The sequence below is a fragment of the Brevibacillus sp. RS1.1 genome (assembly GCF_013284365.1).
In the GTDB taxonomy this organism is placed as follows: domain Bacteria; phylum Bacillota; class Bacilli; order Brevibacillales; family Brevibacillaceae; genus Brevibacillus; species Brevibacillus brevis_D.
This window is the reverse complement of sequence record NZ_JABSVA010000001.1, coordinates 576,717-634,174: the sequence shown is the minus strand read 5'-3', so window position 1 is coordinate 634,174 and position 57,458 is coordinate 576,717. Positions and strand designations below refer to the sequence as shown.

General features: G+C 43.4%; 62 protein-coding genes and 2 pseudogenes (2 of these 64 cut by a window edge). 58 read left to right on the top strand and 6 right to left on the bottom strand.

All coding sequences use genetic code 11. From position 1 onward, the window contains the following. The 20 genes from ffh to HP570_RS02735 form a co-directional block, all read left to right on the top strand. Window positions 1-1,287, top strand: partial view of a signal recognition particle protein gene (gene ffh, locus HP570_RS02830; protein ID WP_173624828.1) — the 3' portion only. It extends 126 nt beyond the left edge of the window; 1,287 of the gene's 1,413 nt are visible here — the last part of the coding sequence; its start codon lies off the left edge, out of view; it ends in the stop codon at window positions 1,285-1,287. Between the two features lie 112 nt (window positions 1,288-1,399). After that, window positions 1,400-1,672, top strand: a complete 273-nt coding sequence (rpsP, locus tag HP570_RS02825; RefSeq protein WP_007719713.1) for a 30S ribosomal protein S16 — start codon at window positions 1,400-1,402, stop codon at window positions 1,670-1,672. A 23-nt stretch (window positions 1,673-1,695) separates the two neighbouring features. Next, window positions 1,696-1,923 (top strand): KH domain-containing protein, encoded by a 228-nt coding sequence (locus tag HP570_RS02820; RefSeq protein ID WP_007719711.1) that lies wholly within the window; start codon window positions 1,696-1,698, stop codon window positions 1,921-1,923. 86 nt (window positions 1,924-2,009) lie between these two features. Then, on the top strand, window positions 2,010-2,447 hold the full coding sequence (locus HP570_RS02815; protein WP_064200706.1) for a YlqD family protein: 438 nt from the start codon (window positions 2,010-2,012) through the stop codon (window positions 2,445-2,447). Next, complete coding sequence (gene rimM, locus HP570_RS02810) at window positions 2,444-2,971, top strand: ribosome maturation factor RimM (RefSeq protein WP_015891888.1); 528 nt, start codon at window positions 2,444-2,446, stop codon at window positions 2,969-2,971. The genes HP570_RS02815 and rimM overlap by 4 nt, the downstream gene beginning before the upstream one ends. A gap of 12 nt (window positions 2,972-2,983) precedes the next feature. Then, entirely contained in the window at window positions 2,984-3,715 is a 732-nt protein-coding gene (trmD, locus tag HP570_RS02805; RefSeq protein ID WP_015891887.1) for a tRNA (guanosine(37)-N1)-methyltransferase TrmD, read from the top strand. Between the two features lie 167 nt (window positions 3,716-3,882). Continuing rightward, window positions 3,883-4,230, top strand: coding sequence for a 50S ribosomal protein L19 (gene rplS / locus HP570_RS02800; RefSeq protein ID WP_015891886.1), 348 nt, complete (start codon window positions 3,883-3,885; stop codon window positions 4,228-4,230). Between the two features lie 135 nt (window positions 4,231-4,365). Beyond that, on the top strand, window positions 4,366-4,929 hold the full coding sequence (gene lepB / locus HP570_RS02795; protein WP_064200685.1) for a signal peptidase I: 564 nt from the start codon (window positions 4,366-4,368) through the stop codon (window positions 4,927-4,929). A gap of 28 nt (window positions 4,930-4,957) precedes the next feature. Next, complete coding sequence (gene ylqF, locus HP570_RS02790) at window positions 4,958-5,851, top strand: ribosome biogenesis GTPase YlqF (protein ID WP_015891884.1); 894 nt, start codon at window positions 4,958-4,960, stop codon at window positions 5,849-5,851. Window positions 5,852-5,938: 87 nt separating this feature from the next. Further along, window positions 5,939-6,715 carry a ribonuclease HII gene (locus tag HP570_RS02785; protein WP_173624827.1) on the top strand — a complete coding sequence of 259 codons (777 nt, stop codon included), beginning with the start codon at window positions 5,939-5,941 and terminating at the stop codon, window positions 6,713-6,715. Between the two features lie 40 nt (window positions 6,716-6,755). Continuing rightward, complete coding sequence (locus HP570_RS02780; protein ID WP_173624826.1) at window positions 6,756-8,645, top strand: hypothetical protein; 1,890 nt, start codon at window positions 6,756-6,758, stop codon at window positions 8,643-8,645. Beyond that, window positions 8,642-8,932: an EscU/YscU/HrcU family type III secretion system export apparatus switch protein gene (locus HP570_RS02775; RefSeq protein ID WP_015891881.1), complete on the top strand. Its 291-nt coding sequence runs from the start codon at window positions 8,642-8,644 to the stop codon at window positions 8,930-8,932. Before HP570_RS02780 ends, HP570_RS02775 begins: the two co-directional genes overlap by 4 nt. Beyond that, on the top strand, window positions 8,932-9,309 hold the full coding sequence (locus tag HP570_RS02770) for a YraN family protein (protein WP_064200688.1): 378 nt from the start codon (window positions 8,932-8,934) through the stop codon (window positions 9,307-9,309). Before HP570_RS02775 ends, HP570_RS02770 begins: the two co-directional genes overlap by 1 nt. 335 nt (window positions 9,310-9,644) lie before the next feature. Further along, window positions 9,645-11,498: an Ig-like domain-containing protein gene (locus HP570_RS02765; RefSeq protein ID WP_173624825.1), complete on the top strand. Its 1,854-nt coding sequence runs from the start codon at window positions 9,645-9,647 to the stop codon at window positions 11,496-11,498. A gap of 96 nt (window positions 11,499-11,594) precedes the next feature. Further along, entirely contained in the window at window positions 11,595-12,371 is a 777-nt protein-coding gene (locus tag HP570_RS02760) for a nucleotidyltransferase domain-containing protein (protein ID WP_173624824.1), read from the top strand. Between the two features lie 40 nt (window positions 12,372-12,411). Continuing rightward, window positions 12,412-12,966, top strand: a complete 555-nt coding sequence (locus tag HP570_RS02755; RefSeq protein WP_173624823.1) for an NADAR family protein — start codon at window positions 12,412-12,414, stop codon at window positions 12,964-12,966. Beyond that, the gene (locus tag HP570_RS02750) at window positions 12,963-13,292 is read left to right on the top strand and encodes a low molecular weight protein tyrosine phosphatase family protein (RefSeq protein ID WP_173624822.1); all 330 of its coding nucleotides are present in this window, start codon (window positions 12,963-12,965) and stop codon (window positions 13,290-13,292) included. Before HP570_RS02755 ends, HP570_RS02750 begins: the two co-directional genes overlap by 4 nt. A gap of 104 nt (window positions 13,293-13,396) precedes the next feature. Further along, on the top strand, window positions 13,397-13,588 hold the full coding sequence (locus HP570_RS02745; protein WP_173624821.1) for a hypothetical protein: 192 nt from the start codon (window positions 13,397-13,399) through the stop codon (window positions 13,586-13,588). 208 nt (window positions 13,589-13,796) lie between these two features. Continuing rightward, complete coding sequence (locus tag HP570_RS02740) at window positions 13,797-14,342, top strand: RNA 2'-phosphotransferase (RefSeq protein WP_173624820.1); 546 nt, start codon at window positions 13,797-13,799, stop codon at window positions 14,340-14,342. Between the two features lie 102 nt (window positions 14,343-14,444). Then, window positions 14,445-14,591 (top strand): hypothetical protein, encoded by a 147-nt coding sequence (locus HP570_RS02735; protein WP_016743298.1) that lies wholly within the window; start codon window positions 14,445-14,447, stop codon window positions 14,589-14,591. A 292-nt stretch (window positions 14,592-14,883) separates the two neighbouring features. On the opposite strand, the gene HP570_RS02730 is transcribed toward HP570_RS02735, so the two are convergent. Next, window positions 14,884-15,192 (bottom strand): hypothetical protein, encoded by a 309-nt coding sequence (locus tag HP570_RS02730; protein WP_016743299.1) that lies wholly within the window; start codon window positions 15,190-15,192, stop codon window positions 14,884-14,886. A gap of 191 nt (window positions 15,193-15,383) precedes the next feature. Between HP570_RS02730 and HP570_RS02725 the strand changes: the two genes are divergently transcribed. Beyond that, complete coding sequence (locus HP570_RS02725) at window positions 15,384-15,500, top strand: ATP-binding protein (protein ID WP_309139176.1); 117 nt, start codon at window positions 15,384-15,386, stop codon at window positions 15,498-15,500. A 282-nt stretch (window positions 15,501-15,782) separates the two neighbouring features. On the opposite strand, the gene HP570_RS02720 is transcribed toward HP570_RS02725, so the two are convergent. Then, window positions 15,783-17,459 carry a restriction endonuclease gene (locus HP570_RS02720; protein ID WP_173624819.1) on the bottom strand — a complete coding sequence of 559 codons (1,677 nt, stop codon included), beginning with the start codon at window positions 17,457-17,459 and terminating at the stop codon, window positions 15,783-15,785. 269 nt (window positions 17,460-17,728) lie between these two features. Continuing rightward, window positions 17,729-18,013, bottom strand: a complete 285-nt coding sequence (locus HP570_RS02715; RefSeq protein ID WP_254494992.1) for an ImmA/IrrE family metallo-endopeptidase — start codon at window positions 18,011-18,013, stop codon at window positions 17,729-17,731. A gap of 212 nt (window positions 18,014-18,225) precedes the next feature. Between HP570_RS02715 and HP570_RS02710 the strand changes: the two genes are divergently transcribed. The 9 genes and pseudogenes from HP570_RS02710 to HP570_RS02670 all read left to right on the top strand — a co-directional run bounded on the left by HP570_RS02710 (window position 18,226) and on the right by HP570_RS02670 (window position 28,235). Next, window positions 18,226-19,092: a DUF5071 domain-containing protein gene (locus tag HP570_RS02710; RefSeq protein ID WP_173624818.1), complete on the top strand. Its 867-nt coding sequence runs from the start codon at window positions 18,226-18,228 to the stop codon at window positions 19,090-19,092. A 30-nt stretch (window positions 19,093-19,122) separates the two neighbouring features. Beyond that, on the top strand, window positions 19,123-19,401 hold the full coding sequence (locus HP570_RS02705; protein WP_173624817.1) for a hypothetical protein: 279 nt from the start codon (window positions 19,123-19,125) through the stop codon (window positions 19,399-19,401). A gap of 198 nt (window positions 19,402-19,599) precedes the next feature. Beyond that, window positions 19,600-20,412 carry a barstar family protein gene (locus HP570_RS02700; RefSeq protein ID WP_173624816.1) on the top strand — a complete coding sequence of 271 codons (813 nt, stop codon included), beginning with the start codon at window positions 19,600-19,602 and terminating at the stop codon, window positions 20,410-20,412. A gap of 1,110 nt (window positions 20,413-21,522) precedes the next feature. Next, on the top strand, window positions 21,523-23,067 hold the full coding sequence (locus tag HP570_RS02695; protein WP_173624815.1) for a YifB family Mg chelatase-like AAA ATPase: 1,545 nt from the start codon (window positions 21,523-21,525) through the stop codon (window positions 23,065-23,067). Between the two features lie 655 nt (window positions 23,068-23,722). Further along, a complete protein-coding gene (locus HP570_RS02690) occupies window positions 23,723-24,874 on the top strand; it encodes a hypothetical protein (RefSeq protein ID WP_173624814.1) in 1,152 nt (383 codons plus the stop codon). A 71-nt stretch (window positions 24,875-24,945) separates the two neighbouring features. Further along, complete coding sequence (locus HP570_RS02685; RefSeq protein ID WP_173607582.1) at window positions 24,946-25,506, top strand: PsbP-related protein; 561 nt, start codon at window positions 24,946-24,948, stop codon at window positions 25,504-25,506. 254 nt (window positions 25,507-25,760) lie between these two features. Beyond that, window positions 25,761-26,055: pseudogene (locus tag HP570_RS30000) on the top strand (transposase). Window positions 26,056-26,333: 278 nt separating this feature from the next. Next, a pseudogene (locus tag HP570_RS02675) lies at window positions 26,334-26,930 on the top strand (IS3 family transposase); the annotation flags it as partial. Between the two features lie 519 nt (window positions 26,931-27,449). Further along, window positions 27,450-28,235, top strand: a complete 786-nt coding sequence (locus HP570_RS02670) for a hypothetical protein (RefSeq protein WP_173607580.1) — start codon at window positions 27,450-27,452, stop codon at window positions 28,233-28,235. A gap of 765 nt (window positions 28,236-29,000) precedes the next feature. On the opposite strand, the gene HP570_RS02665 is transcribed toward HP570_RS02670, so the two are convergent. Next, a complete protein-coding gene (locus HP570_RS02665) occupies window positions 29,001-29,882 on the bottom strand; it encodes an ankyrin repeat domain-containing protein (RefSeq protein WP_173624812.1) in 882 nt (293 codons plus the stop codon). A gap of 238 nt (window positions 29,883-30,120) precedes the next feature. Further along, entirely contained in the window at window positions 30,121-30,465 is a 345-nt protein-coding gene (locus HP570_RS02660) for a helix-turn-helix domain-containing protein (RefSeq protein ID WP_254495052.1), read from the bottom strand. 74 nt (window positions 30,466-30,539) lie between these two features. On the opposite strand from HP570_RS02660, the gene HP570_RS02655 reads away from it, so the two are divergent. Next, the gene (locus tag HP570_RS02655; protein ID WP_309139175.1) at window positions 30,540-31,070 is read left to right on the top strand and encodes a magnesium chelatase subunit ChlI family protein; all 531 of its coding nucleotides are present in this window, start codon (window positions 30,540-30,542) and stop codon (window positions 31,068-31,070) included. Between the two features lie 634 nt (window positions 31,071-31,704). Here HP570_RS02655 and HP570_RS02650 read toward each other — a convergent pair. Continuing rightward, window positions 31,705-32,013: a protease inhibitor I42 family protein gene (locus tag HP570_RS02650; RefSeq protein ID WP_173624811.1), complete on the bottom strand. Its 309-nt coding sequence runs from the start codon at window positions 32,011-32,013 to the stop codon at window positions 31,705-31,707. Window positions 32,014-32,505: 492 nt separating this feature from the next. On the opposite strand from HP570_RS02650, the gene HP570_RS02645 reads away from it, so the two are divergent. From HP570_RS02645 to HP570_RS02515, 27 genes are all read left to right on the top strand, one after another. After that, on the top strand, window positions 32,506-33,228 hold the full coding sequence (locus HP570_RS02645) for an EAL domain-containing protein (RefSeq protein WP_173624810.1): 723 nt from the start codon (window positions 32,506-32,508) through the stop codon (window positions 33,226-33,228). 29 nt (window positions 33,229-33,257) lie between these two features. Then, a complete protein-coding gene (locus HP570_RS02640; RefSeq protein ID WP_015891775.1) occupies window positions 33,258-33,614 on the top strand; it encodes a hypothetical protein in 357 nt (118 codons plus the stop codon). Further along, the gene (locus HP570_RS02635; RefSeq protein ID WP_173624809.1) at window positions 33,611-34,423 is read left to right on the top strand and encodes a CBS domain-containing protein; all 813 of its coding nucleotides are present in this window, start codon (window positions 33,611-33,613) and stop codon (window positions 34,421-34,423) included. The genes HP570_RS02640 and HP570_RS02635 overlap by 4 nt, the downstream gene beginning before the upstream one ends. 123 nt (window positions 34,424-34,546) lie before the next feature. Next, window positions 34,547-34,861 carry a YbjQ family protein gene (locus HP570_RS02630; protein ID WP_015891773.1) on the top strand — a complete coding sequence of 105 codons (315 nt, stop codon included), beginning with the start codon at window positions 34,547-34,549 and terminating at the stop codon, window positions 34,859-34,861. Window positions 34,862-34,932: 71 nt separating this feature from the next. Further along, the gene (locus tag HP570_RS02625; protein WP_173624808.1) at window positions 34,933-35,271 is read left to right on the top strand and encodes an SCP2 sterol-binding domain-containing protein; all 339 of its coding nucleotides are present in this window, start codon (window positions 34,933-34,935) and stop codon (window positions 35,269-35,271) included. An 84-nt stretch (window positions 35,272-35,355) separates the two neighbouring features. Then, window positions 35,356-36,249, top strand: coding sequence for an AlbA family DNA-binding domain-containing protein (locus HP570_RS02620; RefSeq protein ID WP_015891771.1), 894 nt, complete (start codon window positions 35,356-35,358; stop codon window positions 36,247-36,249). A gap of 36 nt (window positions 36,250-36,285) precedes the next feature. Beyond that, the gene (locus HP570_RS02615; protein WP_173624807.1) at window positions 36,286-37,341 is read left to right on the top strand and encodes a hypothetical protein; all 1,056 of its coding nucleotides are present in this window, start codon (window positions 36,286-36,288) and stop codon (window positions 37,339-37,341) included. A gap of 186 nt (window positions 37,342-37,527) precedes the next feature. Next, window positions 37,528-38,688 (top strand): ADP-forming succinate--CoA ligase subunit beta, encoded by a 1,161-nt coding sequence (gene sucC, locus HP570_RS02610; protein WP_016743310.1) that lies wholly within the window; start codon window positions 37,528-37,530, stop codon window positions 38,686-38,688. A 44-nt stretch (window positions 38,689-38,732) separates the two neighbouring features. Beyond that, window positions 38,733-39,635 carry a succinate--CoA ligase subunit alpha gene (sucD, locus tag HP570_RS02605; protein WP_015891769.1) on the top strand — a complete coding sequence of 301 codons (903 nt, stop codon included), beginning with the start codon at window positions 38,733-38,735 and terminating at the stop codon, window positions 39,633-39,635. A gap of 123 nt (window positions 39,636-39,758) precedes the next feature. Then, window positions 39,759-40,877: a DNA-processing protein DprA gene (gene dprA, locus HP570_RS02600; RefSeq protein ID WP_173624806.1), complete on the top strand. Its 1,119-nt coding sequence runs from the start codon at window positions 39,759-39,761 to the stop codon at window positions 40,875-40,877. Window positions 40,878-40,983: 106 nt separating this feature from the next. Then, entirely contained in the window at window positions 40,984-43,062 is a 2,079-nt protein-coding gene (gene topA / locus HP570_RS02595; protein WP_173624805.1) for a type I DNA topoisomerase, read from the top strand. A 39-nt stretch (window positions 43,063-43,101) separates the two neighbouring features. After that, window positions 43,102-44,415, top strand: coding sequence for an FADH(2)-oxidizing methylenetetrahydrofolate--tRNA-(uracil(54)-C(5))-methyltransferase TrmFO (trmFO, locus tag HP570_RS02590; RefSeq protein ID WP_015891766.1), 1,314 nt, complete (start codon window positions 43,102-43,104; stop codon window positions 44,413-44,415). A gap of 61 nt (window positions 44,416-44,476) precedes the next feature. Continuing rightward, window positions 44,477-45,421: a tyrosine recombinase XerC gene (xerC, locus tag HP570_RS02585; RefSeq protein ID WP_015891765.1), complete on the top strand. Its 945-nt coding sequence runs from the start codon at window positions 44,477-44,479 to the stop codon at window positions 45,419-45,421. A 15-nt stretch (window positions 45,422-45,436) separates the two neighbouring features. After that, window positions 45,437-45,979 carry an ATP-dependent protease subunit HslV gene (gene hslV / locus HP570_RS02580; protein ID WP_015891764.1) on the top strand — a complete coding sequence of 181 codons (543 nt, stop codon included), beginning with the start codon at window positions 45,437-45,439 and terminating at the stop codon, window positions 45,977-45,979. Window positions 45,980-45,999: 20 nt separating this feature from the next. Then, the gene (hslU, locus tag HP570_RS02575) at window positions 46,000-47,397 is read left to right on the top strand and encodes an ATP-dependent protease ATPase subunit HslU (protein WP_269446203.1); all 1,398 of its coding nucleotides are present in this window, start codon (window positions 46,000-46,002) and stop codon (window positions 47,395-47,397) included. Window positions 47,398-47,436: 39 nt separating this feature from the next. Continuing rightward, window positions 47,437-48,216, top strand: coding sequence for a GTP-sensing pleiotropic transcriptional regulator CodY (gene codY / locus HP570_RS02570; RefSeq protein ID WP_015891762.1), 780 nt, complete (start codon window positions 47,437-47,439; stop codon window positions 48,214-48,216). 372 nt (window positions 48,217-48,588) lie between these two features. Beyond that, the gene (gene flgB, locus HP570_RS02565) at window positions 48,589-49,002 is read left to right on the top strand and encodes a flagellar basal body rod protein FlgB (protein ID WP_173624804.1); all 414 of its coding nucleotides are present in this window, start codon (window positions 48,589-48,591) and stop codon (window positions 49,000-49,002) included. Window positions 49,003-49,004: 2 nt separating this feature from the next. Beyond that, window positions 49,005-49,463: a flagellar basal body rod protein FlgC gene (flgC, locus tag HP570_RS02560; RefSeq protein ID WP_173624803.1), complete on the top strand. Its 459-nt coding sequence runs from the start codon at window positions 49,005-49,007 to the stop codon at window positions 49,461-49,463. 18 nt (window positions 49,464-49,481) lie between these two features. Next, a complete protein-coding gene (fliE, locus tag HP570_RS02555; protein WP_173624802.1) occupies window positions 49,482-49,778 on the top strand; it encodes a flagellar hook-basal body complex protein FliE in 297 nt (98 codons plus the stop codon). Between the two features lie 30 nt (window positions 49,779-49,808). Continuing rightward, window positions 49,809-51,398, top strand: a complete 1,590-nt coding sequence (gene fliF, locus HP570_RS02550; RefSeq protein ID WP_173624801.1) for a flagellar basal-body MS-ring/collar protein FliF — start codon at window positions 49,809-49,811, stop codon at window positions 51,396-51,398. 12 nt (window positions 51,399-51,410) lie between these two features. Next, a complete protein-coding gene (gene fliG, locus HP570_RS02545; protein ID WP_007719331.1) occupies window positions 51,411-52,424 on the top strand; it encodes a flagellar motor switch protein FliG in 1,014 nt (337 codons plus the stop codon). Further along, a complete protein-coding gene (gene fliH, locus HP570_RS02540) occupies window positions 52,408-53,226 on the top strand; it encodes a flagellar assembly protein FliH (RefSeq protein WP_173624800.1) in 819 nt (272 codons plus the stop codon). Before fliG ends, fliH begins: the two co-directional genes overlap by 17 nt. Next, a complete protein-coding gene (fliI, locus tag HP570_RS02535; RefSeq protein ID WP_173624799.1) occupies window positions 53,223-54,542 on the top strand; it encodes a flagellar protein export ATPase FliI in 1,320 nt (439 codons plus the stop codon). Before fliH ends, fliI begins: the two co-directional genes overlap by 4 nt. Window position 54,543: 1 nt before the next feature. Then, the gene (gene fliJ, locus HP570_RS02530; RefSeq protein WP_173624798.1) at window positions 54,544-54,990 is read left to right on the top strand and encodes a flagellar export protein FliJ; all 447 of its coding nucleotides are present in this window, start codon (window positions 54,544-54,546) and stop codon (window positions 54,988-54,990) included. Window positions 54,991-55,002: 12 nt separating this feature from the next. Next, the gene (locus HP570_RS02525; RefSeq protein ID WP_173624797.1) at window positions 55,003-55,905 is read left to right on the top strand and encodes a MotE family protein; all 903 of its coding nucleotides are present in this window, start codon (window positions 55,003-55,005) and stop codon (window positions 55,903-55,905) included. A 61-nt stretch (window positions 55,906-55,966) separates the two neighbouring features. Beyond that, window positions 55,967-57,190 (top strand): flagellar hook-length control protein FliK, encoded by a 1,224-nt coding sequence (locus HP570_RS02520; protein ID WP_173624796.1) that lies wholly within the window; start codon window positions 55,967-55,969, stop codon window positions 57,188-57,190. A gap of 23 nt (window positions 57,191-57,213) precedes the next feature. Beyond that, on the top strand, window positions 57,214-57,458 hold the 5' portion of the coding sequence (locus HP570_RS02515) for a TIGR02530 family flagellar biosynthesis protein (RefSeq protein WP_173624795.1). 151 nt of this gene lie beyond the right edge of the window; 245 of the gene's 396 nt are visible here — the first part of the coding sequence; the start codon lies at window positions 57,214-57,216; its stop codon lies beyond the right edge, outside the window.

Sequence of the window (57,458 nt, the reverse complement as noted above, 5' to 3'; positions counted from 1 at the left end):
GACGTTAACTTTAAAGTAGTAAAAGACTTCGTTGCTCGTGTCAAGGAGCGCGCAGTCGGTCAGGAAGTCATGAAAAGCCTGACGCCTGGTCAAATGGTGATCAAGATCGTGAACGAAGAGCTGGTCGCTCTGATGGGTGGCAACGTCGCTCAGCTCACGATGGCGCACCGCCCGCCGACCGTCATCATGATGGCAGGTCTGCAAGGGGCAGGTAAAACGACCACAACCGGTAAGCTGGCCAAGTATTTGCAAAAGCAAAACCGCAAGCCGCTTCTGGTAGCGGGAGACATTTACCGTCCTGCTGCGATCAAGCAGCTTCAGGTTTTAGGGGACCAACTCAATGTTCCCGTCTTCACTCTCGGTGATCAAGTCAGTCCTGTCGAAATCGCTCGCCAAGCGATTGAACACGCGAAGACGAATCATCTCGACGTAGTCCTCATCGATACCGCAGGTCGCCTGCATATTGACGAAGCGCTAATGGACGAGTTGAAGCAGATTCGCGAGGTAACCAAGCCCGATGAGATTTTGCTCGTCGTGGACTCGATGACAGGTCAAGATGCCGTCAATGTAGCAGAGAGCTTTAATAGCCAGCTCGAACTGACTGGTGTGGTTCTCACAAAGCTCGACGGTGATACCCGAGGCGGTGCGGCACTATCCGTCAAAGCTGTCACTGGCAAGCCGATTAAATTCGCGGCCATGGGTGAAAAGCTGGATGCGCTCGAACCGTTCCATCCGGATCGTATGGCTTCCCGTATTTTGGGTATGGGGGACGTACTCAGCCTGATTGAAAAAGCACAGGCATCCGTGGATGAAGACAAAGCACGCGATATGGAACGCCAAATGCGTCAAGGTGAGTTTACCTTCGACATGTTCTTGGATTCCATGCAGCAGCTTCGCAACCTGGGTCCTTTTGAAGACATTCTCGGCATGCTGCCAGGAATGAACAAGATGAAGGGCAAAATGAACGTGGATGAAAAGCAGATTGCCCGCGTTGAAGCGATCGCCAAATCCATGACCAAACAAGAGCGCGCGAATCCTGATTTATTGAATGCCAGCCGTCGCAAGCGTATCGCAAGCGGAAGCGGAACGAGTATTCAAGAAGTCAATCGCTTCCTCAAGCAGTTCGAGGAAATGAAAAAGATGATGAAGCAATTCTCAGGCGCTGCTGATAAGATGGTCAAGAAGTCGAAGAAAAAAGGCTTCGGATTACCTTTCATGGGAAAAGGCGGAGGCAACAACCAGGGCGGGATGAACTTACCTTTTAACTTCAAGCCACCGTTCAAGTAAGTAGGCATGATCTCTCGCGACACTGACTTGTCAGCTGGACGCGATGGTTCAGATATAGTAGCACCAACGCAGATGTTCTTCTCGCGTTGATTAATACAGGAGGTGACACAACATGGCAGTAAAAATCCGTCTGAAGCGTATGGGTTCCAAGAAAGCTCCTTTCTACCGTGTAGTAGTAGCTGACTCCCGTTCCCCACGCGATGGCCGTTTCATTGAAGAAATCGGTTACTACAATCCGGTTGCTCAACCGGCAGTGGTGAAAATTGATACCGACAAAGCGGTACAATGGATCCTGAATGGTGCAGCTCCAACTGATACCGTTCGTAACCTTCTCTCCAAAGAAGGCGTTATGGCTAAAGTGCACGAAACCAAATACGGCAAGTAAGTCGGTCATCTGGAGGTTTGATGATGAAAGCGCTGGTCGAAACGATCGCTAAAGCTCTCGTCGATCATCCGAATGAGGTTCGTGTTAACGCAGTGGACAAAGAGCGAACTCTCGTCTTTGAATTGTCGGTACACCCTGATGATATGGGGAAGATTATTGGCAAGCAAGGTCGAATCGCGAAAGCCCTGCGCACGGTCGTGATCGCCGCATCCGTGGAAACGGACAAGCGTGTCACGGTTGAAATTGTATGAGAAAAGGCTGGGAGCTTTCCCAGTCTTTTTTCTAGTATCCAAGATGCTCATAAACCATGATGGTTTTTCCGAAAGGAGTGGCGAAGGTGCTTACTATATTTCGGACGGTACAGGTTAAACTGATCATTACGGAAGCATCACGGGCTGCTCTCATTGATCAGTATAGCCAACGACTTCGTTTGCAGCGTAAAGAGTGGGAGCAGTGGCAGTTTCAATCGAAAAAGCTATTAACCGAGGCGAAGAAAAAGTCTGCGGATACATATGCGTTGGCGCAGGAAAAAATCGCGCAGGAAGAGCGTCGACGCAAGGAAAAGATAGATCACCTGACATATACCCTCCAGCAGGTAGAAAATCTCCCGGAGGGAAGCGAGATCGATTACCAGACTGTTCAAAGCCCTGTCACGATCCAAGAGGGCGATGTCTGGGATGAAATGATGTCCGGAACGGAAATCATGATAAAAGATGGCCTGGTACATGAGATTCGGTTACAAACGAAAAATGGGAACAAAGAAAAGGAGGAATGAACACGTTGAGCCAAAATAGTTTTTACGGAGTAGGTAAACTGGTTAATACGCATGGCCTGCGTGGTGAAGTACGTGTAACACCAACGACTGACTTTCCAGATCAGCGCTTTCGCAAAGGAAATGAGCTGTACTTGTTCCATCCGACACTCAGTGAGCCGCTAAAATTGAAAATCGCTTCCCGTCGCCCGCATAAAAACTTTGAGATCGTGAGCTTTCATGGCTTTGAGCATATTAACGATATCGAAAAGTACAAGGGCGGAGAGTTGAAGATTCCAGCGGAAGCGCTGATGGAATTGGAAGAGGACGAGTTCTACATTCATCAGCTCGTCGGCTGCGTTGTCGTAACCGACGAGGGAGAAGAACTGGGAAAAATCGTGGATGTCATGCAGCCAGGAGCAAACGATGTGTGGGTAGTGAAGGGGAAACGCGGAGAAATCTTGTTGCCGTATATCGATGAATGCATCAAGGAAGTGGACATCACGAACAAACGTGTGGTCTGCCATCTGATGGAAGGCTTGCTGTAGGAGGAACTTCAGATGCGGATCGATATTTTTACGCTCTTTCCCGAAATGTTTACAGGTGTTTTGTCCAGCAGCATTTTGGGAAAGGCAAGCGAAAAAGAACTGGTTGATTTTCACGTCACCAATTTTCGCGATTTCTCTGAGAGCAAGCACGGTACGGTAGATGACACCCCTTATGGCGGTGGCGGAGGAATGGTCTTGAAGCCTGAGCCGTTGTTCCGGGCCGTAGAAGGCTTGACGGGAGAGAAAAAACCGCGAGTGATTTTGATGTGTCCACAGGGTGTGCCTTATCATCAGAAGCTGGCAGAAGAGTTAGCGCAAGAGGAGCATCTTGTCTTCATTTGCGGTCATTATGAAGGGTACGACGAGCGAATTCGTGAGCATCTCGTCACGGATGAGATCTCGATTGGTGACTACGTTCTGACTGGGGGAGAACTTGCGGCGATGGTCGTCATTGACAGTGTCGTTCGTTTGCAACCAGGAGCGTTGGGAAACCAGACATCAGCCGTTGAGGATTCCTTTTCAACAGGACTGCTCGAGTACCCTCATTACACAAGACCAGCAGAATTTCGCGGCTGGAAAGTGCCAGATGTACTGTTGTCAGGGCATCACGCCAATATTGAAAGCTGGCGGTTAAAAGAATCACTGCGTCGAACAAAAGCACGGCGTCCAGATTTGTTAGAAAAGCTGGCGCTGACAGATGAAATGAAAAAGCTATTGGCTGAATTGGAACAGGAAAAAAAGTAGGGAACAATTAGGAGAAGAGTCTTGTAGTTTTGTGCTCGCTGTGTTAATATATTTCTTGTGGCAATTTTGCCCGCTGACTAAGGCGGTCCGCTACTCGTAACGCAGCCAAAGCGGCTGGACCTATGGGTTAGACGAGTAAGAACGTCTATCGGAAGGAGGAAATTCAAATGAACCAAATTATCCGTGAACTGGAAAAAGCGCAATTGAAACAGGACATTCCTGCGTTCCGACCTGGTGACACTGTTCGTGTACACGTTAAGGTTATCGAGGGTCAGCGTGAGCGTATCCAGCTGTTCGAAGGCGTATGCATTCGCCGTCGCGGTACAGGTATTAGCGAAACATTTACAGCTCGTAAGATTTCTTACGGCGTAGGTGTTGAGCGTACATTCCCAGTACACACGCCTAAGATCGACAAGATCGAAATCGTGCGTCATGGTAAAGTACGTCGTGCGAAACTGTACTATCTGCGCGATCGCGTAGGTAAAGCAGCTCGTATTAAAGAAATTCGTCGATAAGCGTAACGCTTAGAAAGAGGACTGGCCTGCTTGCCAGGCCTCTTTTTTCCATTTAACGATCTTGAAATAAAATAGTTCATCTTGACATATGTTACAGCTAAGGTTGGACGAGCTTTCATGGGAGGATCGTAAGTCATGAGCGAAGAAATTACCTCCAGTCATAAGAAGAAAAATGAACTATGGGAATGGATAAAGGCACTTGGGATCGCTTTAATCTTGGCGTTTTTCATTCGTACCTTTTTGTTCGCCCCGTTTATTGTTGAAGGCGAATCCATGGAAAGTACATTACATAACAGCGAAAAATTAGTTGTGAACAAGGCTATTTATTTTTTGCAAGATCCGAAGCCTGGTGAAATCATCGTGTTCCATGCAGAAAAGGAGCGAGATTACATCAAAAGAGTCATTGCTGTTGAGGGTGATACAGTAGAGGTCAAAAACGATCAGCTGCTGGTCAATGGCAAAGTGGTAGAGGAACCGTATCTTGCACAATCAAAAGAACAAGCGAAGCAGCAGGGAGAGCCGTTTTTTACCCACGATTTTCCCCCGGTCCAAATACCAGCAGACCATATCTTTGTGATGGGCGACAACAGGTTGAACAGTCATGACAGCAGAGCCATCGGTCCTGTTGCCGTCAGTACGGTTGTTGGCAGAGCGGAATTTACTTTTTGGCCGGTTGCGGGAATTCGCTTGACAAGATAACGTAAAGCTTCAAGGTAGGTGAGACATCATGACGATCCAATGGTTTCCTGGCCATATGGCTAAAGCACGTCGTCAAGTAACGGAAAAGCTGAAATTAATTGATGTAGTTATCGAGCTTCTCGATGCACGTCTGCCGCTTTCCAGCCGCAATCCGATGATTGACGAGATTGTCAGTGATAAACCACGTTTGATATTACTTAATAAAGCAGATTTGGCGGATGAACGGGCAACAGATGAGTGGATTGCTTATTTTCGCAAGCAAGGCATTCGCACATTGCCGATTGATGCCCTGAGTGGAAAAGGCGTCAGCAAGCTGCCAGAAATGTGTAAGGAGCTAGCTGCTGACATGCTGGCAAAGCGCAGTGAGCGAGGGATGCAAGGTCGTGCCATTCGCATTATGATCTTGGGGATTCCCAATGTCGGCAAGTCTTCCCTCATTAACCGCCTGTCCAAGCGCTCGGTAGCGGCAACAGGTGATCGTCCGGCGGTAACCAAGGCGCAACAATGGGTGAAAATGGGCGATACACTGGAGCTTCTCGATACGCCTGGTATTCTTTGGCCGAAATTTGAAGATCAGATGGTAGGTCTGCGATTGGCGGCAAGTGGGGCAATTAAAGACGAGCTCATCGATTTTACGGAGGTAGCATTATTTGTTATCAGCTACATGATGCACTACTATCCGGAACGCCTGATCGAACGCTTCAAGCTAAAAGAATTGCCTGAGGATCGAGTAGAAATGCTCGAAGAAATCGGGAAGAAGCGCGGATGCCTCGTTTCTGGCGGAAATATCGATTACGACAAGGCAGCGGAAATTTTCCTGCGTGAGCTGCGTTCCGGCAAGCTGGGAACGGTCTCTGTCGAGCGCCCGATTGACTGGGAAATGGACGAACCGATTGGTAAGCCAGTATCTTTTCCAGAATAAAACTTTCCAGCCATCAAAAACCTGTCTATCGACATATACGGTAGACAGGTTTTTTTACTATGAGGATCGGTAAGGAGAAATGAGTCAATGAATCTAGCGGATATGTCGATAAAAGAAATACGAGTGACGATGGAAAAGTTGGACGAGGTACCCAAAGATTTTTTACAATTGCTGAAAGAAGATAAAAGAGCAGGTGTACAGGCTTTGGCGAAGCAGGCGGAGGCAGCGATTGCACGTCAAGAAAAGCTCGCACAGATGTGGACTGACATGACCGTCTATGAGAAAGCCATGTTTGATAAGGGACATCAATACATATTCGGGATTGATGAGGTTGGGAGAGGTCCATTGGCTGGTCCAGTTGTTGCATGTGCCGTGTGTCTGCCAAAAGATTTTTACTTGCCTGGCCTGAATGACTCGAAGAAGATACCTGTATCTACTCGGGAGGCATTTTGCGAAATCATTCAAAGAGATGCACTTGCTGTGGGAATCGGAATTGTCGATGCAGCAAGAATCGATGCGATCAATATACTAGCTGCTACAAAAGAGGCGATGAAGCTGGCGATCCAACAGGCAGGTATCGCTCCAGACGTATTACTGATTGACGCCGTACAGCTAACTGGAATGAATTGCGAGCAGGTTCCGATTATCGGGGGAGATGCCAAAAGCGTTTCAATTGCAGCCGCATCGATTGTAGCGAAGGTCACCCGTGATCGATTGATGGCCCAGTATGCCGAAGAGTATCCAGCCTATGGCTTTGACAAACACGCAGGCTACGGCACCCCAGAGCATCTGACAGCAATCGCTCGATTTGGACCTACACCGATTCATCGCAAGACTTTCACTGGTGTAAAAGAACACGCCTAACAAGTGCTAGTTACATACTAGCTACAGGAGGAGGATCTGCATGTTTTCCCCGTCGCAACTTATTCAATCATTCGTGCAAAAAGCACCCATATCCGCTCCGAAGCCGGTTGAGCTTACTCCCGGACAAGTGTTTAAAGGCACGGTAATCAAGAATTACCCGGACAATATGGCGCTCGTACAAGTCGGGGGAATGCAGGTTCAGGCTAAAATGGAGGCAAGTCTGGAACCGGGCCAAAAAGCTTGGCTGCAAGTCCAGCCATCAACAGGTGTCGTCACGTTGAAGGTTTTGGATAGCGCCGGTGAAGGAGCTGGCAAAGACGCATCTCTAGAAGGTCTAATGCGATCACTAGGGGTTGCCGATACAAAAGAGAACAAAGCGATCATGCAAGCGTTGCTTGGTGCCAATCTTCCTGTGAATAAGGAGACCATACAAGCTTTTTCAGCCGTTGCTGGGCGTTTAGGCGTAGACAATGCCACGATTGAGGCATTCATGACTGCCATGAAACGAAATTTGCCACTGACCCCTGATACAATCGCAGGACTCAAAGCTTTTTTATCGGACAAGCCAATGGGGCAGCTCATACAAAACCTGCTTCAGCAAGCCTCGCTCTTTTTAGAAGGGGAGGGCCAGCCTTCGCAGATGACAGGGCAGGTGCCTCAAAGCCAATCACATCAGGTCTCCGGACAAGCTAATGCAGCAACGGGAGATGTCAAACAGCTTGTTAGTCAGTTAAAAGAAAAGTTGACGGGACTCCCTTTCCTTATCACGAGCACCAATGGAACAGACGAGGGACTGGCAGTCAAACAAATGCCACAAGGGAATCAGCCCAATCTAGGTGCTTCGCAGAACACGAATGCGGGAAGCCAGACACAGCCGCTGCCTGCACTGAGTGGTCAACCTTCGTCCCAAGTTCAGACATCGCCTCAACCATCAATGGTAGCTCCAAGTAACATACCAACGCCATCACAACCTGGTTCGTCAACTGTTTCTACTGAGACAGTGTCAGCACCAAACACTGCCGCTAAGCAGGTAGACTCGCAGCAAAACGCTATGACCGGAAAGAGTAATCAGTTGCCAAACCAGACCAGTGGTCCAAGCATCGATTCAAAGATTGCTCGAACCGAGCCCTTGCCTACCCCTCAGTCATTACAGATGAATCAGGACCGGGTCCAAAACAAGCAGATGGCGGAGCAAAGGGCTGTAGTGAACGACGCGGGGCAAAAAGCCGTACCACAAATGATGTCTCAAGCAGCTGGTGCAGCGAATGGAGCCACAGCTGCTAATCCGATTGCTGAATTGTTTCGTCATTTAGGCGTAACCCACGAGAGAGAATTGATGGGCCAGGCATTTTCACAGGGAGCGATCGATTCGCATTCATTAAAGCAGATGGATACAGTTAAATCCCTCTTGCTGCAAATCAGTCAAGCGCCAGCGCAGGCAATGCCATCTGGCTTGCGTGAAGCAGCAGATCAACTGCTGCAACAAGTGACCGGACAACAATTGATGATGGTACAGCCTTCTAACCAAGCTTTGTCTCAAATCGTCATGCAAATTCCGATTCGCCAAGGTGAAGGGGATGAGACGGCTTTTGTCCAAATCGAATCGAAAAAGAAAGGCTCTGGACAGCTTGATCCGGACAACTGTCGTCTTTTCTTTCATTTGGAACTCCAAAGTATGGGGACAACCATGATTGATGTAAGCATCGTGAATCGAATCGTTAACCTGCAAATTTTTAACGATACGCCATGGGTGGAAGGACTCATTCAAGGGGCCAAGGATCGTTTTGCTGACCAATTACAGGACGTTGGCTACCATCTATCGGCTATGCGAGTCCAGCCAGTCCCGGCCGAGCGTGTGAAGTCGACAAGTCCGATTCAAACCAAAGGCCCCATCCTGGCTGACTATAAAGGGGTTGACCTCCGCGTATGATGCCGCCATCCCCTTCAGAGCAAAAACGCAAACAGGCAGTTGCACTAAAATATCAGGCGGGTACCATGGAAGCGCCAAAGGTCGTGGCAAAAGGAAAAGGGTACGTGGCTGATAATATACTGAAGACAGCGAAGGAGCATGATATACCGGTACAGGAGGATCCATCACTTGTAGAGGTTTTGGGCAAGCTGGATTTGGATCAACAAATACCGCCGGAGCTGTATCAAGTTGTGGCAGAAATCCTTGCTTTTGTCTATCGGATCGATAAAGGCGGAGGAACCAAATAATGAGTGATCGCCGTCGTCTTCTTGGTCAAAGAGGAGAACAGCTTGCAGAAGGATATTTAGTGAACAAAGGTTTCCGCATTGTCGATCGAAATGTTCGAACAAAACGTGGGGAAATGGATTTGATTGCTCTAGACGGAAAATGCTTGGTTTTTATTGAGGTTCGAACGAGGAGCAGCCAATCTTTTGGAACGGCAGGCGAGTCCATTACTTGGAAGAAGAAACAGAAGCTGCGTGAGCTTGCCATCGAATACTTGCAAAAAAGCGCACAGCCAATCCCGACCTTTCGTTTTGATGTCATCGCAATTTACACCGGTGCATCAACGCAAGGTGGAGACTTCATGAAGCCTGTCATTGAGCATTATGAGAGTGCTTTCTAGGAAAAACGGGCTCTTGACCACGGATATATTGGGGATACGTCTACAGCATCAGTCGCAGAGCCAGCGTACTATGTACTGTACTCGACGCGATGAAACTCCTCCAAGCATCAATATCCGCTTTCCGGCTCAAAAGCTGGGAAGCATTTTTTTTTGATGAAAAGGATCGATTCGTACAGACAAGCCCATAACTCGTGTCAATTTTGCTTATGAATCCGGGATATAAACAGTTGTTTAAAAGAAAAACAAATATTTTTCAAAAAAAAGCTGATTTGGTGTGACATTTTTCCATCTCATTCGTCAATAGAAGTATAGGAAATAATTTGGAGGTAAAAAACATGAAAAAGATTAAGAACAATCTAATGAAAAACGTCTCCTTAGCAGTTGCAGCTATTTGTACTGTTCAGTTTTCAGTTACTGGCATTGCTTCTGCACAAGTTGCGACACCACAATCTATTCAAGCTTATAGCATGGTAGCAAGCACTACTGGGTTGAAAGCAAGCGCAGGCTCTTTGAACGTCACGATTGGAGATACAGAAACCATTCGCCTTACTTATAATGGCAGCCCTATCGATAACGCATTGGTTGATTGGGAAATTGGCAGCTCCAGCATCGCTTCTGTTAGCAATGGGATTGTGTACGGTAAGAAAGTAGGAACGACTGTTGTTACTGCTAAATACAACGGTTATCGCGCTACAGTTAGAGTGACTGTTGACAGAGCGCAGACTCTCGAAGCAACGAAAACAGAGGTTTCTGTTAAAAAAGGTAAAAAGACAAACGTTAGTTTGAAATTTGCGGGCAGCAGTATCCCTGGATCAAAAGCAACTTGGAAAACCGCGGATAAAACTGTAGCAACTGTTGACGATGGTGACATTAAAGGTGTAGGCGAAGGAAGCACAGTTATTACTGCGAGCTACAAAGACCAAGAGGTAGAAATCCACGTTGATGTTGAAGGCGGCGGAAATTCAGACGGTAAACTGGAAGCAGATGTTACCAAACTGAAATTGGAAAAAGGCGATAAAGAAACCATTAAGTTGACATATGACGACGATAAACTTTCTGGTTCAAAAGCAACCTGGAAAACTTCAAAGTCCTCTGTAGCAACCGTAAACGATGATGGTGTCGTTACTGCAAAAAGCAAAGGTACAGCAACGATCACTGCAAAATACAAAGGCTACGAAGTAGAAATTGAGGTTTACGTAGATACAGACAGTTCTGGTAAACTGGAAGCAGATGAAACCAGCATCTCCCTGAAAAAAGGCGACAAAGACACGATTCAGCTAAGATATGATGATGATAAATTGTCTGGATCAAAAGCAACTTGGAAAACATCCAACTCCAGCGTGGCAACAGTTGATGATGGTGTCGTTACGGCAAAAGGTCAAGGAACAGCTACCATTACAGCATCATACAAAGGCGATAAGGTCGAAATTCGTGTAAAGGTTGATTACAACAACTCTGGTAGACTTGAAGCAGAAGAAACAAAAATCTCTATGAAAAAAGGGCAGCAAGACTTTGTACTGCTCAAATTCGATAATGAAAGAATTTCTCTTTCCAGTGCAACTTGGAGAACGTCTAATTCTTCTGTAGCAACTGTAAATAGCAGTGGTGTGATTACAGCCCAAGCCAAGGGTTCCGCTACTATTACAGCAGAATACAAAGGCTACAAGGTAGAAATTGATGTAAAAGTAGATACTTCTTCCTCTTCAGACATGCTGGAAGCAAGCGATACGAGCATTTCCTTGAAAAAGGGTGCAAAAGAAACGATTCGCTTGAAATACGATGGAAGTTCAATCAGCGGTTCAAAAGCAACCTGGAAAACCTCTAAATCTTCTGTAGCAACCGTTAGCAGCAGTGGTACAATTACAGCAAAAGGTAACGGTACGGCAACGATTACAGCTACGTATAAAGGCGAAAAAGTAGAAATTGAAGTAAAAGTTGGCGGCAAAAGCTCAAGCAAGCTGGAAGCAGATGACACAAGCATTTCCATGAAAAAGGGTGACTCCGAAAAGATTACGCTCACCTATGATGGCGATGACATCAGCAGCACGAAAGCTAAATGGAAGTCCGATAAAACTTCCGTAGCTTCCGTATCCAGCAGCGGTGTGGTAAAAGCTAAAAAGAAAGGTAAGGCCACTATTACAGCTGAATACAAAGGCTATGAAGTGGAAATTGAAGTAACGGTAAAATAATGGTTGATAAGAAACTCGCTGAATCGTAACTGGTTCAGCGAGTTTTTTTCCAAGTGGAAGGAAAGCATTTCATTTGTTGTGGAGGAGGAATGAATCTTGAGAGAGATCATCTTGGAAAAGTTAAAAGACATCGAGCAGGCGCATGAATTAAAAGTACTGTTCGCTGTTGAATCGGGAAGCCGGGCATGGGGATTCCCGTCCAAAGATAGCGATTATGATGTACGTTTTGTCTATGTGAAGAAACCGGAATGGTATTTGTCCATTGATGATAAACGGGATGTTGTGGAAGAACCAATCAATGACCTCTTAGATATAAACGGCTGGGATATTCGAAAAGCGCTCAAGCTATTTCGAAAGTCGAATCCACCCCTACAAGAATGGCTTGTGTCGGACATCGTTTATCTCGATACACTAGGCTTTCGAGATGAGCTGGCAAGGTTGCAAGGAGATGTATTTTCGCCAAAGGCTTCCTTGCATCATTACCTCAGTATGGCCAAAGGGAATTTTCGGGACTATCTGCAAGGTGAGCAAGTCAAAATCAAAAAATATTTCTATGTGTTACGCCCGATCCTCGCGTGCATCTGGATCGAAACGTATCATACGAATCCCCCCATTGGATTTGATCAGCTGGTTGCAGAGCTGATAACCGATTCTACATTAAAAAGTAAAATTTCAGAGCTGCTCCAAAGAAAAATAGCTGGGGATGAGTTGAACTTGGAGCCAAGAGTCGAAGAGCTTCACCATTTTATTGAGGAACAAATTGAGCATCTGACTGCACTGGCTAGCCAATATACAAATGATCTGGAGGACCCAACAGAAAAGCTGGATGAGATATTTCGGAAGTATTTACAGAAAGCGTGGATAATCAGTTAGTCACGATGGGCTCGTTATGATAGAGGGGGAGGACATATTCATGAAGGATCATATTCGAAAACGTATACAGCAACCTCTCGAAATTCACTTTGATCAACCAGATAAACCTTACGGCTGCTTCTCCAATTTCTCTAGTCACCCAATAGAGTTGGAAGGGGAACTTTGGACAACTTTGGAAGACTATCTGCAAGCCAAGAAATTTTTAGGGACTACCCAAGAAAAAGAGATCATGCACAAGGCATTACAAGCAAAAGTAGAACAGTACCCTGTCATCCGTGAAATTCTGCTCTCTACTGGGGATGCCACCTTAATCGATTGTACGAGCAACGATTCAGACGTACTAGGAAGATTATGGATGGAATTGCGTGAAAGCTTAGATGGGTACCAACCGCATTTCTACTTGCCGCCATGGATTGTGTTTCCAGAAGAGCATCCTTATAGTTTGGGTTGGCGGATGGGATTTGGTGAGGACTATCTCATGCATTATTGGCCATGGCTAGAGGAAATGAGTGTGGATGCCCGGAAAGAGTATGACGCTTATTTTCCGGTACCAGAGGAATGGCAGTTTGAAGATTTGGATGAGGAGGACGAATGAAGCTACTGTTCGTTTGCAGCAGAAATAAATGGAGGAGCTTGACGGCAGAAAAGATTTTTCATGGGATCAATGAATATGACGTAAGATCAGCAGGTACTGAAACTGGGGCGCGTATCAAAGTGACTGACGGTCTTATCGGCTGGGCTGATCTCATTTTCTGTATGGAGAAAAAACATGTAAGGCGCTTACAAGAAAAGTTTAGCTCGGAACTGATGGATAAAAGGATCATTTGCTTGGGCATCCCGGATGAATACATATACATGGATGAGGAACTGATCGAGCTATTAAAATCGAGTGTGTCCGCATATATAGAAATACCGGATTAAGCTGTTATTGGACATGGTCGAAGTATACCGGATTATTTTGTATAATGGGGATGATATGACTCAATCGCACTATCCATACTTATCGTAAAGCGAGGATTTTCACCATGAAGAAAAAACTTGTACTGGTTCTAGATGTTGAAGTAGCAGACAAAGCTGATATGCAGCAACTGGTCGATTCTATGTCCACAGCTATTCAATCCGTTGATGGGATTGTCTTGCAAGACCTGGTTATGTTTGATAACGATGAAAACAATGCTGACAAGCTCATTGCGAACATAAAGAAAGAAATGTCCTAAAAAAGGAGAGCAGTCTTGTGTTTTTCGTTTATGTACTGGTTTATCTCATCGTTGCTTTCCTTTATGGATTTTGGACGATGAAAAGCCAACAGCTCTGGGTTCGACTGACAGGAAATTTCTTCGTACACCTATTTATTGCTACAATCGTGAGTCTCGGTTACTTTTTTACGTAAAGAAGTGGCCATGACCTGTAAGGGGAGATGAGTGGATGGATTATCAAAAATTGAGTAAAGAATTGTCCTATGCGCTTCGTCATGCCCCTCATGAATATGAGCTTGAGTTAGACGAACAAGGATGGGTACCTATCAAGCAATTGCTTTTGTCACTTCATGAACAGCGAAAGTGGCGAGCGGTTACCGAAGAAGATTTACATAAGATGATTGCGTTATCGGAAAAAAAGCGTCATGAGATCAATCAAGGCAAAATTCGCGCCCTGTATGGACATTCAGTGCCGAAAAAGATTCACAAGGAAGAAAAAGAACCGCCTGCGTATCTTTTTCATGGCACGCCGCAAAGATTCCTCGATTCTATTTTGGCTAGCGGCCTTGTTCCAAAAGGAAGACAGTACGTGCATCTGTCTGAAGACGTCCAAACAGCACAGCAGGTTGGGAAAAGACGAGACGATCATCCCGTCCTTTTGCGAATCGATGCGAGGCGAGCTTGGCAAGATGGTGTGAAGTTTTACCATGGAAATGAGCTCGTTTGGTTGGCAGATCACGTGCAAAAAGAATACATCTCTGTCTATCAGAAGTAGACCGATTTGTTCAAGAAGAAACAACACAGCATGAGAAAAGACTCGCATTCGGGACGCGGGTCTTTTCTTGTATCAATGATAATCATAAGGAGGAAAAAGCGCATGGAATGGATGTTTGCTTTTTTACTGTTGGCAGGACTTTTTGCAATCTACGACGCGATTCGGAAGCTGAACCAGAACATTGTAAAGCAAGTGGATCAAAACCAACGAATCATTGAACTCCTGAATGAGTTGAAGAAAAAGCAGTAAGGGTGAGCTGTTTTTTTACGAATGCCGCATGATGATTAACAAAATGGAAGTAAACTTCTCCAACCACGTTTCGTAAGACGGCTACATATTTCTGGCACGGTGACGTCCCATTCTTGAAGATTTTCAGAAAGATAGGGCCAAGATATATTAATCTGAATGTGGCCTTGATCATATGTTGAGGACCAGCGATTATCGTTTTCGCCATCGTATTCAAATGGTTTCAGCAATAAGACACGTTCTAAATCGTTGGAAAAAGTGATGAGGTCCAGGTCAATCGAGTTCACCTTCGTTTTTACACTTTTTCATAAAGATAAAGAATACCGTCGTCAATCGACCAACTAAGCAATGAATGCTTCCAATCGATTGTCTGCGAGGGTAAGTATTTTTCGAGATCATTTACGATTTTTTCCCAATTTTGATCACTATCATTTATCTCAATGAACTCGCCATAAACAAAGTCAAAAACAAGGTAACCCATTTCGTACTCAATGCAATCGATTTTATAGTAAGAGACACTGTAAACGTCGTCCCAGTCGATCTGAACAGTTTCAGCATGCTCGTAGTGGATGGAAATTTGATGGGGATCAATAGTAAAAATCAATATAGAAACAACTCCTTATCCGTTTATTTGCAGTATACCTGTTGGAGTGGAAGTTTTCCAGAAAGGTATGGGGGAGTGGCGGGGAGAAAGTAACGGTAATTTTGGGAAAGAGTTAGATTTAGAGTCGCTAGAATGAAAAGTAATCAAAAGAATTCTTTAACAATCTGGTCTGTTGGTCAAATGAAGCGGGAGTGGTGTGTCGAGGAGCAACCTTTTCGTCTCCGCACCATACGATTACCGCTACCGCGTTGATTGGTGGTGGTACGCAAAGTCCCAGTCCCGGAGAGTGTAGCTTGTCTCATGGGTAGTATCCTTTCTCTCGGTTTCAGTTAATTGGTTCGTGCAATCCTTATCGTGTAGATAATATCCTTGGAAAAACAATACTGAACGGTGACTGAAGCACGAGGGCGTTTTAAACCCAAGCTAGGTGTTGTATGTACCTGTATGCGTTGGACCAAAGCCTTCATAATTTCACGTCTGAGTGGCCTTGGTAAAAGTAAATGGCGTTCTCTTAAGAAAGGGATGTCCATATTGTCTATTCAGAACATATGCTTTCTTTTTGCTCAAAATAAAAACGGCTTGAACCGTTTCTATTTTGGAATTTCAATTTTCGCACGAATTCCTTGTTCCTCGAGCATATATAACAGATTCGCTCCATCTATTAGCTCAATTGGTTTATCTTTTGCAAAACCACGGGCATCTGGTCCAAAAGTAGAAGTAGTTACCAAAATCCCTTTTGATGCATTTTCATTCATCATTGTCCCGAATAAATCTCGTACTGCTGCCACCTCAACTGTATTTCGATATCTTTTGGCTTGAATTACATATTTTCCACCAAAAACAGGTCGTGGATCGAAAGCAATAACGTCCACACCGCCATCTCGACTTGACCTTGTCAATTTTGACTCCAGACCGATTTTTGAAAAGAGGTTACAAACTAGGTGCTCAAAATCAAAGGGATCCATTTCGAGTAAATTTGAACGCTCATCAATTCCAGATATTAAATCTCGTTCATCGACAAAACGCTTATCTAACATGTCCAAATTTACAATTGGTTTTACTGGTGATAATTCTGTTAAAGAAGGAGAGATGTGGGCTCGTAATCCTTTCACACATGCAATTACATCAACTTTACTTAGATCAAATTGATTAAACTCATCTTTTGTAGTTTGCACTGTAATAACACAAGGGCGCATATTTAAACCGGTACTTGGATTAATAGTAGATACAATTCCATTAAAGACGATTGAAGCAATAACATTCCCTTGATCCGCCTCGAAGATTTCGTGCAATGTTCGAAGCGTAATCGATGCAATTAGGTTAGAATAGATCTCAGCTTTTTCTTTTGTTTTAAATTCGCTTCCTTTAATTTCGTCTCTGGATTGTATATACTTATACTCTTTAAAAATAGGTATTGCAGTTGATGAAGGCAGTTCATAATTAATAACTAATTCCTTACTCTGTTCAACATAGTATAGATCAAATTGTTGAGGGAATAATTCGCTATATTCTGATCGTTCTAAGACCATTACGTTATATGCGTCTACTGCCTCTTTAGTTCCAGAGTAATAATTAGATTTAAACTGATCAACCTGTTGAACTCGTTTAACAAATTCATCCTGAAACGATTGTTTATCAACGTCGTATTTCTCCTTGGCCTTACGCAGACGAACAGAATCTTCATTTCGGATACTTTCAATAAGTATGTTTTTTTGTGTATGCTCCGCAAGAGCAGAATCATAATCAGATTCTGCACGTCTAATACTTTGGAGTCTTTTTTCCTTTCCGACTCCAAAAATCTTTTCCCAAACGGACGGTTCCAGCTTTACATCTTTGAAAAAGTCGTTTTTATTCGTCAGTGGATTATTTGGAACGGGTGAAGCTGTTGGTGCTACAAATGCCGGGAACTTATCTTTGGGGTACAATGACTCAAACGAAATTGTATCGTCAGTTCTTAAGGTATGAGATAAGACAGATTGAAAATCTTCCAAGACATATTGGACTTCTTCGTTTAGGTCCTGTGTCTCTTCTTTTCGAGATTGTAAATAGAAGGCTTTTTGTTCTTTCTCATAATTTTTTTGATCTCGAATTGCTTTTTTTAGAGACTTTTCTTGGTCACGTTCAAGTTGTCTTTCGTATTGCCGTTGGAGCCTCGCTTGTCGCTCATATTCTCGTTGATTGGCTTTTTGTAGACGTTCAGCATTTCGCTGAGTTTTAGCTGCTTCCCGTGCAATTTTATTTAGTGTACTAACAAAACCACGTCCCATAGTTTACCACCTCAAACCTAGTTTTTTGCTTGAGTTAACCAGGGGGCGTTACGCCTATTTTTCCTGGTAAAGACTAAAGCAATAATAGTGGAAGAATAAGAATCAACATATTTAGGTACAAATTTTACCAGAAAGATAGTGAAACATCAGTCGTTTGATGTCGAAAACTGGGAATGATGTCTTATTTTAGAAAAATGAAAAAAATAATAAGAACTGATGAGTATTATATAGCAGTATGTTTTACCTTTTCTCTTATCTTTTTCAACCTCTCAGCATAGTTCCAGAGTAACCCTAAATTGCTCCGACAGTTCCACAACGATCTCAGGTTGCGTGTAAACATAATTCTTCAGCATATGTAGAGGCATTGCAGCATACATCGTGAAGTTCCACGCTTCCGATTCCTGTAGTTCACGAAATGAAGCAGGCATCATAATCTGTTGACCAGCATGACGAAGAATATGATAAAGCTCATGATAAAAAGGCTCCCTTTGCATAAGTGTAGGGAGTCGTTTGTCTATCGTTTTACTTTTGAAGCGGCCGAATACAGATGCCATTGATGGCATCTCTTTGTAAAAGAGATGGATGCCTAGTGAGTTTGCTACACGCTGCTCGTCCAGTTCCCCGAGGGTTTTTATTCCAAGTTGTCAGTAAAATTGGCTTATCAGCGTATGTTCTTGATTCGTGATCCTACCATGTGTCCAGTCTTCTTACGAGTGACAACAAATTATGCAATTTCTGGATATATGATCAATCGGAGGATAAATATATGATAATTGGGAAATGGTCAATCGATGTGATGTATGGACCGGGTGCTCAGGAAGATACAGAGATTGTTTTCTTACCAGACGGAACGGGATGGATTGCATTCTTTCACTATGAGTTATGTGAGTTAGAGACTTTTCGTTGGAGAAACAATGAAAACGGCAGTATTAGAATCAGCGGAGAAATATATCAAACGATAGGTGAATCACAGGAGAAATCAAATTTAGAAATAAACGAGCTGTTCTATATGGTTAAACTAGAAAATACTCCCGCAGGTGAGGAAATGAAGGTCATCACATTTTCTAAACCGATATGGTGTAATGAACAAAAATTTGGCTTGTTAACAGATAACATTGAAAATGAGAAATTACCGTCATATAAAAACGAAGTAGATAGTATAAAACAACTTATTCAATTTCTGCACATGGATACTCACGAAATACTTCAAAATGATGCAATCGAAAAACTAAAACATGCTTCAGAAGAATATTTGTACATTTTAATTCAACCTTTCGATAAATCATATTGGGATAATGCTGCAGTAGTATTATCTAGCATAGAGCATCAACGTTTAAAAGGGCATATACCAAGTCTTCTAATGTGGTTGCAAGATATGAATTGGCCGGGTGCTAAAGTAATCGCAAAAATACTGGTTGAAATGAGGGAGCTAGTCATTCCTCATTTAAGACCGGTTTTACTCGGCAATGATGAATTGTGGATTTATTCGATATTGATAGGACTGGTGAAACATTGGCCTATAGAATTGGTTCTTGAGTTAAAGAATGAGCTTATTATCCTTTCAAACAGGCAGTCACAAGAGGAGATTGATGTGATTGCTAGTGAGATCCTAATACAGCATCGCCTGTTGTAATAAATTTAGCTAGAAAGGTGGGCTCAGCAAATGAATTTCCTCGTAATACAGATTATGTTTAACGAGGTAATTAAGCAAAAAGTAACTGTTGAGGAATTCGAGCAATGGGTATATGCCACTCCTGAAATTGAAGAGTATTATGGGCACGCCTTTTACCTAGAGCTTATCAGCTTAGATTTTAAGGGGAGATATATTGATCTAGACTTGGAGCAAATGTTAATGCCGGTAATACCTTTTGGAGAGCTTGAGTACCGCATAATCAAAGAGGAACTAGAGCTACCGTACATGCTCAAAAGCAATTGTAATTGACAGTATGGGGAATCTCTCTGTCATGAAAAATCTCAACTTCAACTCCAAAGCTAAGAGAGAAAACCCACTGATCACCGTCAACTGCAGTGGTGTTATCAAGCGTTGGAAAGATTCATTAATGGTCAGTTCGCACACTATTCCTGACTTTTCCAGCATGTTACTATGATACTAACTATTTGGAACTTGGTGGTGAAGAATATGGATATTGAGTTTGAAGCCAAAGTATGTCACATTGGATTATCCATAGGGTTCTTTTCTAAAGATCATATAATCGTGTGGGCAGATAAAGTAATTGATCTATTAGAGGTAACACTTATACCAGATAGAGTGTTTGACCTTTCGATGGTAAAAAAAGAAGTGGACATTCCTCGCTTACTTATCGAGCTTTGCACTAATACAGACGAGGAAGCAGCACTAAAAACAATAGTTGGAATGATTAACCTCAGTTACAAAAACAAATACTATACTCTTTATGAGACATGTGAAATTCTCTATAGGTTATCAAATTATGTTGATTATGATCATGAATGGAAGGGATATCTCTATGCGATCACGGGAAACCTTGAGCGTGCCCTGGATGGATATGGGGATGTAGATACTTCAAGGGTAGAAATAGAAGAGTTTTTACTTGAACACGAGAAATATTCCCAATTGTTCGATCTGAATTTACTTCCAATTCATCCACTAATTATAGAGTTTAAGCCGAGGAAGGAGCATATACTTTTAGATGTTTCCCGTGTAGTGGCTCCAGCAGATATTCATATGATCTTGAAAAGTCAACTTGATTTCCCAGAAGTGTATGGTATGAATTGGAATGCATTTTGGGATGCAATCACCGGTATGGTAAAGCTACCCATGAAAATAACTATAACTGGATGGGAAGTATTGGAGGAACGTCTTCCGAAAGAAGCTGATTCTTTAAAAGAACTTCTTATGGACTATTCATTACGATATACTAGCGAAATCTTCATAGTAGAGTATGAACAAAAAAGCGAGACATCTTCTAATTGAGGATGTCTCTTTGTCATTTCTGTTGCTTCGCTAAATACCTTAAGTATCTCACATGCTCTAAAGCCTTCGGTTTATCTTCCCCGCCTAGCATTTCTAATTCGTAGAGAATAAGCTTTCATATTCGGAAAGAGGCTTTTTTTCTTAGGGGAATGGGAAGCTGTATCCTTCTAAATTCCGGCTTTCTTCAAAAGCTCCTCATATGTAACGCCCTTGAGATAAGCAGCGAATACTTTCAAGGTCTAATGTTTAGTTTTATGGGTATAAGTTTCAATTCTAATAGTTATCGATTGGCTCACGGCTGAATCATCCGCGAGTTCCCGCTAACTTCTGTATCCACTTTTTTCTCTAATACGAGCAAAAAAACGTCGAATTATTGGTGTATCAAGAAGCTAACTATGGAGGGCGAAGCTTCATGATGCTGACAAACGCTATTCGCTGGGGAAGGATTTCATTGTCAAAGTGCTAGCAGCTTTTCAAAATCGTACATTTGAATCTATTTTGGGGACAACGTGTCTCATGCGAGTAATAGAGAGATCTGTCTGAAAGGAGGCCGACAATGATCAAACCACCTAAAGGTATCGAATACCTTTGAGTTCGAACCTGAAATGAAACGAATGGTTCATGCATTGAAGGTTCTTGTAAAGTCAAAGCTAGAAAAACCAAAGGAAGTCACGGAGACAGATCAACCAGTAAAGAAAGAGGAAACAGCTTAAAGGAGTAATAAACGAAACTCACACAATGCATAGAGCGCCAAAGAGCGAGAGTGAGGGAAGATAGGAACCGCCACATAATACATTTCACGATTTACCAGATAAGCGAGATAACAAGGACAAAGTGAGGTCACTGCCAAAATGATTTCTTTGGAAAATCAGACAAGACAGTAAATGGCAAACATATAAGAATTATAGATATGGCAAAAACGAAGAGATTCATTTTCGCCACGAAAACATAGAGGTAACAGTTGAAACGATATTCAACTGCTCAAGGTTTACTTTTCTATGAAGACCAGAGTTAAAGTCTTTGGACAAATAAAAGTTTTGGAATAAGCTCTAATATACTTGCCCACCCCCTCTAACTTTTCCTACCCTATAACCAGAGGGGGAGAGAACCATGTACGCATGCAGCTATTCAGGCACAGTGCTTGGCATAGATGGAATGGTTGTCACTGTAGAAACAGACATAGCCAATGGCTTGCCTCAATTCGATTTGGTCGGACTAGGCGGTTCCGCAGTAAAAGAAGCGAGAGATCGCGTTCGTGCTGCTTTGCGCAACGCAGGCTACGACTACCCAATGCAGCGGATCACCGTCAACCTAGCACCAGCAGACCAGCGCAAGGAAGGCTCAGGTTTCGACCTGGCTATAGCGTTTGGAATTTTACTAGCCTCGAAGCAAATGCTCCCTAGACCAGAGAGAATCCTCGTTCTAGGAGAGTTGGCATTAGACGGCTCTCTTCGCGCTGTAACGGGTGTACTCCCCATTCTGCTAGAAGCTAAAAATGCAGGATTTACCCACGTGATTCTCCCCGAACAAAATGCAGCGGAAGCACGGCTCGTCGACATTACCGTATTGCCTGCTAGCAATCTGGAAGAGGCCGTAAACTATTGGAAAGAAGGACTTCATAGTAAGAACGCAGATTTGATTTTTCCTGGATCAGAGACGGGCAAGACAAATACCAACCAGCTGCCTCCGGACTTTGCCAATGTTTACGGACAGCAATTTGTAAAACGCGGCTTGGAGATCGCAGCAGCTGGATTTCATAATGTAATATTGGTGGGGCCACCAGGTTCAGGGAAAACTCTTTTAGCTACTTGCCTGCCTGGTATCATGCCGAACATGACTATTCATGAATCTTACGAAGTGACGAAAATATACAGTATTGCTGGTCAATTGAAGCGGGAGAGTGGGCTTATCGAGGAGAGACCTTTTCGTGCCCCGCACCATACGATTACCGCTACTGCACTAATTGGCGGTGGTGCGCAAATCCCGCGTCCGGGAGAATGTAGTTTGTCTCACGGTGGGATCCTCTTCCTTGATGAGATGCCCGAGTTTTCTCGACATGTATTAGAGGTACTACGCCAGCCGCTGGAATCAGGGGTTGTCACGATTGGACGATCTAAGCAGGTTTTTACCTTTCCTGCTCGGATTCTGTTAATCGGTTCGTGCAATCCTTGTCCGTGTGGATTCTTTGGTACTCGAGAGAAGCAAACCTGCTCTTGCTCCCCTCAACAAATCTACAAATACCGCTCAAAACTCTCAGGTCCCTTGCTAGACCGCATCGATCTGCACATCGAGGTGCCGAGAGTACCAGTTCAACTTCTTCACAACAGAAAAGCAGAGGAGTCCTCAAAAGACATTCAACGTCGGGTAGAACAGGCGAGGGCTGTTCAATGCGAAAGATACCACTATCGTCCTGGATGTCCTTTTAACAGTGTGATGAATGGTGAAGAGCTTCGACAATTCGCCCAGCTAGATAAGGAAGGACAAGAGATGTTACAGCTTGCCTTCGAGACATTAGGTTTGAGTGCAAGAGCATACGATAGAATTGTGAAAGTGGCGAGGACAATTGCAGATTTAGATGGGACTTCTCGTGTAGATGCTGCACATGTAGCAGAAGCAATTCGCTACAGAGCCTTGGACCGAGGGCTACTTTTTTAATGGAGCCCGACTTATGATCAATGCAGAACACAGTATCTGATTAAGGGATAAAACAAGTTAAAGCGAGATAGTATTCAAAAATCAAGCAGAGTAACGAATAAAAGTAGATCCCAAGGTGGTAATTAAATTTACTAGTGCAACATCTTTGAGGCAAAATGTTACTATAATAGCCGGAATTAATTACCTGGAGGATTGTTAATGAAGCATGTCGTCATCTAAGAATCTTGATTCAATGCTTTTTGTGATGAGCTTTCTGTTAGGTTGCTCCCAAATGTAGAATCCGGATATGATGCGGATGCGATTCGATTGGAATTCGGTAGAAATTGATCATTTCCTAAGCAAAAGAGATGGAAAAGCAGCAAACAACTCGCCTAGTGATAAATCTGAGCGGGTTGTTTTTGTTACTTTATTTTTCTAAATCCATAACTTCATGGAATTGCTCACATACTTTATTTGTCATAGAGTTTTCGTAATTTATAACTTCGTTAGAAATGTTTTGTCGAATGATATAGGTGAGTATTTATTATATGAAATTCATTAGAATCAAAAACATTTTGTCGAATTAAGTGAAATAATGTCGAAACATTAAACTTTATCAAGATATAAGATTGATAGTAATATATTGAAGCTAAATTATAAGTATTTGGAGGCATTTATGGGATTATCTCGTAGCGAGCGCAATGAAGACAGAAGAGATGCAAGATTAGAACGCCGTCAAGCTTTAGAGGCAAAAGCCCAAGCAGAAGCAAAAAAATCGTCTATAACTTCTAGTAGCGCTCAACAAAGCACTACAAACTTATCGAAATCATCCGTACAAAAAACTAGTGTAGATAGAGTTGACATTAGTGAAGCGGCAAGAAATTTAGCAGCTACGGTGCCTAAACAAGCTCAAACATCAAATAACAAAGGAGTAATGCATGGTCCGCCGATTCCACCTAATACTGGAAAGACGTGGGGGGAGGCAAGCAGTGAAGCTGCAATTAGTGCTATAGCTGGAACAGTGGTGACTACCTCAGTTGAAACTGGTGGACAAGCCTTATTTAATAATTCGTCCCTTCCAGGACCAATATCGAAAATTATTGGACTAGGGGTATCAACAGCTGATGTTTATTACGATGCCGCAGCTAATATATCTAAAGGCGATACCAAGTTTGGGAGTGATAAATCGATTGCGCAATCTGTTACAGAGGCTGCTACAGGGGCTTTAATATCTGAACTAGGTTCATCGGCATTGGTTAATACAATTGCAGTAACACCAGCTTATATGCAACTAACACCAGAGAATAAAAAAACTACGGCAATAGTGGCTGGATTAACTACAGGTTATGTAATTTCGCTTGCAGATTCAAAGATTGGAGTATCACCAGGATTAGCCGAATATGTTGAGAAAGAAAAAAGTCGAGTTAAAGAGTCGGGTAAAAAAATTAATGAGTATATAAATCTAAGTAACAAAAAAACTTATAGTGATTTTCCATATAAAGAAAAACAAACAATTGATAAATATATGAATAATGTGGCGTTTCAAAATGATCGTATACTAAAAGCAAAGGTAGCTTGGGAAGCCGCTAACCGAATAGGTGATAAAGATGGAAAGGAAAAAGCAAAAGCAGTTGCCAAAGATGCACGACAAAAAGGTGGCATGTCAAGTATAGAGACAACTATAGATCGTATTAAAGAATTGAATGATAAAATACTAAAAGAAAAAAATAATTATAGAGAGGCAGAAAAAAACAAGGACAAAAAGGCTCAAGACGCAGCTCGTGAACGAGCTAACGCATATAGAACCCAAGGTGGTACTATAAGATAAAATGAATGCAACATTGCACCTTCGATTTGAAAAAAGTTTTAAACAAAGATATGACTAACTGGAGGAATAATATGAGAGTACCACGTCATCTGAGAATCTTACTACAAATCATTTTTGTGGTGACTTTGATGTCAGGCTGTTCCCAAACTAATAAACCAGTTGAGACGACTGAATTCATAAAATACGAAGATAAAACTAATAAATTCAATATTTCATATCCAAAAGACTGGATTGTTGACACAACGCGGAAAAATGTAAATGTTCTATTTAACTCGCCAAAAGAGAGTGAAAAAGACGTTTATACAGAAAATATAACTGTAAAGGCGTTTACATTGCCAGAGGAAGCTTCATCTCCTATGGAAAACTATAGAGATGGAATGATTGAGACTATTAAGAAGCAGACACCTGGTATTGAAGTTCTTAATACTTCCGACTTAACAATAAATGAGCTTCCAGCTCTTCAGATCCTTTTAAGAGAAAAGCGAGAAAATGTAGATTTATCGCATCAAATGACTGTTGTATTTAAAGGCAATATGGGATATGTACTAGGATTTACCTGCTTAGATGGAGAGCTTGACAAATATTCCTCAACAACCGATAAAATAATAAATTCTTTTAACATCATCAATTGAAATATTTTTAATCTATCAGGTAGTAAAAATATGTTTCTCCCAAATTTTAAGGGGTATTTTCTTTAGACACTTCGAGATATGTTAAGTAAAGTCGTCGGTAATGATATCATTTGAGAACCTCACCCAGTCATAAAAAGGGTAGCGAGCTGCTTCCTTTCATCAAACAAAAGAGCCCTTCGGATATGATATGATCCCCTCATTGTGGACAGAAAAAAGTAAGCACCTTACTCTGTCTATTATGGGGGGATTTTCTCATGGGAAAAATCAGAAGAACTTTTGACGCTGCCTTTAAGAAAAAAGCAGTGGATTTATATTTGAGAGATGGAATGGGTTATAAAACCGTAGCTAAAGAATTAGGTATCGAACTTCTGTAGTGCGTCGGTGGTTGCACATTATCAAACGGAAGGAATGACGGGTCTTGAAGAGAAACGAGGAAAAGCAAAAGGGCCTGGTATAGGTAGACCCAGAACGAATCCGGAGGATCCTGAGACTAAAATCAAGAGATTAGAAGCGGAAAACGCATTGTTAAAAAAGCTCTTGCAGATGTGAAAGGTGGAATGGATTCTGTACCTGAAAGCAAAAGGTTTGCTATCGTCAATGATTTATCTAATCAAGGATATAGCATTCTGCTTTTATGCCATCTAGCCGAAGTCTCCAGAAGTGGATATTACAGATGGATGAAAAGGCAAGCCATCACCTCTCCAAAGCAGCTTGAAGATGAGCAGGTAAAGGAGAAGATCGCAGAGTGTTTTCATAAAGCCCGGGGAATCTATGGGTATCGTCGGATTAAAGTATGGATCTAGAAGAAATATGAACAGCATGTAAACCGCAAACGTATTCATCGATTAATGAAGGTTACGGGGCTTCAAGCGATCATTCGCAAGAAAAGGCCTTATTACGGCAAAAAAGAAGCGTACGTAATCTCAGACAATCTTCTGAACAGGAATTTCCATGCAGGGAAGCCAAGTGAGAAATGGGTCACCGACATTACTTATCTGATTTTTAATGGACAAAGACTGTATCTATCCGTCATTAAAGATCTATTTAACAACGAGATCATCGCTTATCAGATAAGCCGAAGAAACGATTTGAAGCTCGTTATAGATACTCTCAAAAAGGCTAAAAAGAAACGAAATGTTCGAGGAATCCTGCTTCATAGTGATCAAGGGTTCCAATACACATCCCGTCCATATAACAACTTGATTAAGAAATACAAGATGGTAGCCAGTATGTCCCGAAAGGGAAACTGCTGGGAAAATGTATGTATGGAGAACTTCTTTAGCCATTTTAAATCCGAGTGCTTTAACCGCTGTACGTTCCGTACAGTTGACGAAGTGAAACGTGAAGTTAAACATTACATCCATTTTTACAACCGTGAGCGTTTTCAGCAAAAATTAAACAACCTGAGTCCGTATGAATTCTGAACTCAGGTTGCTTAGAGTGTCTTTTTTATTTCCTGTCTACTTGACAGGGGTCGGTTCATCTCGAGAGACTCTCTTATTTTGATTAGTTCCAATTTACCTTTGATATTTTCCATTTAAAAGCTGCAGATATTAAATACAAAATTGAGGAAACAAAAAATAAAGTAAACATATCTCCTGTCAACAATAAGTAAAGACTTAGAGGTAAGGAGACCACAAAAGAAATAATGATAAGCGGTTGTTTTAGGAACGAGGTAATTAAACCAAATATCGCGGGAAGTAACAAACAAAGTGCGGTAAATACAGAGACAGTTGGTTTGTCGTAAAGCAAAATGTACCAAAGAATAATTGTTCCTACAGAAGCAAGCAAACCACATATCAGCGATAGACTAAACATAGAACTAGATTTCACGTTGCTCACCCTCTTTTCAAAAAATGTAAATACTCCTTCTCTTTTCCAAGATATATATTATAATATATTACTAAAATGTAAAAAAATAGTGAATAGGGAGAGGGAATCAAATGTCAAAAAAGTGGATAGTAGTTCCAGTAGTCTTATCACTTTCTTTTTTAACCGCATTTACTGCTCTTGGTAAAGAGAACAAAGTCATGAAATTGGATGCTGAATCAGGAAGTGAAATCATCTTAAAAAAAGTAGAGTATCGTGAAACCGGAGATGGAGAAGGTCAAGTCACTATTGAAGGAAGAGCTACAGCAGACGGGATAATTGAGGCTTATCAAATTCAAATTGATACAGAAAATGGAACTTACATAACCAAACCATTAGATTACAAGCCAAGTGAAGAAGAGTTGAAGGAAGAAGAATCAGAAAAGGAATTATCTAATGACGAAGTTGGTTCTTCTGAAAACCAACTTCTCGCTGCTAAAAATTACTACAAGGGATGGCTGAGAGCTTCAACAGAAGATCCAGTTCGAATTGAAACCGCTGCATCCAAAATTTCGATGTCCTGGAGTGAAGATAATGACGGCTTGTTGGAGTGTTCGAGTAGTACCTTTAACACATGGGCAGCCAATCCTTCGGAGTTTGATACACACTGGTATAAAAATGGGCAATCGTTCCCTAATTATAAATACAACTCGGATAACTCAAAAATTACACAAACCGCTTGGGCTGCGTATTATAACTACGATTTTGGTAATGACGACCTCCGAACGGATGTAAAACACAACATGACAATGATCCCCGTTAATAAGGACATTGGTAGTGGTCAGTTTGATTATAAAGTGACAATGGATAAGTCCGGAGAATCTTCTGCATTACTTCAACTTAATGTAACAACGAATTAAAAAAGTTCTTCCAAAACAGGAAGATTGGGTGACAATATAGTTATTATGTAAAGTAACGCTCGAATCCTCAAATTCGGGCGTTTTTCGCTATTATGAGTAATTAGCGTTTAGAGAGGTACCTCCAGAAAAACGGATTTAGTGGCTTCAGGAGGAACTTTTAAAGATATATCAACTTTTGGTGGGAGCAAATCAACTTTTTGGGCCAATATCAATATTATACGTTGCATTATGCCACATTATGATCGAGCTGACCTTTGAGGATTGACTTTTATGGAGTGTAAAGCTGTCCTGGACCGAGCGGTTGCGGACACTCTAACCATAAGAAAATGGCGTACATTGACGGCCGAGGCAAAGACTTATGGGATGCACGCAATTGTTGCAAAATCAATCATCACACGCAAGGATCGGGAGAATGTTTACATTACATTCAGCCTCAGATTAAACACGCGTTAAAATGCGAAACTGGACTAAGAGTGGCATGCTACGATCGCCAGTTTTCGTTGACTTAATTCTTCCAGCATAGATCAGCGTTTTTAAAGTTTTGAGGCACCTTCCTGTTATTTAGGAGGTGCCTCGACACGTTATTTGGTATATTCCATCACTTCAAAGGATACAATCTTGAAGAATGCTACATAATCTTTTGAAGTAGTAAATGATTAGTTCTTAATATACTTATTGAACATGTATGTCATTTCATTGAGTATCTTCCAGGTTATTGTTGTAGTAGATGTAGTCTGCTATCCTAGAAGCTATAATAATCTAAAATTAATTCTTGGACAGCAATTGGATCATCTCTTTATTCCTCATCTTAATTGCTTTTTCTAATGGAGTTAAGCGAATCAATGTACTCTCACCATTTATATCTTCTGTATCAACAGTAGTGAGGTTTGGGTCCGCTCCGTGTGCTAACAGTAGTTTAGCAACCTCTGTACGTCCCAAACTTACTGCCTGATAAAGTGGTGAATTAAATTTGTCATAATTCAAGTCAGGCTGTGCTCCAGAATTTATTAATTCTTTTATTATTTCTAATTCACCGGTTGCAATCATGAGCATCGTTAATCCACCATCTCTCTCTATCGCATTAGGATCTGCTCCGTGTTTAAGGAGAAGTCGGACTCCTTCCATATGTTCGTTATATACTGCATAGGCCAGAGGAATTGTAAGATTCTGATCTGGATCATAATAAGACACATTTGGGTCCATACCTGCTTTAAGAAACAACTTCATTAAGTAAATATCTTTATTTCTTGCTGCTTGTACAAAGTCTTTTGAATCAAATTTAGCAGATAACTTCCCAATCTCTTGTCTAGCTTGTATAGGACTCATTGAATCGACTGGATCGGATGGAGCCTGTGCAGGGATTGAGTTTTGTTCTGGTTTCGGTGAAGTGTCAACTTGTTCAGAGATAGGATTAGATGTAGGATTCTGATTTGTTGAGACAGTCTGACTCACATTAATAGCAGATGTTGATTTAGTTTGTTTGGGAAGAGAAGTAGCTTCTTTTTCTGCTGCAGACTTTGGTTTGTTTGTACTGGACTTTGAAAATATATCAGAACCTGTAATGGTCTGAAATACTACTATCCATATGAACAAACAAACCAAGAGAATTGTTCCCAAAAATAAGCTTCGTTTGAGTTTCATAGACATTTTAAGACTTCCCTTCTAAAGAGCATGACAGGAAGATTGTACCATATATTTTTCTTAAATTGTTTACGCATTCGAGCAACATAAACATTATATAGGCACAGTAAATATTGTTTACTGGAACTCGTGTTGATTTTACTAAGCCGGTTTTTCGTTTAGTATCATTCTAGTTCAGAAAGGTAAAAAGATTTACTGGCAAAAATAAAGCGGCCCTTTAAATTTCAGAAGGGGCCGCTTTATTCTATTCCTTCATTAATACAGCCAAATACTTCGATAGGTCATTTAAGGGAGTCGGAGGTGGAATCTTTCGGTCATGTTCCCATTCGTATAGAGTACGTTCACTTATTCCTAAAAGCGCAGCAAACTCTCTCTTTGTGTACCCATAGTAGAAGCGCGCTTTAATAATACGCTCCCCTAAAGTTGATTCCGGCAGTTTCTCAAAACAACCGAGAAAAGCAACTGAGACACCAAGCACATTGGAAAGTCGTCTTAGGCTAGGAGGCGATACTTTCAATTTATTAGCTTCTGCTAATCCAATTGTTCTTGTACACAATCCTGTGACAGCGGCAAGATCAACCAAGTACATCTGTTTTGCTGTACGTGCTGCTCTAAGACGGTCACCAGGACTATCATCTATCATGTCTATAAATGGAGAAAAGGGTGTTTCCTTTTTATATGATATTCCAAGGGTATTATCTTCAACCTTGTCCTTGTGGATTCTTTGGTACTCGAGAGAAGCAAACCTGCTCTTGCTCTCCTCAACAAATCTACAAATACCGCTCAAAACTCTCAGGTCCCTTGCTCGACCGCATCGACCTGCACATCGAGGTGCCGAGAGTACCCGTTCAACTTCTTCACAACAGAAAAGCAGAGGAGTATTCAAAAGACATTCAACGTCGGGTAGAACAGGCGAGGACTGTTCAATGCGAAAGATACCAATATCGTCCAGGATGTCCTTTTAACAGTGTGATGAATGGAGAAGAACTACGCCAATTTGCACAACTAGATAAAGAAGGGCAGGAGATGCTGCAGCTTGCCTTCGAGACATTAGGTTTAAGTGCAAGAGCATACGATAGAATTGTGAAAGTGGCGAGGACAATTGCAGATCTAGATGGGGCTTCCCGTGTAGATGCTGCACATGTAGCAGAAGCAATTCGTTACAGAGCCTTGGACCGAGGGCTACTTTTTTAATGGAGCGGCGACATGATCAAAGCAGAACACAGTATCTGATAAAGGGATAAAACAAGTAGGGGGTTAAGTAAATCATTCTTTAAAGAGGGAACTAAAGTTAATAACATAATAAAGCGAGACAGTATTCAATAATCAAGTAGAGTAAACGAATAAAAGTAGATTCAAGGTGGTAATAAAATTTACTAGTACAACATTTTTGAGACAAAATGTTGCTGAAATGTCTTGGATAAATTACCTGGAGGGTTGTTAATGAAGGTATTCCGTCATCTAAGAAGCTTGATTCAATACTTCTTTGTGATAGGCTTTCTGTTAGGTTGCTCCCATATGTAGAATCCGGATATGATTCGGATGCGATTCGATTGGCATTCAATAGAAAATTGCTCATTTCCTAAGCAAAAAAGTCTTGGTTGCCTCAAATTTGGTTCCTCAACTATTGCTGCTTCGATGCAAAGTTTGTTTTCTTTGCTGCATAGTCACATCTGCAAAGGTCAACACCAGTCCAAATTGTCAAATAGTCAAGTTTTCGAGGTGAAAAATTGGTTAGTCTGCATGTGCCTCGTAAATGAACACACCACATACAGACTAACCACTTCACTACCAATAAAGTAACATTAAGTACTTTTGAAACCTAACCCTACACAATCGTAACAACATAAAACACAAACTCCCCACATCCCCCATTATCCCAAGGCCGACAATACTTCACCGAAATCGACGTCATTCCTCGCCGCAAAGCCTGAAAGGACATCACCTGATGCCCCTCTTGCCCAATACGAGCTGGCGATGATGGAGGAACAAAATGATTGGCATGCAACGATAAAAAGCGAGCATCCACTGGATTAGACAAATCCCACTGGTAGCCTGTAGAGGGATTTGCCACTAGCGTAATCGTGAACAAGTGGCCTTCCTGCACTTGCAGTGTATACGTTGAGGTCTTGACCACTGGCCTTTTTTTCCTCCCTTTAAATGAAGACGATACCCATTTTCCATACCATATGAAAAAGACTCGATAGCTGCTCACGACGGAACAAGCAGAAAAAATTTATTTGCATGTATTTCAAATGATTCCGTTCTTTTACAAGTTGTGGAATTACTTGATACATCTATCATTTTGCGAAAATATAACGATAAAAAATAGCCATTATACGTACAATGTTCCTAATTAATTTGAAACAATTAGTATGATCTGGAAAGGAATATGCATGATGCTGGCGAATAAGTAGGGACAAAGACATGTATTGTCGAAATATCTGCTGATATTTGTAATCTTTATTACCTAGTTGGTGTGATGACTAGAAATATCCACAGAGAGTAGAATTTCTTTTGCTCGTGCATGTAGGTACATTTCCCAGCACTTCCATGGCGTAGAATACCTTGGCATGGAAGAAGCTTTTTCTTTGTGTTCATACTTGCTAGGAAAGGGAAAGGAAAATTGATGGAGAGCATTGCAGAATTATTTAAGAAAAAAGAGTACTACCACGCATTTCAGCCAATATGTCAACTTCCTGAGAAAAGTAGGATAGGGTATGAAGTATTACTTCGCAATAAAGCGGGGATCCATCCAGAGGCATTGTTTTCTTCGGCGAAGGAAAACAAAATGCTGCCAGAACTCGACGCCCATTCCCTGCATTATGCGCTCTTGACTTTTTTTCATTCGTCGATTGAACACAAAAACGAGCTTTTATTCGTGAATATTTTTCCTTCTACCATAATAGAAGACACATTTCCTGGCTTCATTCAAAAGATTGCTCGTTCCTTCCGTCCCTTTTTAACCCAAATCGTTTTGGAGATCAACGAATCGATTATGGAAGGAGAATGCTGGAGCGAACCCATTTTTACACGACGAATAGCTGAACTGAAAAAGTTGGGGTTCCTAATTGCGTTGGATGATGTCGGAGATGGCGCAAACATATTCGGTAAAATTGAAGATATCTCGCCTGATTACATTAAGATTGACCGCTTTTTTTCGCAAGAACTCTCGAGTTCATTAGAAAAGCAAAAGACTGTAAAATTGTTTGTCGATTTTTGCAAAGATGCACCTCAACTCATTCTCGAAGGAGTTGAAGAAGAAGAGGATTTTGCTTGTGCTTCTTTATTGGGCGTTGCAATCGGCCAGGGATACTTGTTTGGTAGACCAGGCAGTTTGCCGAACGAATAAGAGGGCAATGCAGAATTGGAGGAATTTTTATGGCTAGTGATAACAACGTATATTCCCGGAAAGCAACGCTTTCCTTAAAAATATCCGAGTTTGAAGTCCCTCCGATGCAGGATCTGTTGATCATCGGACGGAAAGCACCTATTGGTCCTGAGGCTGTAAGGAGAATGGCGGATGCGCTTTCCCCGGAGCAGTTTACCTTAATAAAGATGAATCATCCAAAGATTGAGGCAGTCTTGTTAAGAAATACCCTTTTGCAAATGATTGATGAAAAATTATTAATGAAAATCATTCTGGAAGAGGCAGAGCGCATGATTAGCGACTCCATGGTTCTGCGATCTGAATTAAAAATAGCATTGTCTGTTCAACGAGAGGTGGATCTATTATGAACATCTCCGACATCATGACGACGACGATTTGTACCATCACCTCTGACAAAAGTGTCTCTTATGCGGCGGAGCGAATGAACGAATCTCAAGTTGATTCGTTAGTTGTCATGGATCACGGAGAGGTGCTGGGAATGGTTACGACAAGAGACGTGTTGTCCGCTCATCCTAACCGAATCGTTGCCGATGCCATGCGCAGTCAGCCGTTCTACCTGTCTGCCAATCACAATGTTTGGGAGGCCTATCACGCGCTTCATCAAGAACAAGGTGGTCTGGCTTTGGTCATGCAAGAGGATCAACTGATCGGATTCATCACAAAAGAAATCGTAGAGATGAAAATAGCAGAGTATCGAGACCCATTATCGGGTTTGTATCGCGCTCCCTACATCGAGTTTATTGGGGAAAATTTTTTAAAGGAGCGTAAACCTTTCCATTTGCTTTTCATCGATTTGAACGACTTTGGCCGAATTAATAAGCTGCATGGTCATCCATTCGGGGATGATGTCATCCGCACCTATTCATCGGTTCTCTCTTCTTTGGCTGAAGAACAGGGGGATTACTTATGTCGTTATGCAGGGGACGAGTTTGTTTTGATCTCTACGATTTCGGATGAACAGATTCAGGAATACATTTCGCTTATTACACGTCCAACAAACGTTCTCGATGTCTTTGTATCTGCAGCTGTTGGCCATGTGAATGGGTACCAAACACCAGACTTCTTCGAAAGGTCCTGGCGGGAATTAATCGCTGAAGCAAGTTTAGGCTCCTCAGCTGCCAAATTATCCAAAACACTTACTTCCACAATGGGATAGGAAAAGTATAGTTTGCAAGTAATGCGCATACACTTTTGGACAGGTTTAGATCTTTCTTTGCAACCGATTATTTTATGGTACGTAATATATAGTGTGAATAGAGCAACATGAGGAGGCAATGACATGATCGTAACTACAACCAGCATGATCCAAGGAAAAGAAGTGGTAGAGTATTTGGATATCGTCAGTGGAGAGGTAATCATGGGTGCAAACGTAGTCCGTGACTTTCTCGCAGGAATTACGGACATCATCGGAGGCAGAAGTGGCTCGTATGAGAGTAAGCTCGCAGAAGGTCGCGAACTGGCCTTGCGTGAAATGAAAGAAAAAGCACGGGCATTGGGTGCAAACGCAGTGATTGGGGTTGATCTCGACTTCGAAACATTGCGGGAAGGTATGATGATGGTTATTGCCACAGGCACAGCAGTCCGTGTAAAGTAAGCCGGTAAACACCCGGCTTTCTTTTTTTACCGAAAGCGGTTCTTATACATGGCAAGCAAGGAGAAGTGAGCATGCAGGTACAAAAAACTCTTCAGGATTTATCGAATAGAATAAACACCCAGCCACAAGGAATCGCTGGATTACATGCGGTTTACCATTTTGTCCTAAGTGGAGAAGAGGGGGGCACCTACGAGGTGGTTTTTGCCGATAATCAAGCAGACTATACGATGGGTGTGACAAGGGAAGGGGGCTGCAAGCTGGAGCTTTCTGATAAAGATTTTATTAAGCTCGTAGAGGGACGCTTGAATCCCACAGTTGCTTTGGTAACGGGCAAGCTAAAAATTAGCGGACAAACGGGACTTTCGTTTAAATTACAAACAATATTGCATCACTATCAATTGCAAAAATAACGAAAAAACTAGTCAATTCTTAAAAAGTTGCGTTAAAATATGACCAAACAATGACACCTACTCTAACACAAAACGAGGGGAAACATGCGCCATATTTGTTCATTGATTGCGATGGTAAGCCAACTGGAAGAACAATCTGTGCGTTTTGATTTTTACCAAGAAATCAGACGACGCAAGCCAGAACGTCAGATATTAAAGCATGATGTACGATTACCGCGTCATTATTTCGATTATTTAATTCATTCAGGAGTATTGGAAGTGGAAACAGATGCCCCATATCAGCCGGGGAAGACCATGCCTGCTTCCATTGGTATGAACATACGCTCGCTCGGTGGAAACGTATTGTTTGACATGTGCTTTGCTCCGCAAACATATAAATTGTGGCAAAACACAGATGCAAGTATAGAAGACCTTTCTCTACCTGCTGATATATTTGAAGAATATGTCTATCGCTTAGGCGCCATCAGTCGTTTTCGCTATTTAGGCCGAATTGATGATCCTGTAACAGCAACAAAGCTTGGTGAGAACGACATGATTGAATTCAAACGCGACTTTCTTTATTCGAAGACGGGAATTATTAAGTCTATTGTGGCGTTTGCGAATTCAAACAATGGGAATTTATTTTTAGGCATTACAGATGAAGGGACAGTGTGCGGGATTGATCATGAGATCGAGCAGTACGGAGACCCGGACAAATACATTCTAGCTATTACGCAATACATCCAAGATAAGACGTCACCGTTTGTGACCCCATTTCCAAAAATTTCATTGAAAAAAATAGATGGGAAAACAGTGGTAGCTATCTTTGTAGAAGCCTCATCTGATTTGATCTGTGGTTTGGACAAAAACAATGAAAAGTATGTGGTAATTCGTACGAATAATCGCTCTGTTATCGTGAAAGATCCGCACCAAATTGGTGAAATTTACGTGAAACGAAAGCTAGGCAGTGAGATCAGCCGTCGATTGGGACTTCTGTAGCGTTATCTTACAGGAATACACGAGGAGGGTTACTGCGTGATATCGTCTTTACGTACGTGTCTACTGGTTATGATAGTGAGCAGCTTGTTCATCACTGGCTGTGCACAGTCTGGCAAGGTTTCTGATGACATGAAAGATCATATCGAGACAGAGCTTGGTACGGTTGAAAAAGTAACAGTGATGTCAACCGATGGTCAGGAAGTATTATTGGACTTGCGCTTGTTTTTGCAAGAACTGTCCGGACAGGGACAAGATTTACAAATATCATCCGAGCCTTTAAAGCAAGAAGATGTACGTTTTACGCTCGTCCTTTATCGGACACAGCAGGCTCCACTTGTCGTGACGGTGGGTGAGTCGGCAAGTGAGTTTGGGGGACACACGTATCGTGGTGCGGGTGCCACCTATTTTTATCAGTGGGTAAACAAGTTAACTGGCAAAGGAGTACTCTCACAAAAAATTCAGAGCGTGCGTTTAGCTGCAGAGGACCTTGGGCAGGCGCGCGTGTTGAACGAATCAGAAGCAGAATACATCAGGAAAGTAATGGGATCGGCAGTCCCAGAAGTGGACAGTCGCAACAAGCAGTATCCACTCTACCCGAACTATCGGATGAGAATGAATTTTGCTGATAAGCCGGTCGAAGTGGCCATTTTAACACCGACGCTGATTGCAGTTCCCTTTGGGAGAGAAACTTTTTTCTTTCACGTAGATGGTAGCCTCTTTTCGCGGTTAACGGAATGGATGCCGCCAAGCAATCGTAAGGATGACAGGATTGACCCGTTATTTAAATCTACACGAATTCGCATCACAGCAAATGGCGAAATGAACGTCCAAGAAACAAAGTTGGATGTCACCCAAACAACGATCGAGCAAGGAATTGCCCATCAATCTGTCCGATTTTTAAAAAATGCAGATCCACTAATTGTTCCACCAAAAGAACCGGGCAAAAAACAATATGAACTTCATTTTTTGGTGAATGATAAAGAGCAGAGAATTGAACTATATCCACGTTATTTTAAGTATGAACAAACTTGGTACATTCATGATGAACTCGCTGAAAACGTGTGGAAATTGTTTCAATCTCTACGAAAATGAGGAATTTCCTCATGAAGTTTCGCATTTCTGGTCACGATAAAACGAACATATTACTACCACTTTTGCAGTTTTTGTCGTAGAATAGTTACGTTGCACTGATAGTGGAGGTTATGACCGGAAGAAGACATACGTCTTTGAACCGGTCTAAAAGCCTGCCGATCTTTATCTGCCATAGGAGGATGGAGAATGAACATTCATGAGTATCAAGGTAAAGAGATACTTAAGCAGTACGGTGTAAAAGTTCCTGAAGGACGCGTAGCTTTCACAGTGGAAGAAGCTGTTGAAGCAGCAAAAGAACTGGGCACCCAAGTAAACGTAGTAAAAGCGCAAATTCACGCTGGTGGCCGTGGTAAGGCTGGCGGTGTAAAGGTTGCAAAAAATCTTGATGAAGTTCGTACATATGCCAGCGAGATCCTTGGCAAAGTACTCGTTACTCATCAAACAGGACCAGAAGGTAAAGAAGTTAAGCGCCTTCTGATCGAGCAAGGCTGCGACATCAAGAAAGAATACTACGTTGGTGTAGTTGTTGACCGTGCTACTGGAAGTGTTGTAATGATGGCTTCCGAAGAAGGCGGTATGGACATCGAGGAAGTAGCAGCAAACACTCCAGAAAAAATCTTCAAAGAAGTAGTTGATCCAGTAACAGGTCTGAATGGCTTCCAAGCTCGTCGCCTGGCTTACGCAATCAACATTCCAAAAGAATTGATTAACAAAGCTGCCAAGTTCATGATGAGCTTGTACCAAGCTTTCGTTGATAAAGATGCTTCTATCGCTGAAATCAACCCACTGGTTGTAACTGGCGACGGTGAAGTAATGGCACTGGATGCAAAACTGAACTTCGACAGCAACGCTCTCTATCGTCACCCTGACATCGTAGCTCTGCGCGATTTGGATGAAGAAGATGAGAAAGAAATCGAAGCTTCCAAGTTCGATCTGTCCTACATCGCACTTGATGGTAACATCGGTTGCATGGTAAACGGTGCAGGTCTGGCGATGGCAACAATGGACATCGTGAAATTCTACGGTGGAGACCCAGCTAACTTCCTTGACGTTGGTGGCGGAGCTACTGAAGAGAAAGTAACGGAAGCGTTTAAAATTATTCTCCGTGACGAAAAAGTAAAAGGTATTTTCGTCAACATCTTTGGCGGCATCATGAAATGCGACGTTATCGCAAACGGCGTAGTGAATGCAGCAAAACAAATCAAATTGGACAAACCTCTCGTTGTACGTCTCGAAGGTACAAACGTAGATTTGGGTAAGAAAATCCTTAATGAGTCCGGTTTGAACATTGTAGCTGCAGAATCTATGGCGGATGGCGCTGAGAAAATCGTATCCTTGGTGAAGTAAGATATTTCGAGTAGATACGTTAAAAAAGGTGGGAAAATTACGCGATGAGTATTCTCGTTAATAAAAATACAAAAGTAATTACGCAAGGGATTACGGGTGCAACTGGTCTGTTCCACACTCGCGGAGCCGTTGAATACGGTACACAAATGGTTGGCGGTGTAACACCTGGTAAAGGTGGAACCGAAGTTGACGGTATTCCAATTTTCAACACAGTAAAAGAAGCAGTTGAAGCAACTGGTGCAACTGCATCTGTTATCTACGTTGCTCCTCCTTTCGCTGCTGATGCGATCATGGAAGCAGTTGACGCTGAACTGGATCTGGTAATCTGCATTACTGAAGGTATCCCAGTTCTGGACATGGTGAAAGTTAAGCGCTACATGGAAGGCAAGAAAACCCTTCTCGTAGGTCCTAACTGCCCTGGCGTAATCACTCCAGGTGAGTGCAAGATCGGTATCATGCCTGGTTACATCCACGTTCCAGGTAAAGTGGGTATCGTATCTCGCTCCGGTACCTTGACTTATGAAGCAGTTCACCAAACTTCTACTCGCGGTCTTGGTCAATCCACAGCTGTAGGTATCGGTGGAGACCCAGTAAAAGGTATGGAGTTCATCGACGTACTGAAAATGTTCAACGAAGATCCAGACACAGAAGCAGTTATCATGTTGGGTGAAATCGGTGGTACTGCGGAAGAAGAAGCAGCAGAGTGGATCGCTGCTAACATGAAAAAACCAGTTGTAGGCTTCATCGGGGGACAAACTGCTCCTGAAGGAAAACGTATGGGCCACGCTGGTGCGATCATCTCTGGCGGTAAAGGTACAGCTGCTGAAAAAATCGCGAAGCTCGAAGAATGTGGTATTCGTGTAGCGAAAACACCTGCAGTTATCGGTGAAACACTTGTTGAATTGCTGAAAGAGCGCGGTATGCTCGAGAAAGTAATGGGCAAGTAAGCAGATAAGACAGAAGTGGACAGGCTTTAGGCTTGTCCACTTTTTTATTTTTGAAGCAGCCTCTTTCTTTCGATAGAATAACTTTCAGAAGCAATTGTGAGCGGGATGAAGGAGGATTTTGGAGTGGAAAAGGCGAAGCTCGACGAGAGAGACTGGGTGTATGTGTTAACGATGATCTCAGGTTTGGGAAGAAAGAAAATCCGAGAGATATTTGAAATCACAGGTTCTTTTCAGATTGCCATCGAAAACTGGCATGAACTGGCACGTGAGCTCAGATTGACTTCCTTGATCACTGGGCAGGTTGACCAGCAAAGCAATGAAGCTCCTGCTATGGCACTATTGGAAAAGCGTGAAGAAGAGGGAACACGCTTCTTATGTCCTTTTGACGATGCTTATCCTGCTTCGCTCCGCAATATTCCCGATTTTCCATGGACGTTGTTTTATCGTGGCGACCACACATTATTGGATAAATTGTCGATTGGCGTCGTTGGTTCGCGCAAACCGACACCATATGGAAGAGCGAGCTGTAGCTTTTTTGTCCGAGAACTGGTACAAGCAGGTCTTGTCATTGTCTCAGGGGTAGCGTATGGAATTGATGCGGAGGCTCACCAAGCTACCTTGAAAGCAGGTGGTAAGACTATAGGCGTGCTCGGTTGCGGAATGAATCACGTTTATCCTTCTCGACATCGAGAACTTTATCGCCAAATTGAATCTTTTGGCCTACTCCTCAGCGAGTATCCTCCTCATATTCCACCTATTTCTGGATTGTTTCCAGAGCGAAATCGTATCATAAGTGGTCTTTCTATCGGTGTATTAGTGGTGGAAGCAGCAGAAAAAAGCGGATCCTTGATTACGGCAGACTGTGCACTTGAGCAGGGCAAAGAAGTTTTTGCGATTCCTGGTCCTATTTTTTCATTGATGAGTGCCGGGCCGCATAACTTGATCAAACAAGGTGCAAAGCTAGTAACGTGCAGTAACGATATATGGGATGAAATCAAACATCATCTTCCAGAAGCCAAGCAAATGCAGCAGGTCAAAAAGAGCAATGCAACCGATGTTATTCCCTTATCTAATGAAGAAAAAGCGATTGTGGAAGCTGTAACCTATGAGGGGATTCATTTGGATGAGTTAATGAGCTGCTTGGAAAAAGACCAACGCAAGATGCTACATCAGCTGGTCATTCGTTTGGAAGCAAAAGGAGCCATTTTGGCACTTCCTGGTGGTTATTTTGCGCGGAGATAGCATATCCGCTAGCTTTTTGGCAATGCCAAGAGGCACAAGTGTTTGACAAACCGGATGAGGGTATTTAATAATAGGGAAGATTCCTTACTAAAAGGGGAGGAAAAAAATGGCTGATACGCTAGTAATCGTAGAATCCCCTACGAAGGCCAAAACCATTGGAAAATACCTGGGTAGTAAATATATCGTGAAAGCGTCTATCGGACATGTACGCGATTTGCCGAAAAGTCAAATGGGTGTAGACGTTACACATAATTTTGAACCCAAATACATAACCATTCGCGGCAAAGGCGATGTATTGAAGGGCTTAAAAGATGCCGCTAAAAAAGTAAAAAAAGTGTATCTCGCAGCCGACCCGGATCGCGAAGGGGAGGCAATTGCTTGGCATTTGGCGCAATACTTGGGTCTCGATATGAATCAGCCGCTTCGTGTGGTATTTAATGAGATTACCAAAGATGCCATTAAAGAAGCGTTCAAGCATCCACGACACATAAACATGGACTTGGTAAATGCTCAACAGGCACGTCGTATTCTCGACAGACTCGTTGGCTACAATATTAGTCCAATTCTATGGAAAAAGGTTCGAAAAGGCTTGAGTGCTGGACGTGTTCAATCAGTTGCGGTAAAGCTTATCATGGATCGTGAGCGGGAGATCCAAGAGTTTATCCCGGAAGAGTATTGGACAATTGCAAGTACATTAATGAGCGACGGAAAAGAAATTAACGCGAAGTTCTATGGTTATGGCGATGAAAAGGTGGAGCTTCATTCGGAAGATGATGTAGCAGCGGTATTGAAACGAATGAAGAACAAACCATATGTGGTACAAAAGGTAACCAAGCGTGAGCGCAAGCGCAATCCTGCACCTCCTTTTATCACGAGTTCTTTACAGCAAGAGGCAGCGCGTAAGCTGAACTTCCGCACTTCTAAGACCATGCGAATTGCTCAAGAGCTCTATGAGGGGATCGACGTTGGCAATAAAGAAGGCGCAGTTGGTTTGATTACCTATATGCGTACGGACTCTACTCGCCTGTCTGTAACTGCACAGAACGAAGCAAAGGAATACATACTCGAGAAATACGGTCCAGACTATGTGTTATCTGAGCCACGCAATCAGGCGAAAAACGAAAATGCTCAAGATGCTCACGAAGCAATCCGTCCAACTGGTGTGATGCGTACACCCGATGAAATCAAGGAATACTTGTCAAGAGATCAGTTGCGTTTGTATCGATTAATCTGGGAGCGTTTCCTTGCCAGTCAAATGTCATCTGCTGTTCTTGATACGATGAGCGTAGATATTGACGCAGGTGGAGTTACCTTTAGAGCAACGGGATCAAAAGTGAAGTTCCCTGGATTTATGAAGGTATATATTGAAGGAAACGATGATGGCACTGAGGAAGAAAGCTTCCTTCCGCCCATTGAAGAAGGACAAATCCTCGATCAGAAAGAAATCGAGCCGAGTCAGCACTTTACACAGCCACCACCACGATTCTCCGAAGCGCGCATGCTCAAATCGATGGAAGAGATGGGGATTGGACGTCCATCTACCTATGCGCCTACATTAGAAACCATTCAAAAGCGGGGCTACGTGGCATTAGAAGAGAAGCGATTTGTCCCAACCGAGTTGGGCGAGATTGTGATCACACTTGTTGAGGAGTTCTTCCCGGAGATTCTCAACGTAGAATTCACTGCGCATATGGAATCGGGCTTGGATAACATCGAAGCAGGAATCACCAATTGGGTGCAGGTGCTGGACGATTTTTATCAAGACTTTGCGAAGCGCGTAGTTGTTGCAGAAGAAGAAATGAAGGAAGTAGAGCTGAAAGTTGAAGAATCGGATGAAACATGTGAGCTTTGTGGCCGTGTGATGGTTTATAAGCTTGGTCGATTTGGCAAGTTTTTAGCTTGTTCGGGATTCCCGGATTGCCGTAATACGAAGCCGATTGTAAAAGAAATCGGCGTAAAATGTCCGCAGTGTGAAACCGGAGAGATTATCGAACGTAAATCTAAAAAGAGCCGTATTTTTTACGGTTGCAATCAATATCCGGAATGTGATTTTGTATCGTGGGACAAACCGATTGCCAGACCTTGTCCAAAATGCTCCAGCATGCTCGTGGAGAAAAAACGCAAGAAGCAAGGAGTTAGCATAGTTTGCACCAAGTGTGATTATCAAGAAGAGGCAGACTCCTAAGCAGCCTGATTCGATTTTGTAGTTTGGAGGATTAACAGCATGTCACAACCAACAATTACAGTAGTGGGCGCTGGTCTCGCTGGTAGTGAGGCAGCATGGCAAATCGCGCAGGCGGGTGTAAAAGTTAAGCTGTATGAAATGAGACCGAAGACACAAACGCCTGCACATCATACCGATAAATTTGCAGAGTTGGTATGCAGTAATTCATTGCGTGCTAACACGTTGACGAATGCAGTGGGTGTATTAAAGGAAGAAATGCGTCGGCTGAACTCTGTCATTATCGATTCGGCAGATCGTTGCGCGGTTCCAGCTGGAGGCGCGCTTGCCGTAGACAGACACGAATTCGCTGCTCATGTTACAGATGCTGTTCGTAATCATCCCTTAGTTGAGGTCGTTTCGGAAGAGATTACCGAAATTCCTGATGGGATTGTCGTAATTGCCACCGGGCCACTTACTTCTCCAGCTTTGTCTACAAAGTTAAAAGAGCTGACGGGTGAAGAATATCTGTACTTCTATGATGCAGCAGCACCCATTATCGAGAAAGACTCGATCGATATGAACAAGGTATTCGTTGCTTCCAGATATGATAAAGGTGAAGCAGCCTACCTGAACTGCCCGATGACAGAAGAGGAGTTCAATCGCTTCTATGATGCGTTGATCTCTGCGGAAACTGTTCCATTGAAGGAGTTTGAAAAGGAGATCTTCTTCGAAGGCTGCATGCCGATTGAAGTATTGGCAAAGCGTGGGCACAAAACCATGACATTTGGTCCTATGAAGCCTGTGGGTCTGGTTGATCCACGGACAGGTAAAAAGTCCTATGCGGTTGTTCAACTTCGCCAGGACAACAGTGCTGCGACATTGTATAACATCGTAGGCTTCCAGACCCATCTGAAATGGCCGGATCAAAAAAGAGTCTTTTCACTCATTCCTGGGTTGGAAAACTGTGAAATCGTTCGTTATGGTGTCATGCACCGAAACACCTTTATCAATTCGCCAAAGCTTTTGAAGCCTACGTATCAGTATAAAGATCGGGAAACACTTTTCTTTGCTGGTCAAATGACTGGTGTAGAAGGATATGTAGAGTCAGCAGCATCTGGCTTGCTTGCGGGGATAAATGCAGCACGACTCGCAAAAGGGGAAGAATTGATCGAGCTTCCACCAGAAACAATTATGGGCAGTATGGCTCGTTATATTACAACGGCAGATCCAAAGCATTTTCAACCGATGAACGCAAACTTCGGGCTTGTACCGGAATGGCCAGAAAGAATCCGAGACAAGCGTTTGAAAAATGAAAAGCTCGCTGAGCGGGCGCTAGATACAATTCAGAATTTTACACAAGAACGACACAATTAACATTGATATCCGATTTTCGTCTGTGTTACTATATAGGTGCTTCGAGGAGGGTGCATCCCGTATGGACTTTTCGCAACAAAATTCTGCGGATATTGAGATGTTTACCCGCTATTTGCGAGTTGAAAAAAACGCCTCTCCTCATACGGTGAAGCAGTATGTGGCAGATATCAGCGAATTTGTCTCCTTTATGGAACAGCACCAAATCACCGTATTTGCTGCTGTTTCTTATTTGCATGGTCGCTCCTTTCTCGCGCAATTGGCTGGTAGGGGGCTTTCCCGGCGAAGTATTGCCCGCAAGCTATCTAGTTTGCGTAGCTTGTACCGATTTCTGTTGCGTGAAGGTCAACTGGAACAGAACCCATTTCAACTAGTCTCCACTCCCAAAATGGAGAAGAAACTTCCTTCCTTTTTATATCCGCAAGAAGTTCAAGCTTTTTTCGATCTGCCTGATACAACCACTCCATTAGGAATTCGTGATCGGCTGATTTTTGAACTGTTGTATGCAAGCGGCATGCGTGTTACGGAGCTCACCACTTTATCTGTGAGTGATGTGAATCCGAGCATGGGAGTCGCCTTGGTTTATGGAAAAGGAGCGAAAGAACGATATGTGCCGGTTGGAAGTTATGCCTGCGACGTTCTTCGGCAATACCTAGAACATGGAAGAGAAAAACTGTTGGCAGGAAAAGTAGAACACGGCAATTTGCTGGTTAACTATCGGGGAGAACCGTTATCCGACCGTAGTGTTCGACGGATTGTAGACAAATACGTAGATACGTACGCTCTTCAATTGCGGGTTTCACCACATACCTTTCGTCATACGTTTGCAACCCATATGTTGAATGGTGGCGCGGATCTGCGTACCGTGCAAGAATTACTGGGGCACGTTAATGTTTCGACGACACAGGTGTACACGCATGTGACCAAAGAGCGACTTCGGCATGTATATGACACAGCTCACCCACGAGCAAACCCGGGCAATACAGGTTCCGCCAATCGGACGACATAACGGGAGGAATCAGTGATGGAACAGTTTCACGCAACAACCATATTTGCTGTACAGCACAATGGGTCTGTAGCGATGGCCGGAGATGGTCAGGTTACTTTTGGCAACAGCATGGTAATGAAGCACGGTGCCAAAAAAGTAAGACGTCTATATCGTGGCGAAGTTTTAGCAGGATTCGCCGGCTCTGTTGCTGATGCCATTACGCTTTTTGAGAAGTTTGAAGGAAAGCTGGAGGAGTATCACGGCAATCTGCAGCGAGCTGCTGTAGAGCTGGCGAAAGAGTGGCGCATGGATAAAATTTTGCGTCGTTTGGAAGCTATGATGATTGTTGCCAATAAGGAGCATTTGCTGCTTATTTCCGGAAATGGCGAAATCATTGAGCCTGATGATGGGATTCTTGCAATTGGTTCTGGCGGTAGCTTTGCCCTTGCAGCAGGTCGTGCACTGAAAACATATGCGCCTCATCTCGGCGCACGTGAAATTGCGGAAGCATCGCTTCGTACCGCTGCTGAAATTTGCGTGTTCACAAATAACAATCTTGTTGTGGATGAGTTGAATTGAGCGAAAGGGAGGAACCTACTGTGCTGAATCTTGAGCAATTAACCCCGCGTACGATCGTAGAGCATTTGGATAAATACATTGTCGGGCAGGCACAAGCCAAGAAAGCCATTGCTGTTGCGCTTCGCAACCGCTACCGCCGAAGTCGCTTGCCGGAGCAAATGATTGACGAGGTTGTTCCAAAAAACATCTTGATGATCGGACCTACTGGTGTTGGGAAAACGGAAATTGCACGTCGGATTGCAAAACTGACAGGTGCTCCTTTTATTAAGGTAGAAGCAACGAAGTTTACGGAAGTCGGTTATGTAGGACGAGATGTGGAATCGATGGTCCGTGATCTGGTGGAAGCTTCTATCCGTACGGTCAAACAGGAAAAAGTAGAGTCGGTGAAAGAGAAAGCCGAAAAGCTTGCGAATGAAGCGATTGTGAACGTACTTGTTCCATCTCGCAAGCAGTCGAACTCATTCAAAAATCCGTTGGAGATGTTCTTTGGTGGACAGCAGCAACAGCAACAGGATACCACTGATCAAGAAGAAGTATCGATTGAGCAGCAACGCAGACAAGTCATGTGGCAATTGACGAATGGCCAGTTAGAAGAGCAAATGATTGAGATTGAAGTCGAAGATCAATCACCTTCGATGTTTGACATGTTCCAGGTTCCGGGTACAGAACAAATGGGGATGCAAATGCAAGATATGCTCGGTAGCCTGATGCCTAAGCGGATGAAGAAACGAAAATTGCGAATAAAAGATGCGCGAAAGGTATTAATTCAGCAGGAAGCGCAAAAACTGGTGGATATGGACGAAGTTACGCAGGAGTCAATTCGTCGAGCTGAACAACACGGGATTATCTTCATTGACGAAATTGACAAGATTGCGGGTAAGGATGGGCGTGGCCCGGATGTATCCCGTGAAGGAGTCCAGCGTGATATTTTACCCATTGTGGAAGGCTCAACTGTCATGACCAAGTATGGTCCAGTCAAAACAGATTATGTTCTGTTTATTGCAGCTGGTGCTTTTCACATGGCAAAACCATCGGATTTGATTCCAGAATTGCAAGGTCGCTTTCCGATTCGGGTGGAGCTGACTAGCTTGCGTGTTGAAGATTTTGTCCGAATTTTGACAGAGCCTAAAAACGCGTTGCTTAAGCAGTACGTAGCCCTCTTGGAAACGGAAGGTGTGCAAGTTGAATTTACACCGGAAGCCATTCAGGAACTCGCTCGTCTCGCTGCTGAGGTCAATCAGAGCACAGATAACATTGGTGCTAGACGATTGCACACTATATTGGAGAAGCTACTGGAGGATCTCTCTTTTGAAGCCCCAGAAATCCACCTGGAAGTTGTACAGATTACCCCCGATTATGTTAAACAGAAATTAGGAACAATCGTGGGAAACAAAGACTTGAGTCAATATATTTTATAACATTGGATAGGCAGCACATATAATTAGGAGGAAATACAGATGGATCTACTGTCAAAAACACGAAGAATTAACCGCATGTTGCAAAAATCCGCGGGTCATGCCGTGAACTTCAATGAAATGTCCCAAGTTTTGAGTGACGTTATTGAAGCAAATACTTATGTTGTAAGCCGCAAAGGAAAACTTCTCGGCTTTGCTATTCACCAAGAGATGGATAACAGCCGTATGCGCAAAATGCTGGAAGATCGTCGTTTTCCAGAAGAGTACAGCATGGGGTTACTGAAAGTAGATGAAACATCTGCGAACCTGGATGTAGATAGCCCATACACGATTTTCCCTGTTGAAATGAAAGAAGTATTCCGTACAGGTTGGACCACGCTTGTTCCAATCATGGGTGGAGGAGATCGTCTTGGTACGCTGATTTTGGGTCGTATTAACGATCAATTTGTCGATGACGACCTGATTCTTGCAGAAGTAGGGGCAACGGTAGTAGGCATGGAAATCTTGCGTGAGCGTTCTGAAGCAATCGAAGAAGAAGCGCGTAGCAAAGCGGTTGTACAAATGGCGATTGGTTCCCTCTCTTATAGTGAGTTGGAAGCAGTTGAACATATTTTTGAAGAGCTTGAAGGCAAAGAAGGCTTACTTGTTGCCTCCAAAATTGCGGATCGCGTAGGAATTACTCGCTCCGTCATTGTAAACGCACTGCGCAAGCTGGAGAGTGCGGGTGTTATCGAATCCCGTTCCTTGGGAATGAAAGGTACCTTCATTAAGGTGCTGAATGAAAAGCTGTTGCCTGAGCTGGAGAAGCTCAAAACCTCGTAATATACCTTGCGAAAAGTTACAAGAAAGTAAACAAAAGGTGTAGCAACTCAGGTTGCTGCACCTTTTCTCATGGGACTATAGTCCTAGCAAAAGTAAAAAACGACACATTATTACCATAAAATATATATTGATTTTTAATGCATGCCGCAACATTTGCGATGGTTTGAATATGGTTTCCTTGTAAAATGCAGTAAAAAAACAGGAAGGATAAGGGATTTAGTCCCATTGAATCATTTTGAAAAACGTCATGAAAAGGGGCTTTTTTGTCCAAATTGATTTTGCTATGATTGAATCGTATTAGGGTGTCGAAATTACAGGAAATATAGGTGGTTTTAGGGAAAAGAATTGACTCATATTGGGGGAGAAGGAAAAATGCTGGATAGTTACCATCTGCAGGTCCTGGAGAGATCACTCGACGCTGCAACATTGCGACATAGAACGATCGCCAACAACCTTGCCAACATAGACACCCCTCAATTCAAAAGTCAGCAAGTCATCTTCGAGAGCTTTCTGCAAGATGAGTTGAACGCAAGACCGGGGAATGGCAAGTTAGAAGCGTATCGGACTAACCAACGACACATTCCGTTTGGAAATGCAGGGGGAGTTGCAGTACCACAGGTTGTGTCCAATCCGAATAACTTCATTCAGAACAGTGGCAATGATGTTGACTTGGAAACAGAAACAACAGAATTGGCCAAAAACCAAATTTGGTACAGTGGTTTAACACAATTGACAGCAGGACATTTTCAAAAACTGCGCAGTGTAATTGAGGGTGGAGGTAAATAAAGATGAGCTTGTTTCAGGGAATTAACACAAGTGCTTCTGCCTTAACAGCTAACCGCTTGCGATTGGATACGATTTCTTCCAATATTGCGAATGCGGAAACCACTCGAGCAAACTTCGTAGATGGGGCCTGGCAGCCATATCGCAGGAAAATGGTGGAGTTGTCACCTCAAACAAATGGAACATTTGATAACTTCCTGCAAGCAGCCGTAGGGACGGTCTCGGGAAGTCAGGGTGGACAAGGTGTGAAGGTCACAGCGATTCAAGAAGACAATACTCCGTTTAAGCGAGTATATGATCCATCTCATCCAGATGCAGATCAAGACGGATATCTCTTGATGCCGAATGTCGACCCGATGAAAGAGATGGTGGACTTAATCTCCGCATCAAGATCATACGAAGCCAATGTGACAGCACTGAACGCTTCCAAAGCGATGATGCTAAAAGCATTGGAAATTAAGTAAAGCGGGTGACAGTAAGGAATGGAAATGAGTGCAATCTCCCAACTAACGCCAATTCGTACACCGAGCGTGAACAAGCCAACCCCAGCTGAAGTCTCCCAAGAATTCTCATCGTTTCTATCGGATGCCATGGGTAAAGTGAATCAGGCGCAAGTAGAATCGTCGAATCTTGCCGACAAGTTTGCAGCGGGAGAAATTACCGACGTGCACCAATTGACTGTTGCAGGTCAAAAAGCTTCCGTGATGCTACAAATGACTATGCAGGTCAGGAACAAGATGATTGAGTCTTATCAAGAAATCATGCGCATGTCGATTTGATCGTTGTTGGTATCCTTTGAGAGGTGAAACATGAACGAACGTTTAGCAGTATACAAAGACCGGTTTACGTCAAAATGGAACCAGTTCTCCAAGAAACAAAAATGGATGATTCTCGGTATTTCGCTTTTCCTCTTGATCTCTCTAGGCCTATACATATACATCGCTTCTCAGCCGGTGTACAAACCACTTTACAATCAAAAATTGAGTGAACAAGAAATCGGGACGATCAAGCAAGAGCTGGAAGCTTCACAAATCCCATACCAGATCACGGGGAATGGTACAAGTATCGAGGTTCCAGAAAAAATGGCACAGGATGTCATTGTCGATTTGGCTGCACAAGGTATTCCGAGTCAAGCAGGAATTAATGCGGAAATTTTCTCCAGTACCCTTGGAGTGACGGATCGCCAATTTGATGTCATGAAGAAAGAGGCATTGCAACAAGAGCTACGCAAGATGCTGGAACGTGTAAAAGGTGTACGATCAGCACAAGTGATGATTACGTTGCCGCAGGAAAGCGTTTGGGTAACGGAGACTCCAGATAAAGCGACGGCTTCTGTTATCGTGGATGTTGAACCTGGAACAACGCTTGATCAAAAGCAAATTAACTCGCTTTATCTGCTTGTTTCCCGAAGCGTTCCGAAATTGCCGATGGAAGCGATCGCGATTACAGACCAGTATTCCAATCCACTAGAACGTTCCGAAGGTAATGAAAGCGAAGGAACATTGAGTAGCTTTAAACAACAGGAAACAATCAAAGCAGATGTTGAAAAGAAAATTCAACAAAACCTGTACAACTTGTTGGGTACAATCATGGGACGCGATAAAGTCATCGTCCATACGTTCCTCAAAATGAACTTTGACAAAGAAAATCGCGTAGAGAACATCGTTGAGGCCCCTGACAAAGAGAATAACGAAGGACTTATCATTTCTTCTCAAAAATTATCAAAAGCCTTCTCTGGACAAGGTCAACCTCCAGGGGGAATTGCAGGAACCAATAACAATGCAGTTCCGAACTACCCGGGAGCTACCCCACAAGGAAGTAACAGTCAGTACGAAGAGTTGAATGATACGATTAACCGTGAAGTAAATCGCATCACACGAAATGTTACATCAAGTCCTTACAAGATCGAAGACATCACAATCAACGTTGGCGTAGAACCGCCAGCTGGTGGAACGTTGGATGCTGCTACTCTCGAGAGCATTAAACAAGTGTTGCGCAATGTTGTTCGTGTCACTTTAAGTGATCAGGTTACTGATTTATCGGATACTGAGTTGGACAAGCATATTTCTGTACTCCCTCGTCAGTTCTCAGGAAAAGCTGAGATTGAGGATTCCAGTGCGCTAAGTCCTGCTGTTCTTTGGACAGTTGGTGGTATTGCAGTCTTGGCACTTGCTGCTGTTGCCTTCCTCGTTTATCGCAGACGCAGTCAAGCGAAACAGCAACAAGAAGAAGAGGATTTGCCAGATTTGCTGACACCGTTAAACGCGGGCGAAATACCAGACTTGATTTACCAAGAAGATGGAGACCAGGTAGTGGTCAGAAAGCAACTTGAAAAATTGGCGCGAAGCAAACCAGATGAGTTTGTTGTTCTGCTTCGTACATGGTTAGCAGAAGATTAAGGAGTGAATGGTATGGCTCGCGGCGCTAAAGAGTTGTCAGGACGACAAAAAGCAGCTATCCTCCTCATCTCACTCGGGCCGGAAGTTTCTGCCCAGGTGTTCAAGCATTTGCGTGAGGATGAGATCGAGCAACTGACATTAGAAATCGCCAATGTGCGAAAAGTGGATACGGATGAAAAAGATAAAATTTTATCTGAATTTCACCAGATTGCAGTTGCCAAAGAGGTAATTGCACAAGGCGGGATTACATACGCCAAAGAAATCTTGCAAAAAGCTTTGGGTGAGACCAAAGCAATGGATATTATCAATCGATTGACAGCAAACCTTCAAGTTCGACCGTTTGACTTTGCTAGAAAAGCTGACCCAGGTCAAATCCTTAACTTTATCCAAAATGAGCATCCGCAGACGATTGCCTTGGTGCTTTCTTATCTGGAGGCTCAACAAGCAGCCATGATCCTGTCGGCTCTTCCGCAAGAACGTCAAGCAGAGGTTGCGAAACGAATTGCGACTATGGATAGTACTTCACCGGAAGTAATCGCTCAAGTTGAACAGGTATTGGAACAAAAGCTCTCTGCCACTGTTACCCAAGATTACACACAGGCAGGCGGGATCGAAGCGATCGTGGCTGTACTCAACGGTGTCGATCGTGGAACCGAACGCACGATTCTGGATTCCCTCGAAATTCAAGATCCAGAGCTGGCAGAAGAAATCAAGAAGCGTATGTTCGTCTTCGAAGATATTGCTACACTCGACAACCGTTCGATTCAGCGCGTTATCCGCGATGTGGAAAATGCCGATCTGCAACTTTCTCTCAAAGTATCCAGCGAAGAAGTTCGGGAAGTTATTTTCCGGAACATGTCCAAACGGATGGCGGATACCTTCAAAGAAGAAATGGAGTTTATGGGCCCAGTTCGACTTCGCGACGTCGAAGAGGCACAATCTCGTATCGTTGCAATTATCCGTCGCTTAGAGGAGGCTGGTGAGATCATCATCGCCCGCGGTGGAGGAGATGATATCATTGTCTAGGATTATCAAAAGCGCCAATTATCGGCCTTCTGAGGAATCTTTTCTCCTCTCGGTAACGCCTGTACCACTTAAGACGGAGGAAGTTGCTGAAAGGTTGCAAGAAAATCAAGAAATTTTTAATCAAGCTGAGATCGAGGCGAAAACGATCATCTCTGATGCGGAAGAAACCGCGCAAAACATCTTGCAGCAAGCTACGGAGCAAGCAGAGCAATTAAGACAAGAGACGCTTGCTCAGATGGATGAATGGTGGGAACAAAAGCGTCAGGAAGCTGCACAACTGTTTCAGCAAGTGCAAGAACAGGCTATGACGGAAGGGCAAGAGGCAGGTTTCGAAGTCGGTAAACGTGAGGCGTACGCGGAGCAAACAGATACACTCAGCCAAGCAAAAACCATCCTGGAACAGGCGTTTGCCGAGAAAAAACAAATTATCGCTGAGGCGGAGCCTTTTGTAGTGGAACTCAGCATAGAAATCGCTAAAAAAATCATTGGACAGGAATTGCAACAGCATCCCGAGCAAGTCCTGGAAATGACCAAAAAAGCACTCCGTCGCTCCCGTGTTCATGGCGAGATTACGGTGTGCGTCAACCATAAGTACTTCGATTATGTGCTCGAGCATCGTGCTGGCTTTCTGGAATTGTTAGATGGACAAGCTGAACTATCCATTTATCCTGACTATACCGTACAAGATGGTGGATGTGTTATCCGTACTGCCTTGGGAAGTGTCGATGCCCGCATCGATACACAAATGGAGGAGATTAAGCAGGCCCTGCTTACGATTGCCAGAGGAAGTGAAGCTCCATGAGCACCCTAGATCTCTCGAAATACAAGCACATGCTACATGGATTAGATCCGATGCGTGTGAATGGCAAAGTGACACAGGTTGTTGGACTCACCATTGAATCGCAAGGGCCGGAAGTGAAATTAGGCGAGATATGCCATCTATATCCGGCTAACACAAAGGAACCGATCATCGCAGAGGTCGTTGGCTTTCGCGAAAACAAAGTGCTGCTAATGCCATTAGGTGAATTGACCGAAATTGGTCCAGGTTGTGATGTGGTCGCGACAGGACGTTCGTTAGATGTAAAAGTTGGACCTGAAATATTGGGTTCGATCCTCGATGGACTGGGGCGCCCCTACCAAGGTTCACTGCCATTTGGGCTGACGTCCTATCCTACCAACAATATGCCGCCAAATCCTATCCTTCGACCGCGCATTCAAGAACCATTGAGTGTGGGAGTGAGAGCGATAGACGGTCTCCTTACCATCGGGAAAGGTCAGCGGGTAGGTATCTTCGCTGGATCAGGGGTAGGAAAAAGTACATTGATGGGAATGATTGCCCGAAATACTACGGCAGATATCAATGTGATTGGTCTCATTGGAGAACGCGGTCGTGAAGTCATGGAGTTTATCGAGCGGGATCTTGGGGAAGAAGGACTAAAGCGGTCTGTTGTTGTCGTGGCTACTTCCGATCAACCTGCCATGATTCGAATTAAGGGAGCGATGATTGCGACTTCCATAGCGGAATATTTCCGCGATCGTGGAATGAATGTCATGCTCATGATGGATTCCGTCACGCGCTTTGCGATGGCACAACGTGAGGTGGGCTTGGCAATCGGAGAACCGCCGGCTACGCGTGGTTATACGCCATCGGTGTTTGCGATGCTGCCAAAGCTGATGGAGCGTGCCGGAACAGCAGATAAGGGAAGTATTACTGCCTTTTATACCGTATTAGTTGATTCTGACGACATGAACGACCCAATTGCGGATGCGGCGCGGGGGATTTTGGACGGTCACATCGTTCTCGACCGGAAAATCGCTCATAAAGGTCACTTTCCTGCCATTGATGTGATGGCGAGCGTAAGTCGTGTCATGAATGAAATCGTCGATAGTAACCATTTGGATGCTGCTCGTCAGCTGAAAAAACATTTGGCTACGTTTCGTGAAGCGGAGGACCTCATAAATATTGGGGCGTATAAGCCGGGAAGCAATCGGGAAATCGATGCAGCCATTCGCTATCGTGATATCATTTCTGGTTTTACGGCACAAGGAACACACGAACCGTCTACTTTGCAGGGCGCTATCCAAGCGTTGACAGCTCATTTCGGAGGAGTGAACTAATGTGCGTGTGTTTCAGTTTCATCTCCAAAAAGTTCTTGATTTAAAGGAAAAAGAAAAAGAACAAGCAGAGTGGGCTTTCGGAAAGTCGATCCAGCGTAAAAACGAAGAAGAGTGGAAGCTTTCTCAACTAACTGAGCATCATGACGAGATGACGTTGAAGCTCCAGGAAGTACAGATGCAAACATGCAGTGCTGCGCAGCTCATTTCCATAACGCAATATCAGCAAACTGTTGCGAGATCCATTCAGAATCAGCAACGTACCTTGCATGGTTGTGAACAGGATGTGGAACGCTGTCAATCACGATTGACGGAACGTATGAAAGAATCCAAACTATGGCAACGCCTTCGGGAAAAGTCGTTCCACCAATTTCTGGACGACCAGAAGCAGAGAGAGCAAAAAGAGTTGGATGAGATCGGTACGCAGCTCTATCTTCGCCGAAGCTACTGAGGGAGGTTCCAAATGGAAGAAATCCAAGAAGAACGGGAATACGGCAGGTGGGAATGGTTCTTTTATATGATTGTCATTCCTGCACTGTTTGCCAGCCTCCTTGGCGGTGTGCTCCTGAGTTTGCTCGGAGTAAACGTGTTAGGAAATGTTCTCCACTGGGCTAACTCCATACCGTACGTGGAAAAATTAGTCCCAGACGAATATGCGACAGCTCCCGACTCAGAAGAACAACCTAATATGGACAAGCAAGTGGCAACCCTACAGCAAGATCATGCAAAAAACCAGCAGCAGATTACCGCTTTAAAAGAAGAGTCAGCAAAGAAAGACGCGACCATTGCGGCACTGGAAAAGCAACTCGATGATGTAAACCAGGCAATGGAAGACAAGCGTGCGACTGAGGAAGAACGTCAAAAGCAATTTACAGACTTGGCAAAAGTGTATACAACCATGTCTCCAAAGAATGCGGCAGCCATCATTGAAAATCTAAAACTGGAAGAGTCAGTTACCGTCATGACAAAAATGAAGCCTGCACAACAGGCAGACATTTTGGCCAAGATGGAACCGAAGAAAGCAGCCGATATTTCGATCTTATTAAAAGATTCAGTAGTGAACAAAGATGATGACATTGCGGCTTTGCAACAACGTGTTGATGTACTGACAAAGGCATTAAGCGATACGCGTGATGGTTCTGAATCTGCAGAGGATCTAAAAAAGACATTCGCACAAATGCCTCCAGCTGATGGAGCTGCTATCATTCGTTCACTGATGAAGACAAACCAGAGCCAAGCCATTGCCTTAATGAAAAATTTGCCTGTGGATAAACGGGCGCAAACTCTTTCTGCGATCGCCAATGATGACAAGAAAGAAGATGACAATCTGGCGGCTCGCATCACGACAGAGTTGCTTCGAAAATAGATGGAGTAATCATCTGTTTTCGTTTCTATAAGCAACAAATCAAAAAGAGGAGGTGAACGAGATGAATGTGGCCAATTTGACCCCTGCAGTAGGATCAGCAGGATCTGTAACAGCGACACCTGTAGCGAATGCGGAAGGAACTGGTTTAGGTCAATTGTTTTCCATGCAATTGATGCAAGTGATGGATCAGGTGGGGAACGCAGAAGAGACAACGGTTGCGTCCGAGGGTTTAAGTGAAGAGGATATGCAAGCATTAGCTGATCTCATGGCATTACTAGCCCAATTGCTTGGATCTGGTCAAGCTACGCAAGACGAATTACCGACTGATGCCCAGCAAAAATTTGCAGATGCGGTTGATCAGCTCTTGGGTAAAGCGCAAGGAGATGCTGGTCAAGTGAGTGAGGATTTAAAGCAGATTCTAGCTAACCTGAAAAAAGGGGAAGCAACTTCAGACGAACTGAATAAGCTGGCAGCTCTTCTCGAATCCCTGAAGAATCAAAAAGGAAATGCTGATGAGTCAAAAAGAAGTGCACTGAACCTGCGATCTGATGTGTTAGGAAACATGAACACAACCCAGCAGGACACGTTTAAGACGATTTCTTCACTCCGATTGAACCAAGGTCTCTCGGCTTACAAGCTGGAGGCAGGGATTCAGTCTCAAACTGTACAGCCTACCCTGCAAGCCGGCCTTTTGAATCAAGAGGGCGATGCTCAAGAGGGTCAGTTGAATGGAAATGGTCAGACACCAATTATTACTTCACCTAATACACAGACACAATCTGTCCAAACCTTTTCACAGCAGTCAGTACCAACACATCATGTGAACGCCAATCAACTGACACAGCAAGTCACGCAACTTTTCGTGTCCAAAATGCAGTTGACGCAAAATAATGGCATACATGAGGCAAGGCTGATTCTCAATCCACAAGCCCTGGGACAAGTAGATGTAACAATTACTTCCCAAAATGGTGTGATTACAGCACAGTTCCATGCCGAAACACAAGCTGGAAAAGAAATGCTGGACAATCAACTTCCACAGCTTCGAGCTGCCTTGGCACAACAAGGCTTGCAGGTTGATCGCTTGGAAGTAAACCAGCAGCAGGATACCACTTTTAACTTTCAACAGCAGCGTGAACAGGCACGACAACAACAAGAGAATCGACAACAGCAAGATAAAGACGAGCAAGAATTTGCTATCGATGCCCTAGTTGACAGCAATGAATCAACAGAAGTGCTATGGAATCGATTGCGGGAAACGGCTCGCGGCATTGACGACATCGTCTAGGATTGGATAAAGGAGGAAGTGTCATGACCCATTTTCGTGTGGGGCAACCCTATTTTCCTCCGAAAACGAATCACGTCGCAAAAGCTACTACCCAAACTGCTTCGGGAAGCAACAAGCTATTTCAGCAGTATTTGACGGAATCGATTGGAGCTACAACCAAGGCGGAGTCACTTAGCTTCAGTCAACATGCCGTCAATCGCTTGCAGGAGCGGGGCATTACACTAGAAAGACAGCAGATGGAGCGTTTGGAATCCGCTGTGCAAAAAGC

Bases quoted from the DNA above. Each gene is read 5' to 3' on its own strand.
- rpsP (WP_007719713.1), top strand. From the start codon at position 1,400: ATGGCAGTAAAAATCCGTCTGAAGCGTATGGGTTCCAAGAAAGCTCCT.
- HP570_RS02820 (WP_007719711.1), top strand. From the start codon at position 1,696: ATGAAAGCGCTGGTCGAAACGATCGCTAAAGCTCTCGTCGATCATCCG.
- rimM (WP_015891888.1), top strand. From the start codon at position 2,444: ATGAACACGTTGAGCCAAAATAGTTTTTACGGAGTAGGTAAACTGGTT.
- trmD (WP_015891887.1), top strand. From the start codon at position 2,984: ATGCGGATCGATATTTTTACGCTCTTTCCCGAAATGTTTACAGGTGTT.
- rplS (WP_015891886.1), top strand. From the start codon at position 3,883: ATGAACCAAATTATCCGTGAACTGGAAAAAGCGCAATTGAAACAGGAC.
- lepB (WP_064200685.1), top strand. From the start codon at position 4,366: ATGAGCGAAGAAATTACCTCCAGTCATAAGAAGAAAAATGAACTATGG.
- ylqF (WP_015891884.1), top strand. From the start codon at position 4,958: ATGACGATCCAATGGTTTCCTGGCCATATGGCTAAAGCACGTCGTCAA.
- HP570_RS02785 (WP_173624827.1), top strand. From the start codon at position 5,939: ATGAATCTAGCGGATATGTCGATAAAAGAAATACGAGTGACGATGGAA.
- HP570_RS02780 (WP_173624826.1), top strand. From the start codon at position 6,756: ATGTTTTCCCCGTCGCAACTTATTCAATCATTCGTGCAAAAAGCACCC.
- HP570_RS02775 (WP_015891881.1), top strand. From the start codon at position 8,642: ATGATGCCGCCATCCCCTTCAGAGCAAAAACGCAAACAGGCAGTTGCA.
- HP570_RS02770 (WP_064200688.1), top strand. From the start codon at position 8,932: ATGAGTGATCGCCGTCGTCTTCTTGGTCAAAGAGGAGAACAGCTTGCA.
- HP570_RS02765 (WP_173624825.1), top strand. From the start codon at position 9,645: ATGAAAAAGATTAAGAACAATCTAATGAAAAACGTCTCCTTAGCAGTT.
- HP570_RS02755 (WP_173624823.1), top strand. From the start codon at position 12,412: ATGAAGGATCATATTCGAAAACGTATACAGCAACCTCTCGAAATTCAC.
- HP570_RS02750 (WP_173624822.1), top strand. From the start codon at position 12,963: ATGAAGCTACTGTTCGTTTGCAGCAGAAATAAATGGAGGAGCTTGACG.
- HP570_RS02745 (WP_173624821.1), top strand. From the start codon at position 13,397: ATGAAGAAAAAACTTGTACTGGTTCTAGATGTTGAAGTAGCAGACAAA.
- HP570_RS02740 (WP_173624820.1), top strand. From the start codon at position 13,797: ATGGATTATCAAAAATTGAGTAAAGAATTGTCCTATGCGCTTCGTCAT.
- HP570_RS02735 (WP_016743298.1), top strand. From the start codon at position 14,445: ATGGAATGGATGTTTGCTTTTTTACTGTTGGCAGGACTTTTTGCAATC.
- HP570_RS02720 (WP_173624819.1), bottom strand. From the start codon at position 17,459: ATGGGACGTGGTTTTGTTAGTACACTAAATAAAATTGCACGGGAAGCA.
- HP570_RS02715 (WP_254494992.1), bottom strand. From the start codon at position 18,013: ATGGCATCTGTATTCGGCCGCTTCAAAAGTAAAACGATAGACAAACGA.
- HP570_RS02710 (WP_173624818.1), top strand. From the start codon at position 18,226: ATGATAATTGGGAAATGGTCAATCGATGTGATGTATGGACCGGGTGCT.
- HP570_RS02705 (WP_173624817.1), top strand. From the start codon at position 19,123: ATGAATTTCCTCGTAATACAGATTATGTTTAACGAGGTAATTAAGCAA.
- HP570_RS02700 (WP_173624816.1), top strand. From the start codon at position 19,600: ATGGATATTGAGTTTGAAGCCAAAGTATGTCACATTGGATTATCCATA.
- HP570_RS02695 (WP_173624815.1), top strand. From the start codon at position 21,523: ATGTACGCATGCAGCTATTCAGGCACAGTGCTTGGCATAGATGGAATG.
- HP570_RS02690 (WP_173624814.1), top strand. From the start codon at position 23,723: ATGGGATTATCTCGTAGCGAGCGCAATGAAGACAGAAGAGATGCAAGA.
- HP570_RS02685 (WP_173607582.1), top strand. From the start codon at position 24,946: ATGAGAGTACCACGTCATCTGAGAATCTTACTACAAATCATTTTTGTG.
- HP570_RS02670 (WP_173607580.1), top strand. From the start codon at position 27,450: ATGTCAAAAAAGTGGATAGTAGTTCCAGTAGTCTTATCACTTTCTTTT.
- HP570_RS02665 (WP_173624812.1), bottom strand. From the start codon at position 29,882: ATGTCTATGAAACTCAAACGAAGCTTATTTTTGGGAACAATTCTCTTG.
- HP570_RS02660 (WP_254495052.1), bottom strand. From the start codon at position 30,465: ATGTACTTGGTTGATCTTGCCGCTGTCACAGGATTGTGTACAAGAACA.
- HP570_RS02645 (WP_173624810.1), top strand. From the start codon at position 32,506: ATGGAGAGCATTGCAGAATTATTTAAGAAAAAAGAGTACTACCACGCA.
- HP570_RS02640 (WP_015891775.1), top strand. From the start codon at position 33,258: ATGGCTAGTGATAACAACGTATATTCCCGGAAAGCAACGCTTTCCTTA.
- HP570_RS02635 (WP_173624809.1), top strand. From the start codon at position 33,611: ATGAACATCTCCGACATCATGACGACGACGATTTGTACCATCACCTCT.
- HP570_RS02630 (WP_015891773.1), top strand. From the start codon at position 34,547: ATGATCGTAACTACAACCAGCATGATCCAAGGAAAAGAAGTGGTAGAG.
- HP570_RS02625 (WP_173624808.1), top strand. From the start codon at position 34,933: ATGCAGGTACAAAAAACTCTTCAGGATTTATCGAATAGAATAAACACC.
- HP570_RS02620 (WP_015891771.1), top strand. From the start codon at position 35,356: ATGCGCCATATTTGTTCATTGATTGCGATGGTAAGCCAACTGGAAGAA.
- sucC (WP_016743310.1), top strand. From the start codon at position 37,528: ATGAACATTCATGAGTATCAAGGTAAAGAGATACTTAAGCAGTACGGT.
- sucD (WP_015891769.1), top strand. From the start codon at position 38,733: ATGAGTATTCTCGTTAATAAAAATACAAAAGTAATTACGCAAGGGATT.
- topA (WP_173624805.1), top strand. From the start codon at position 40,984: ATGGCTGATACGCTAGTAATCGTAGAATCCCCTACGAAGGCCAAAACC.
- trmFO (WP_015891766.1), top strand. From the start codon at position 43,102: ATGTCACAACCAACAATTACAGTAGTGGGCGCTGGTCTCGCTGGTAGT.
- xerC (WP_015891765.1), top strand. From the start codon at position 44,477: ATGGACTTTTCGCAACAAAATTCTGCGGATATTGAGATGTTTACCCGC.
- hslV (WP_015891764.1), top strand. From the start codon at position 45,437: ATGGAACAGTTTCACGCAACAACCATATTTGCTGTACAGCACAATGGG.
- codY (WP_015891762.1), top strand. From the start codon at position 47,437: ATGGATCTACTGTCAAAAACACGAAGAATTAACCGCATGTTGCAAAAA.
- flgB (WP_173624804.1), top strand. From the start codon at position 48,589: ATGCTGGATAGTTACCATCTGCAGGTCCTGGAGAGATCACTCGACGCT.
- flgC (WP_173624803.1), top strand. From the start codon at position 49,005: ATGAGCTTGTTTCAGGGAATTAACACAAGTGCTTCTGCCTTAACAGCT.
- fliE (WP_173624802.1), top strand. From the start codon at position 49,482: ATGGAAATGAGTGCAATCTCCCAACTAACGCCAATTCGTACACCGAGC.
- fliF (WP_173624801.1), top strand. From the start codon at position 49,809: ATGAACGAACGTTTAGCAGTATACAAAGACCGGTTTACGTCAAAATGG.
- fliG (WP_007719331.1), top strand. From the start codon at position 51,411: ATGGCTCGCGGCGCTAAAGAGTTGTCAGGACGACAAAAAGCAGCTATC.
- fliH (WP_173624800.1), top strand. From the start codon at position 52,408: ATGATATCATTGTCTAGGATTATCAAAAGCGCCAATTATCGGCCTTCT.
- fliI (WP_173624799.1), top strand. From the start codon at position 53,223: ATGAGCACCCTAGATCTCTCGAAATACAAGCACATGCTACATGGATTA.
- HP570_RS02525 (WP_173624797.1), top strand. From the start codon at position 55,003: ATGGAAGAAATCCAAGAAGAACGGGAATACGGCAGGTGGGAATGGTTC.
- HP570_RS02520 (WP_173624796.1), top strand. From the start codon at position 55,967: ATGAATGTGGCCAATTTGACCCCTGCAGTAGGATCAGCAGGATCTGTA.